Below are 57,671 nucleotides of genomic sequence, written 5' to 3' on the forward strand. Positions count from 1 at the left end.
ACGGTCCTTCTCGTTGAAAGACTCGTAGAGTTGCTGCATCTGATTTTCGATGTCCGGTCCGTAAACGTTGTTCATAATTGGCCTCCGTGGAATCATGACCCTGCGATTTTACACGATTGCCGAAGTTATTTCCGAACGCTTCCTAAGCCCTGAACGTTCGACCCATCACTTTTTGCGAACACCTTTAAGCTGCAGGCACTCACTCCAAACTTGACGACACTTCTTCAGCGCTAAGTTGCTTTTGTTGATACTGCTCTGTTCGACAACAATGTCATCAACAGTGCACACGCGTTAACATATCCCAGTGCGAGACGCGTCAATGTACACCTTTGATCCGGTCGCCCAAAGCTCGATACCTTCGGGGCGTGAAAGGTGCGATGTATTTCCGGGAAGATGGTAAAACGCTTTGCTGAACAAACGGCGAGTGGGTTTCTTTAAAACAGTGGGACTCCTCAAAACGGCTTGGACCATTTTCAGGTGTCCGCCAGTCGTGGACTACCGCAGTTTTTAGCGACAAGCACGAACGCAGCCTGATCGTTAGTGGTTCGGTGGTATCCACCATGCCGTAGACCGACAAAGAGCGGGTATCGACGCCGTCAACCTCTGCGTGAGGCCATATCATGAAGCATGCACTCCGTCTGTTGCTGATTCTCGCCCTGATTCTTGGCGGGAGCGTTTTGATCAGATTGACACGTGAGAACGGTCGGTTAGCCAAAGAGATCGCGCAGCTAGAAGCCGAACTGGGGCGGATGTCGATCGACGATGCGGACCGGATTTATCTTGTGGAAATCGAGACGCCACAAGTCCCACCCGAAGTCGCGTCTCACGTGGATCGAGTTTGGCAATTCCGATGTTATATCCCGCCCGGCTACGACTTTATGCGAATGAGCGGCGGTGGCCGGGTCGCTGAAAATGGGATCTATCATAGCGGTTCCTTCGGTTCGAGCGGCGGTTCGCCAAATCCCGAAGCGACTCACGAGTTGTTGACTATCAGCTTTCAAAAGAAGGATAACCGTTTGGTAGTGTTTGATTGCTTCGGCGGGTCGGCAGGGACGACTTCGTGGCATCGTTTCAATCATGAGCAGTTTGACGATTCGTTGGTGGTACAAAAGCTGGCAGCCAGCAATCAAAGACCGCGATCGTTCGATCAAGACACCATTCTGCCATTGCTGAAAACCTATGACCCGAGCACCGCAGAGAAGAAGGAAGTCGCCGGTAAGAAGTTCACGACCTACGCCGGTGGACTGTTTGTGTTGTTTCCGAAAACCCGGGAGTCAGAATTCAACCAGTTGCGCAAAGGCGAAACGCCCAGCGATTTCGATCCCAGTCGGGTTGCGTCGGAGGTGAGTGATGAATAGCGACAACTCGCCTCGATCGGCACGTCTGAAGTTTTCGTTGCGCCATTTAATCATCCTCACGACGCTGATCGCGGTGGGCATCGCTATCGGTATGGTGCACCGAAAGAACCGTTTGCTGCATCAACAAAGGGAGCAACTGCTGTCGTTGTCCAGTCGTTTGATCGTGGACAACGAGGACGAGTTGACTTTGGCAGCGATGCCCCAAGTGGCCGACGACTTTCTCTCGTGGCGAGTGCATGTTCCAGAAAACGACGATTACGAACTGCGACTTGGGGCAGGAGACATTTCTGAACGAGGAATTCCGCCAATCGTTGACAAGGTGCGAATTCTCGCTGGGCAACATCGGGTGACGCTCCAGTCGGGTGACTCTCCTGACGACGAATTTCAATACGTCGTCTATGTCGACGGTGAGCAAGTCATCTCAGTAAAGATGGGACAAGACTGGATTCCTGGCGGATGGTCGTCGTCCCACGGCATGGGTTGGCCACGCCAGTCAGCATCGTCTTCTTCTCCACTTCAACTGGCCGCCCGGAGCTACCGTGCAAAGCCCGATTTTGGGAAACGCAATTACTTTAACGGCAACAGCGACAACTACGTGACGCGGCTGGGATACAGGCTGTGGATCGATTCAGCCGACCAGACTTACCAGCCACCGTCGCCCCTGATGGTTCCGCCATTCGATCCACTGCACCAAGGCATCGGCTTGCGCGACGGTCTGCGTTACAAGATGTCCAATCGCCCGCCCTATCACTGGACATTCACGCGACCGAGCCTGGCTACCAACGATCCAATGTTGCGAATCGTCGCGGATTTTTATGACGGCGAAAAATCGATTCTTTCCGATCGAACGCAGTCATTTGCCTCATGGCAGATCCGGGACGCGGCCAGCGGCTCGGCGACACAACGCTGGGAAAATGAATCGACGAAACAAACCCTCACCGCGTTCTTGCATGCGTCCTTAGGTCCCAAAGCTGAGTATCAGCCGGTGGTGGAATTGAAGTGGGATGCAAGCCGCCCAGATGAAGTCGGACTTCGACTAGCCAATACGCCAGCAAACGATCGCATTACCCGATGGCGGCTTCGCATCCTGGGCGGCTTGGAACACTTGTGGCGAGAAATCGAAATTGGCGAGCATTCGAAGGCGCTTGGCGAATTGATGTCAGAAGCACCAGCTGAGTCGAGGGAGAATCTGATTTCTCTGAACATCAGCGATGGCACCGAAAGCGAGATAGCAATCCGATGGCAAACCAACGAAACGCTTCCGTTGCAAATCGTTCAGCGGACCAAGCAGCAATACGCGTCAATGCAACTCAACCGCAGCCTGCCGTCATCCTTCGGAATGAAACTCACACGCTCGATCACAAAAGACGTATCGGCTCAAATTTCCGACCGTCATCCGAATCTCTCCATACCATTGCCAGGTGGTCCAGTGGTTCAGCAGCTCGTAATTGAGCTCGAGCGGGGCAGTGGAGAATGGGTCTGGTTTGAAGTGGGCCCACGTCGCAGCCTGAGCGATCATGCACTGTGACCCCAACACGTGAAATGCCGACGAAGTTTGTCAATGCGTTTGACCTGCGCGTCACGATTCGGGCAGTCTCCAAGCGGGCGATCCTCCAAGGCCTGTCGGCGGCCAAGATCAAGTTCTTCTCGAAGCAAACGGTGAACCGCATTCGGTCCGACCGAGATACCTTGTTTGCTCAAAATTGTTGCCAGATCACGGGTCGATCGGTTGGTCTAAAGCTGCCCCGGGGTCACCGGCGAGCCCGCTGTTTCCGTTTCAATTTCTTGCCGGAGCGCCGGGGTGAGTTCCGGCTGGCGATAGCTAGCAATTCGCCGCCAGCCCATTTTTTCCAGATTCGATCGGCGGCCATATCTTCGTTGAGCTGGCCGACTTCTCGCGTTCCGCGGCGGATGGTTTTGGATCGCAGCCAAACAGTGTTGCAATGTACTCGGTGCCGCAATGGGGGCTGCTTCTCCGCTTCAATCGCAGCGTTGCGACGCCGGTCTTTCTCACTCAGTGACTCGTAAAGATTCACCATATTCTGTTCAATGACTTCGTTGTATCCAACCGTGACAGACTCACCGGAAAGAGAAACGACATGGTCCAATCAATCAGCTCGACCAACTTCGGAACGTCGTTCTCAAACCGTTCCTTAGCCAGTAGAAGCCGAGACTGTTGGCGACTTCGCTACCTCAGATCGTTGCGCCGCGTCAGTCACGCTACTCGTTCAATCGAACCGCTCGGCCGTCGCGGATGGATTGGGCCATTGCGGCCAACACTCGCATGTCGGCTAGACCTTCTTCCCCCGGCGTTCGCGGCTTTCGATCCTCCAAAATATCTCGTGAGAAATGATCCATCTCCGACGCGAAATGATTGACCTCGGCGATCTCATGATGGGTCACCACAGAATGCGAATCCGCATTGCTCTTTTGATGTGTCATCAATCGCTGGCCGTTGTAACTGAATGCTGGCGTCAGCTCGATCAAACCATCGGCACATGCGACGCGGTAGAAGTCATTGCGATGAGTGCCGAATCCGCAACTGATGTTGGCCAGAACGCCGGAGGGAAACCGCAGCACGCAAGAAACGCTTTCGGGCACTTCGCGAAACCGTGGATCGTCGGTGGGCTGGTGTGCTTGAGCAAACGCCTCAACAGGTTCTTCACCGGTGACATAGCGAGCCGCGTTGATCGGATAGACGCCCACATCGCCGACCGGCCCGCCACCTAGTTCCGCGGCCAATCGAATGTTGGGGGCTTCGACGTTGATACTGAAACTACCGTCAAATGTCTTGATCTGACCAAACCGTTTTTCATCGCACATCTGCATGACTTTGCGATTCAGTGGTTCGTAGTGCAGCCGGTAGGCGATCATCAACTTGCGTTTTGCCTCCTCGGCCGCGGAAATCATTCGCTGACACTCTTCGATGGACACCGCCATCGGCTTTTCGCACAGCACATGCTTCCCTGCCCGCAACGCGCGGACTGTGAACTCGGCGTGCATTGAATTTGGCAAGACGATGTAGACGACATCAATGCGGTCGTCTTCTAAGATCGTGTCGAAATTCTCGTAGTTGTAGATCGCGTTCTTTTCGATTCCGTAGGCTTCCGCAACGGTCTTCGCCTTGTCGGGATGGCCGCTCACCAGAGCGGTTGGCTCCGACAGATCGCACAACCCGAAAGCGGGCATGATCTGCCCCAGAGCGAGCTGGCCGAGACCAACGACGGCCCAGCCAATTTTCTTCTTTGGCACCTCTGGCAATTTCAAATTCGGCGGCTGGTCGTTTGGCGGAGCGAGTGGCACTTGGTCGCTCGACTTGTTCAATGAGCTGCCGCCAACTGGCTGGATTTGTTGGGTGTCAGGAAAGCCGTTCGTGTTCTGAGCGGCGTTCGCACCATTGGTGCCAGCAGCGACCGCCAAGGAAGCTGTTCCCAGTTGCGCGAATTGACGACGATTGACTGCGTTGGATTTTGTCATGGCCCTTGTTGTCATCCTTTTGGCGTTGGTGGCGGAATCAGCACGTTCGATGAACAGCAACTGACGCGCCGGAACCGCGGCTCAATGGGACCAAGCTACGCAGCAGAATTGACAACGGAACCAACGACAAGCCGAGCCGAGTGCAAGTCAAATCTCTTGACGCTTGCAAAAGCACCTGCCTTGATCCCGCCACCGGAGAAGTCTGGCAGGCCAACCAGTCCGGCGAAACTCGACGGATGAAGCTAGCTGATCGTTGAACCATCCAAACAACTTGCATGCACCGGCATCTTCTTCGTGGCAATTCGCTGATGTTTTCGTTCCACGCGCCACCCCGTCGACTGGGCAAACCGCATTCTGCTCCATCCGCTCAGCGTTCCGGCGAGCGATCGTGGGTGTTTTTGGTAAATTGTGTCTGACAAGCGGATTGGCTCTCCAATGATCGGCGGGGAACTCGTCGGTGGAGACTGGAACACGATTGCCGATATCATCCAAAAAGCACTTGCCGACGACATCCATGCAAGGGTTGTCTTCAAATGTTCGTAGTGCCCAACCCTCTCGAATTCCGGTGCAAAGATATCCTTCATGAGTGCTTCCTCGGTTTGGCTGGAGTTAGAGCAAGTCGAAAAGCGACTCTGTATCGTGACTGCAGAGCAACTCGGGCTGGGCCTCGATGAAGTCAAGCCGGAAAGCCGCCTGATCGAGGATTTGAATTGTGACAGCCTTGATCTGATCGAGCTGATCATGGAGACCGAAGATGAATTCGGCATCACGATTCCCGACACACCGAAAACGGCTGTCGGAAAGTTGATCTTCACTCGCCAGCCATTCAGGATTCGTGACCTAGCTGAGTTTGCTTTTTTGAATCAGGGGACCGGAGCACCGGTTCGCAGTGGCTGGCGAAAGATGCCTGTCGGGCTTCTACCGCCGCCCGAGTCCGGCTTCACGCAGCTTGGTGGAACAATCAACGCCGACGAGTTGGATCAAGCCGCCCTGTACGAAAAACTTGACGCTGCCAGCGAGCTGCCGATGTTCCGCCGGAAGACGGATGGAATGGTTTGTGTCCAAATCCCTGCTGCTTCTGTCCTCGTTGGCAACGACGAAGCAGACGCTCATCAAGATGAGGGCCCCCGTCATTCAGTCACGTTGTCGCCATTTCTGATCGACATCGAACCTGTCTCGGTGACTGCCTTTTGCCGGTTCCTCAATTCGATCGATCTGCAGAAACACGACATTGCAATGTTGATCACTCTTTCGCCAGATGACGATCGCCAAACTGACGTGCAGTTTGAACACGGTGGACGGACTTGGAAGCCACTTCCTGGCACAGCGATGCAGCCAGTCGTGTTGGTTTCATGGTACGCCGCGGACGCCTATTCGCGTTGGGCAAACGGCCGCGACTGGGCGGCCGACGATTGGGAACGCAGCTATTTGCCAACAGAGGCACAATGGGAATACGCCGCCGCAGGGGCGTTCGACAACATAGAACACGTCTATGCCGGAATTCATCATCGCGGCAAGTCGTACGAATCCGACGGCTTACCAATTCCATTGGTGCAGCAGGAGTATGGACGATCGCGATTTGGTCTCAGGCACATGAGCGGAACGATCTGGCATTGGTGCCGAGATTGGTTCACGCCTGATTTTTATTCGAGTGACGCAGCAACCCAGCTCGATCCGGTGGCAAAAATTGAAACCGGTACGCGAAGTGAACGCGGTGGCAGCTGGGTAGGACCGATTGAATTGTGCCGTCCCGGTTACCGCCGCGGGCGAAACCCTGACGCTCGCGGTCGGTGCCTCGGGTTTCGGTGCATCGGCGAAATCCCAACTTAATCGATGGCAAAGTTCACGATGCCAGTTGAGACAAAGACGCCACTCGTTCTGCTCTCCGGACTTGCCGCAGACGCTCGCATCTTCACGCCGCAGAAGGTCGCGTTCCCGCAACTACGGTGTCCCGTTTGGTCGCCCCCACACCGGCAAGAGTCAATCGACGAGTACGCTCAACGGCTTGCGGAAACACTTGATCCCGGACCTTGCGTCATCGGTGCTGCTTCGTTTGGCGGCATCGTCGCTCTTCATCTGGCAGAACACGTCGACGCCCAGGCAGTGATTCTGATTGGAAGTATCAAGTCGCCATCTCAGCTGCCTGTGTACGCCCGCTGTGCTCGCCCATTTCGTTTCTTGATTCCCTTCCTTCCAATTCGGTTCCTTCAATTGCTATCGCGGCCCATGACCGCTAGGAGATTGAAACGATTCACGCCGTTTGCCCACGGTCTTGCTTGTCAGTTTCGCGACTCAGATCCGCGAGTCTTCAAATGGTCTCTGTCGAGAATACTGGACTGGTCGTTGGCTCCCGTTCCTTCGTGTCCGGTCTACCACTTGCATGGTGATCGCGACTGGACACTACCGGTGAAATACACAGACCCAGACAAGGTCGTCGCCGGCGCCGGGCACGTCCTTTCGCTCACTCACCCCGACGAAGTGAATTCCTATCTCAAAGATGTCCTCAGCCAAAAGTCGCTCGAGTGAACGAAACGATGCCTCACGATGAGAAACCGAACCAACGCATTTTTGACTATCTCAAGGAACAAACCTTCCATTCCCTCGCGAGCGGCAACAAGAATGAAGAGGCCCTGGGACATAATGACCTACATCACTAGAAGTGAACTATCGGCTGCCATGTTTTTCGCAATCTGACAATCAATGCGCCGCAAACCTGCTTTCATGGTCGGTCGAGTGAAGTGCTGCGATACAATTCCGTTGTCCTGAGTCGAAAGAAATCCGTTATGCAGAAAATCTTTGGCTGTCACCCAATCTGTCTCACCGCGGTTTGCGCCGCATTGATTGTCAGTCCGGTATCACCTGCATTTGCTCAATCCGATTCACCGGTTCGATTGATTGAGGAGAGCGAGTTGCCCACAGGAGAAGGACTTGCCTCGAATTTCGAGAGTGATCGAGAGATCGCCAGCCATGCAGCGGTTATTTTCGCCGACGACTTCGAATCTGGAGATCTCGGATCCAAGTGGGATGACACCAGCAACCGCGAGAACGCACTCTCCTTCGTCACCAAGCCATCCAGTGCGACGGGGCAAGATCCGGATGTGCTTGGCGAGCGATCGCTGAAAGTAACCGCGACTTTGGATAAGAATACCGGCGGCGGATTCACGAAATGGTTTGAGTCCTCCGAGCGACTTTTCATCCGCTTTTACACGAAGTTCGACGAAGACTGCGACTACGTGCACCATTTTTGTACGCTTCGTGCAAACAAGTCACTGCAGGGCAAAGACCGTTGGAGTGGATTCGGTGGAGCCGGGCTGCTGCCAGATGGAAAGGAGCGTTTCTCAACCGCCATTGAACCGTGGGGGAATTGGGGCAAGTGGTCTCCGCCAGGACGCTGGAACTTTTACAGCTACTGGCACACGATGAAAGCGAGCCCCGACGGCAAATACTGGGGCAACGGATTTCGCCCGAAATCACAACCGAACATTCAGCGTGGCGATTGGATTTGTGTTGAGTTCATGATTCAGCACAACACGCCCGGAGAGAACGATGGTGAGCAAGCCTACTGGATCGACGGTGAGCTGCGTGGGCATTGGACAGGTTTCAACTGGCGAACAAGCCCCACGCTATTTGCCAACGCATTGACGCTGGAAAGCTATGTAACAGATCGCTGGACCAAGCAATCCGAGAACATCGTCTACTTCGACAACGTTGTCATTGCGAAGAGCTACATTGGCCCTTCGAGACCGAATCGGTAATCGTCCGCGGTCGGTTCTCTGCAAAGGCTTGGCATTGGACTCACCCTTCTCGAGGCGGCGGGCCACGGTACCTTGATGCCATTCAAAATCGAACCGAAACCATGCAATCGAGAGCCGAAAGCTGATGGGACAACTTCAAGATGTGGGCGAAGCCGATGGTTGGCGATGTTGGTTGTGCGACGAACCGGTGGATCCCGACATGTCGCCCAACGACCCTCGCGGTGCGAGCTTGGACACACGCATCAGCAAGGGCCGAGCCAAGAAAAAGAAACAGGACAAAGGTGACCTGCCGACCGAACGCTTGGCTCACAAGAGTTGCAACACGGGCAAAGGGTCCAACGATCCAGTCGTGCCTTGGCCGGATCATCTCATCGTTGTCGATCCCGCTCCGATCATCGCGGCAGCCGAGCGGTTGCAGCGAAAAGGTGGTCGCGAGGCGATGGCTCGTTGCCCGACCCGCGAAGATGCCGACGCGGTGGCCGAGTGGCTCTTCGATCGACTTTCACGGCTCGCACCGGGGCTGAAAGTGCAAACGGAAATCACCAACACCGGCGGCCAGCACTTAGAACCTATCCGAAAACCTCGCCAAACCCCGCAAATCAGGGGGCAAGAGAGGGTTTTCGGATAGGTTCTTAGTCAGCTTGCGGACCAATTAGGATTATCGAACTGAACTTCTCGACAATTGTGATCGCCCGAACACCGCGGAGAGGATGCCAAATGAAAGACGGTTCTGAAACGCCATCGTTGCCTGAGCCTCACGATGCAGAGACGCTTGCCAGCCTCAACCGCAAGCGGCCGAAAAGCAGTGCGATCGACTCGCAAAAGCAACCGACTGCGCACCGATTCTGGAGTTATACATCGAGAGCTTGGCAGAGCTGAACTCCGATCCAACACCGGAACAAATCGACGGCTTTGCCTCGTTCCCAGCAAAAGGCAAAGTGGCAACGCTGCTGAAAAAACTGACCAGTCAGTAGGGTATGTGAACGAGCCACCGCTTCCGATCGTGCAAACTCAACGGTTGAAATCCGTGGATAGCGAGACCTGCGAGCTGACCAGATGAGGTCATGCTAGATGGGTGACGCTTCTGCAATCGGTTTGTGTTCTTTGATTGGATTGCAATCTTCGCCAGGCTCGCAAGCGTCTTCTCCGAGCACGACGGCGAACGCATACGTGGCATCAAAGCTCGCGAAGATTTTCCTTTGCACGATCAGCAACGGGACTGCCAGGAAGACGCCGGACAATCCCCAAAGGAATCCCCAGAACGCGACCGCTATGAGCACCACGACTGGGCCGACTTTCAGTGTCTTGCCCAGAACGGTCGGAGTGACGAATTGGCCTTCGATCGCGGTGGTCAGCCAAAACGCAAACGCTGTCAAGCTCGCTCGGCCCATCGTATCGAACGAACTGGCGGCTGCGAGAAAGACGATTGATGTGGCAGCCAATGGACCGACGTAAGGAATGAAATTGAACAAAGCAGCGGTCACACCCCAGAGGACCGGCGTCGGCATGCCAACCATCCACATTACGATCGTGACCGCCACACCCAGTCCGATGTTGATGCAGGTGATCTGCGCAAGATAACGTCCGACGCTTTGCTGGATGTCGCCGATCTTGTTCAAGACTTCGCCGCGTGTGTTCGCGTTGGGAAGGACTCCGAGCGTTCGGTTCAGCAGATCGTCGCCCGTCGACAACATGAAGAATGTCAGCACCGCGATTGCGGCGACGAATGCGAGCATTTGACCTGTCTGGTTGATCATCACGGTTTCCTCCACGATGGATGGCTTTTGGTAAGCCACCTCGATTCGCGGTTGGTCGTTCTTCAGGGGAACAGTTGCATCGTCCACCGCCGTGCCCGCTCGATCGACCGCGGTAAGAGGTTCCGCGACCGATTGAAACTTGCTCCGAATCGTGTGGAGGCTTTCGGGTGCCGAGGTGATCCATTGCTGCGCCGGCGAATAGAGCAATGCAACGATCAACGCGAGCGAAGAGAACAGCCCGATGATCAACAATGCACTGGCGGCCGCCTGTGGAACGCCCCACCGACAAATCTTGGCCTCGATTGGTCGAAGCGTCAGATAAGCGAGCGATGCGATCGCGATTGGTACCAGCAGATCGGTCGCGACATAGAGCGTGCCCAACGTCAAGATGGCCGCGATCGCCGTGACCATGCCTCGTGTCCAACGATCGCCGCGACCAGGAAGCGTCGACGATGACGCCGAATCACGACGCGGATGAGGCGTTTCGGTTTGATGAGATGAATCGTGTAGGAACGGTTCGGTGGCGGCGGCAGGAGTCGAACCAGAATCGATCCTGTAGTTGATCGCTTTGGCACTCGCGGTAGTGATTTCTGGTTGATCGGGAGCGTTTTTCATCGTCCGTGGTGCCTGCGATTGAGGTTCAAAGTCCGAAGATATGCAGAGACGACGCAATCTTCATACCGACCTGGCATGTGGATTGCATTGCAGTTCCGTCGCGGTCGATGTTCGGCTGTATGTCGCTTCGATGAACGAGTGGCAGCGTCGGGTTTTTACGTATTGGCGATTGATTTCCATCGGGGTTGAAGCAACATGCATGCGATCAGTGCAGGGCCGAGTGAAGCGGGCATCCGGCCGACATTTGCCACGCGTGCGTTTTATGTCTTGAGGGCATGGATGCAGGCTCCGTTGGATGTCGCTACCCTCTGCCCGAGTTCACCCTACCTGACGCGGAAACTCGCCAACCGCGATTGTGTGAGAAACGCACGCTGTGTGATCGAACTAGGGCCAGGAGCCGGGGGCACGACCCAGGGCTTGCTCGAATTCATGCGACCCGACGCAAAGCTGCTGGCGGTTGAAAAATCGACAGTGTTTGCTCCGCCTCTTCACGAGATCCAAGATCCACGGTTGGAGGTTGCGATCGATGACGCTTGTTCGCTAGCGGAGATCGCTGCGAGACATGAATGCGGATCAGTTGACGCGGTTGTTTCGGGGGTGCCATTCAGCAGCATGCCACCCGCGATCGCAGAAACTATCGCTCAGTCCATTCATCAGGTCTTGCGACCGGGCGGAGTGTTCGTGGCCTATCAGATTCGCAACCATGTCGAAGAATTTGCACGGCCGCTGTTTGGTCCCGCGAAGACGGAAGCTGTTCCCTTCAACTTGCCTCCGCTGACGTTGTACACGTGGACGAAAGAGTGTGCCGATCAACGCGACCAGGAAAATCGCGTCGATTGTCGTAGTCTCGTGTAATGGCGCCATCACAGTCCCCTGTGATGTTTTGCTTGCCATTTTGTTTGAGTTGAATGTCCGTTGTTCGTGGTTGCTCAGTGGTATGCGGGTTGCAGCCGAGGAGAGTCGCGGCAACTCGGCCGCATGAAGTCACTCCAACGGAGAAACCTGAATGAGTACTGCAACCGCATCCATGCAAGAATGCATCCAGAACTGTCAAGAATGCCGAACCACTTGCGCCGACATGTTGACTAGCCACTGTCTCGTCGAAGGTGGTGACCATGTGGAGCAATCGCACGTCAAGCTGATGCTCGATTGCATCGCGGCATGCAACGCCTGCGTGGATTTCATGAGCAGGAACAGCGATCATCATTCGCTCTACTGCCGAGCCTGCGCCGAAATCTGCAAAGCGTGTGCGGAGAGTTGCGAAAAGGTCGGTGGAATGGACAAGTGCGTTGAGTGCTGCCGAAAGTGCGAACAAAGCTGTTCGTCGATGGCCGCATAACGGCCAGCTTGTCGATTGAAAGTGCACTGAGGGTTGGAGCGAGAGTCTCGCAGATAATTGGCACTTTTCGGTATGTGATGTGCATGGTTCGTTGCCGTCGCATCAATCATTCGTACCGGAAGTTTCAAACATGCAAGTCCTTACCACGCAGTGCCCTTACTGCCAACGCGAAGTCGACAGCACGATCGAGCATCTCGATGGGCCAGTGGTCTGTCCAAGTTGCCAAAAGCCATTCGAGATGGAGATGCCAACCGCTGTGGTGACCTCGGTCCACGAGGTCGAAGAAGAAGCGGCACGCGAAAGCAAAATGGCATCGGAGCCAGCCGAACGCACATTGGTTGATGTTCATCCGGTTGTCTTTCGAGCCCGCCCCATCGCCACGATCGTTTGTGCCGTCGTGGGGCTCGTTGCAGTGACGTTGCTCATCATGTCAGTCACCGGCATGTCGCTGGCAGGTTATTCGTTGGGCGAAGCCATGGTGCTCGGTCCGGCCTCCATTGTGGTCTGGTTGGGAACGGTGGCTTTGCTCGTGGTCGCGGGCATGATCGGTTACTGGACGTTGCTGAGCCGATTCACCACTTTGACCGTCACCGACGATCGCACCATCTACCGCGAGGGCATCGTTTCGCGAGATACATCAGAAGTCCAGCACGACGACGTTCGCAACATCCAACTCGATCAATCGTTCGCTCAGCGATTGCTCAACGTCGGAGGCATTGGCATCTCCAGTTCGGGACAAGACGACCTGGAGGTCGTTGCAAAGGGGCTTCCTCATCCAAAGCGAATCATCGATCTCATTCGCGAAAATCAGGATTGAACGGTCGCGGGTTGAATCCTGGAATTATTTGTCTCAGGAGAGGTGACCGGCCCGAGAGAGGCTCGGCAAGCCGATTGCGTCGTAGTTCATGGCTCATTTTGAGGTCGTCCTTTGATCACTCGCCGTTTGTCTACCATGGGACGGACTGATGATACCTATGTACTGAACTGATGAGCGTGATTAACAGAAAGATCGACCATCGATTGCCAACGTTTGACCGTTGTTGCGATCGTGTACTCTTCCTTCGGTCCGCGGCGGATCGAACGTGATTTTGGAATCGACACAGGCTGGTTTGTATTGTTCGCTGGGCGGTTTCTACATCGATCCCAGTCGCCCGGTCGAGCGCGCCGTCGTCAGTCACGCTCACACCGATCACGCTCGATGGGGATGTCGACACTACTTGGCTGCCAAACCGAGCGAGCATCTCCTGCGAATGCGAATGAACGACGATGCGGAGTTCGAGTTCCTTGAGTATGGCGAATCCATCTCGATCGGCGGCGTCAAAGTCAGCTTTCATCCAGCGGGACACATGCTGGGGTCCGCGCAGATTCGACTGGAGTATCGCGGTCGCGTGGAAGTCGTCACCGGCGATTACAAACTCGGGGAAGATCCAACCTGTGAGAGCTGGGAACCGATCCGCTGTCATTTGCTGGTGACTGAATCAACGTTTGGGTTGCCGGTCTATCGATGGCGACCAGAGTCCGAAACGACTTCGGCCATCAACGAGTGGTGGCGGCAGAACCGAGACGAAGGGAAGTGTTCCGTTATTTATGGGTATGCGGTCGGGAAAAGCCAAAGACTGCTCGCCAGTTTGGATGCAGGCATCGGTCCGATCTACACCCATGGCGCGGTCGAAAAAGGCACCGAAGCGTATCGGCAATCCGGCGTCGCGATGCCATCGACGACCTACGTGGGCTCGATCGAAGGGAAACACGACTGGCAGGGCGGGATGGTCGTTGCAGTCCCCAGTGCACATGGGACCCCGTGGATGCGGAGGTTTGGACGAATCTCCACCGCGATGGCCAGCGGATGGATGGCAATCCGCGGAGCGAGGCGACGTCGCAGTGTGGATCGAGGTTTCGTGGTGAGCGATCATGTGGATTGGCCGTCGCTATTGAAAGCGGTTGAACTTTGCGATCCAGAAACCGTTTGGGTCACGCACGGTTACAGTGCCGTGGTTGCACGCTATCTGAACGAACAAGGTCGCAATGCAGAAGTTCTCGAGCGGGCAGATCGCGGCGAAGACGAGGACGAAGCGATCGCTGGCGTACCAGATGCTGAAAGTGACGTTTCGGCGGGCGCCACCGATGAAGGCAGGTCCGAGCCATGATCCAGTTCGCTCAGCTTTACAACGCGTTGGATTCGACGACAAAGACCAACGAAAAGATCGCAGCCATGTCGGCCTACTTTAGCGACGCCGATGGTCTGGATGCGGCTTGGGCGATCCACTTCCTTTCTGGAAGCAAGCTTCGCCAACTTGTGCCAACGAAGCTGTTGCGGGCTTGGGCAGCGGAGCAGGCAGGGATTCCTGACTGGCTGTTTGATGAGTCGTACCACTCGGTCGGTGACCTGGCCGAAACGCTCACGCTGACGGTTCCGCCAGGTGAGATGCAGCACGACGATAGTCTCGCATTTTGGATCACTCAGAAGTTGATGCCGCTTCGGAAGATGGACGAGCGAGAGCAGCGAAGCGCAGTTCTTTCGATCTGGAATGAAACGCCAGCTGACATCCGCTTCGTGGTAATGAAACTGATCACCGGTGCCTTTCGCGTGGGCGTGAGCAAACGTCTTGTGACCCGTGCGGTCGCGAATCAATTCGAAGTGCCCGCGGATGTGATTGCACACCGATTAATGGGCAACTGGGATCCATCAGCAGACTTTTTCGAGAGACTGATTGATTCCGACACGCAAGACACCATCATCAGCCAGCCGTACCCATTTTGTTTGGCGCACCCGATCGACAATGAAGCAGGGCCCGAGCCGTTGGGCGATGCGAACAATTACATCGCGGAATGGAAATGGGATGGGATTCGAGCGCAAGTGATTCGTCGCTCCGGCGAGACCTTCATTTGGTCTCGCGGTGAAGAGATGATGGAGGATCGTTGGCCCGAAATTGAAGCGGCTGCCGAGCACTTGCCCGACGGCACCGTGATCGACGGAGAGATTTTGGCTGCAACAGCGGAAGGCGAGGTGCTTCCGTTCGCCAAGCTTCAGAAACGAATCAGTCGTAAAACGGTCGGCAAGAAACTGCTCGCCGAAGTCCCTGTCACCTTCCATGCGTTTGATCTTTTGGAACACGATGGGGACGACGTTCGTTCACTTACTTTCGATCAACGCCGTCAGCACTTGAAGAAGGTTTTGGGGGCAGTGGATCACCCAAACATTTGCATGACCAAGCTGATCAGTGGATCGTCGTGGGAAGATTGGAGCACGATCCGTGAGACGAGCCGCGAAAATTTTGCGGAAGGATTGATGTTGAAAAGAAAGGATGCGGCTTACGATGTTGGCCGAGTTCGCGGTACATGGTGGAAGTGGAAAGTCGATCCGTACACGATCGACGCGGTTCTGATCTATGCACAAAAGGGTCACGGGAAGCGTGCGAGTTTGTACACGGATTACACGTTCGCGTTGTGGGACCAGGAGAAACTGGTCCCATTTGCAAAAGCGTACAGCGGATTGACGGACGCTGAGATTCGGAAAGTCGATCGCTTTGTTCGCACCAATACGAAGGAAGCGTTCGGGCCAGTGCGAAGCGTCACGCCTGAATTGGTCATGGAGCTGGCGTTTGAAGGATTGCAACGTAGTTCGCGGCACAAGAGCGGAGTAGCGACTCGGTTTCCGAGAATTGTTCGCTGGCGTCACGACAAGAAGGCTGCCGATGCAAATCGTTTGGACGAGCTAATCGAGTTGCTTCCGATGGAGTCGGACACGCCACCAGCGATTGAATCGAAGAACGGTCAGCGTTGAACAGTTCCATCCCAACCAAACGAGAAACGCCGTCCCAGATCGTCGATCGCTTCTTTGCATCAGTCGGTTGGAAGCCATTTGCATTCCAGCGAACGGTGTGGCGTTCTTACAGAGATGGATGCAGCGGGTTGTTGCATTCGGCGACCGGGACTGGGAAAACTCTCGGCGTTTGGATGGGACCGATTCTCAATTGGCTGCAGAAGAATCCCGATCCGTCCAAGTGGAATCCGAAGCGTCCGCCCGCCGTGCGCGTCCTTTGGGTCACCCCGTTACGAGCCCTGGCTGGTGACACCGAAAGTTCACTCCGTGCACCATTGGATTCGCTTGGTTTGCCATGGACGCTCGAGTCAAGAACGGGCGACAGCAAGCAGAGTATGAAGGCGAGACAGCTGAAGAAGCTGCCAACCGCTTTGGTGACCACTCCCGAAAGCCTCTCGTTGATGTTGACCCACAAAGACTTGATGGGCCAACTGTCGGAACTGGAGGCGGTGATCGTTGACGAGTGGCACGAGTTGCTTGGGACGAAGCGGGGGATTCAAACCGAGTTGGCCTTGTCTCGGTTGAAGTCGCTGAACCCCAACCTGCGAATCTGGGGTGTGTCGGCGACGCTCGGGAATTTGCAAGAAGCCTGCGATGCGTTGGTGAGCGACCAGTCAAATCAGCAGATCAGAATCGTGGAAGGGTTCAAGAACAAGAAGGTCAAGTTTCAGTCGCTGATCCCATCGCAAATGGATCGCTTCCCTTGGTCCGGCCATATCGGAACCAGGATGGTGCCGCAGGTTGTCGAACTGCTCGATTCCGTCAACAGTGCTCTGGTGTTTGCCAACACGCGATCGCAGACAGAGATTTGGTACCAACACCTGCTGAAGCAAAAGCCAGAATGGGCCGGCCAGATCGCGATCCATCATGGATCGTTGGACATGTCGGTGCGCCAATGGGTGGAGGAAGGTCTGCGTGGTGGGAAGCTTCGTGCGGTGGTTTGCACGAGCAGTCTGGACTTGGGTGTTGATTTCACGGCCGTTGATTTGGTGATTCAAATCGGCAGTCCCAAAGGTGCGGCGAGATTGCTGCAACGTGCCGGTCGCAGCGGACACCAACCCGATGCGACCAGCAGGCTTGCGTTCGTTCCGACCAACACGATTGAGCTGATCGAGCTTGCAGCGGCGCAAGATTCCATACGAAACGGGAAGCTAGAAGCCCGTCCGATGCTCGACAAGCCCCTGGATGTTCTCGCTCAACACGTGGTCACCATCGCGATCGGTGGCGGGTTTACAAGCGATGAATTATTGAAAGAAGTTCGCACGGCTCATGCCTATCGTTCACTCACGGAAATCGAATGGAAATGGGTACTGGATTTCGTTGTCCGAGGTGGCGAATCGCTGGATGCGTACCCTGATTTCCATCGTGTTGAAATTAGTGACGAACGCTATCAGGTGACGCAGCGACGCACGATCACCAACCATCGGATGAACATTGGGACGATTGTTGCCGATGCCTCCATGCAGGTGAAGTTTTTGAAGGGGAAAACTCTTGGCACCGCCGAGGAGAGTTTCCTATCACGAATCAAACCCGGAGAGAAGTTCTTATTCGCGGGGCGTTTGGTGGAGTTGGTTCGCGTCAAAGACAATGCCGCGTACGTCCGCCGTGCGACCGGAAAACCAGACACGGTCCCGCGATGGATGGGCAGCAGGATGCCGTTGTCAACGGAATTGAGCCAAGCCCTTCGGCAACGAATCCAGCAGGCATCTGAGGGCCAGTACATTGGCCGAGAAATGAAAGCACTCCGGCCGCTGTTGGAGCTGCAGTCCCAGTGGAGCACCCTTCCACGCGAAGACGAGTTGTTGATGGAAAAGACAAAAACCCGCGGAGGGTTCCATCTGTTTCTATTCCCGTTCGAAGGTCGATTGGTTCACGAAGGCATGGCGGCATTGTTCGCGCACCGCATGTCCAAGTTGCGGAAGCAATCCTTTTCGATGGCGTGCAATGACCACGGCATCGTTTTGCAATCGCCGACGGAGATTCAGGTTGAACAAGCCGTGACGGCGGGCGTCTTTGCGACCGGTGACGCTGCGGCGGATATTTTGGAGAGCATGAATTCAACGAGCATGGCAAAACGACAGTTTCGGCAAATTGCGAGGGTCGCCGGATTGATCCACCCAGGCTTGCCCGGTCGTCGAAAGAGTGCCAATCACCTGCAGGCGATCAGCAACCTTTTCTTCGACGTGTTTTGCCAATACGATCCCCAAAACATGCTTTTGGAGCAGAGTCGTCGTGAAGTGCTGGAGCAGCAGCTCGAATCAACTCGGCTGCTAGCGGCTCTGCGACGAATCGAAGCCAGCCGTATCATCATCAATGAGCCGGAGCGTGTAACGCCATTGGCGTTCGGCTTGCTCGTCGACAAGCTGCGAGAGCGAGTGAGCAGCGAAACTTTGGCGGACCGTGTCCGGCGCATGCAGGAAGACCTCGAACGAGCAGCCGAGGGAAATTAGTGGGCAAGTTCATTCGCGCGTCAATCAACGGAATCGATCTGCACCTGTTCGCTCAGCGTGCTGCCTACAGTCCGCTGCACGAGACGCTGTTTGTCGCCGATACGCACTTCGGCAAAGACGCAACGTTTCGTCGCCACGGGGTTCCTGTCCCAACGGGTAGCACCGAGCGGACGATGCAAACGATCTCCGCGGTATTGGCCGAAACGCATGCGAGCCGTTTGGTGATTCTCGGTGATATGTTTCATGCGCGTTCATCGTTGACCGTTGGAACCGTCGATGCGATTGAGGCTTTCTTTGACAGTCACCCTTCGGTCCGTTTCACTTTGATTCGCGGCAATCACGATGCCCATGTCGGTGCCCTTCCCAAACGATGGCCGATCGATGTCGTTGCGCCGGGTGAGCGGTTGGGGCGACTCGCGTTGGGGCACGAACCGATGGCAGTCCCAGAGGGAAGCGACCTGTTGCTCTGCGGTCACCTGCACCCGGCAGTGCAAATTGGTCGACGCCGCGAATCGCTGCCAAAGCTTCCATGCTTTTGGTATTCGTCAGGATGCTTGGTGTTTCCAGCGATTGGCGAATTCACGGGCACCCAGGTCGTTGAACCGAAGGATGAGAACCGAGTTTGGATCATCGCTGAAGACGAGATATTCGAGCATGCAAGCTCGGGATGATCGACGGTTCTTCCATGTCGGCCCAGCCATCCGGGCTGGGTTTCGGCTTCGCTCAGCGAATACAAGCCGGTTCCCATGATCTCGGACAGTTCGACCTGGCTTTCGGTCGTGCACAAGATCTTGGCGTTGGCGTTGAGTTGACGCAGGATCTGTTTGAGTTGCTTCAGTTCGTACGGCAAGATCAAGTCGGTCTTGTTGACCACGATGACATTGGCAAATTCGACTTGGTCCACCAGCAAGTCGACAATGTTGCGAGTGTCCTCGTCGCTCAATCCCAAGCGACGATCAGTGAGGTCATCCCAGGAACCAAAGTCCTTCATGAAGTTGCCCGCGCCGACGACAGTCACCATTGTGTCCAGGTCAGCGACCAAGGACAGGCTATCGCCTTCTTCGTCTTCGAAGGTGAACGTTTCAGCGACCGGCATCGATGTTGACTTCGCTCATGTCGTTGACGATCACGGCGACTCGCAAGCCTTCGCGATTGGTCAAAATGTGATTGAGCAGCGTCGTCTTTCCAGCTCCCAAGAAACCGGACAGAACGGTGACAGGAAGGCGTTCCGTCTGGGGCGTTGTTGGATCGGTTGGAGATCATCACCGACAGCCCGACATCGGGCTGGGCTGAGTTGGAGCAATTGCTGCTGAAGTGCAAGTAGCTGTGGGGAATAGACGGTTCGTAGGTGGCGTTGCGATTGCCTGCGGCGTATGCCTTCCGTCCCTTTGAATCCTTCCGAGGCGACCAACAAGAGATCGCCTTTCAGCGAGAAGTCTCCGTGGCAGCTTCGGTTACGCAGCCTGCATGGCGGGCTCGCAGCATCCGCAGAGGCATCCGTATCGGCGGTTCAGCAAGTGGGCACCGACCAGCAGGATTCCGCCCAGTGGTGTGATCCAGATGGCGAAGGGTGCGATGAAGGCTTGAACGCTCGAGTCTTCTGGCGATGCTTTCGAAAGCCCGGAACGAAGGCTGCGATCGCGATCAAGAAGCACGCCAATGCCATCCACTGATGAAAGGATTCATCGGCGAGAAAGCTGAGCCCCAGCGCGGGCAAAGAAGCGATCACAAACGGCATCGCCGCGCAGTGAATCGCACATCCGATGGATGCGACGATACCGATCCAGTCACGCCAGGTCGAAACGGTCTCGGGTTCCGGGCTGCTGAACGGCAATGCACTGGCGGGCTGATACGGGACGTCGCTCATTGATCAGGATCCATCAGTTCGTCGGGAATGCGGTTATCCAATGGTGGAAACGGCGGCTCGTCGCTGGCTACCGTTCGCTGTTTTGCGAGTCGTCGGTGATGACCAGCGTGCAAATGCAGGCAGTGTGCATTAAAGAGAATAGGACCTCGCCTGTCAAGTGCTTCTGCAAGCGTTGTGCATATCCAGGGGCAGCCGCAGAATTGGCGGCTTTCGGTATTTCCTGCTCTCAACGGCTTAACCTCAAAAGCCTGCGTAGGCCGCTTGAAGGTGGCTTTGCGACGCAAGTCCGGCGAAGGCTGGCCTGGCGAGGATGGTTCGTTCGCTGGGGCGGCGCCGAAGCGGCTTGGTCCGGCCTATCGGGGAAATCTGTCTCTGCTTTCAAGCTGAAACGACCGATTGGTCTCGTGATTCAATGATCGTGATCGTGAGCACCGTGATCGTGGCCGCTGTGGTCATGAGCGTGATCAACGTGCTCGTGCCCATCAGGCTCGCCGGCCGAATGATGTTCGTGGCTGTGTCCTGGCAAGTTTTCGATGCCAATCGCGATCGCGACCCCGAGAAGGAAAGCGAATGTCAGCTTGCCCCGGTCATGATCGTGAAAGGCGACCTCGGGCAGAAGGTCCGCCAAAGCGATGCCGAGGAAGAAGCCGGCGGAAATCGCCAGCCCCCAACCAAGAAATGCGTTGTCGGCATCAAATTTCATTGCACCGAAATAGAATGCCGCGGCACCGATGGGGCAGGCCAGTGAGAAGGCGATGTTCGCGACGTTTTGAGCCGACGAGGACCACTTCTGTTTGCTCATCACCGAAGTGATCGCGAATGCGTCGAGCGGTTTGTGGAGCGCGACGGCCAGGAACGTTCCCAAACCGGCCAGCCCCAGCCAGGCTTCGTGGTCAGCATCGATCAAGACGCTGCTCGCCAGGGCGACTCCATCGACCAGCGTGTGGAGTGCCAGTCCAAAGAACAGGCCAAACCAGCTGATTCCCTTTTCGGAATGGTGGTGATCGTGTCCATGGCCGTGATCGCACGCGACTGCCGAGCCGTCTGACTCGAACGGGACGCCGTGGTCGTGGGTGTGGAACAGACGGATCGTCAGGAACATCACCACCAGCCCAACCAAGGCCCCGCTGCACGCCTTTGACGCGGAACCCAGCACTCCGGTGGCGTGCGGCAGCAAGTGCAGCATCGCGATTCCCAGCATCAACCCGCCGACGCCGCTCATCAAAAGCTGCGTTCTCAGGTGCGTCATCCGCAGGAGCGACGACAATCGCCCGCCCATGACCGACGCCGCCAAGACGAAGACGCAATAAATCGCCAGAAGCCAAGAGGAGCTCATCGGGAATCCCGTGCGTGATCTAAATCGCAAAGTTTACGCCGATGCAATCGGCGTGCATATAGGGAGGGACGTTCGCCGGGGGTGCTGACTTTCCGGGTTGAGTGGCCGGATTTCTCGTTTTCGCTCCCTTGCGATCTTCCCTTTTCTGAGATTGACAACTTGAGATGAAAACGTGCACTTGCATAGCTATGCAAGTGTAGTGAGAAAGATGGCAAAGACAAAAACACCAAAAGCGAATACAGAAACGCGTCGAAACCAATGAGCCGAGCTGTGACGGCCACGATCATCGGGGGCTGCGGGTAACGATTGATGCGGAAGCATGCGAGCGTGCGGCGGCGATTTTTCGTGCGTTGGGCGATCCACAGCGACTGAGATTGCTGATGTTGCTCGAAGCTTCCGAACGATGTGTTTCGGAAGTTTGTGAGTTGCTGGGTGAGCCCATGCCAGCGATTTCTCAGCGGTTGCGTTTGCTGAAGAGCGAGCGGATCGTCCGTTCGCGACGCGACGGCAAGCATGTCTTTTACTCTCTCGCCGACGACCACATCTCACGCTTGGTGACCAATGGGGGCATGCACGCGATGGAGATATGACCCGTTTTCTGTTTTCAAGGGATTCTCGAATGTCCAACGTCCATGCCAACCACGATCATCAGCACGGCCCCGGTTGTGGGCATGAACCAGTCCCCCACGGTGACCACATCGATTATTTGGTCGACGGTCATCTGCATCATCCGCATGGCGATCACTGCGACAATCACGGGCCTCTTTCGGTCGTCAAGTGATCACTTGACGTTGGTTAAACATTTGCAAGTCGATTGCAACTTGTTAAACTGACAGTTCTTCTTGGAATCCTGGTCAGGTTCATTTCTTTTGGGTCAACTCTGTGAGTAAGTCGTCCGAGTCAATCGAAGCAATCAAGCAAGCTATTCGTGATGCGGGGTTGCGAGCGACACCCGCGAGAATCGCGACGCTGATGATGCTTCGGGATGCCAGTGCTCCGTTGACCCATGCCAACGTTGCGGATCATCTTGCCGCCAATGGCGTGGACAAGGCGACCGCGTTCCGCAACTTGAACGACATGGCAGACGCCGGTTTGCTGCGTCGTACGGAACTGGGAGATCACGTTTGGCGATTCGAAGCGATCGCTGAAGGTGCTCACAACCAATCCGCTCACCCACACTTTCTTTGCGTCGATTGCGGCACTGTATCCTGCTTGGATGATGTGAAGTTAACCGCGGGTAGCCAGCGAGTGAGCGACAAGTTTGGCGAAGTGACGGAGATTTTGCTCCGTGGCCACTGCAACGATTGCTTGTAGCAGCGCGACTTCTCGGCATCAGCCGACTCCGTCGCGGAAGCATTCTTCACCAGATCTCTGCGATCATCTTCCAATACGGATGATGAATCATGACCGCGGCCAGCAGGATCGCGGTCGGCTGAAGGAGTCGGATGCGTGCACCGCCGTTATTGGCGTAGCGAAACGCTAGCAGGAGCAGGCCATAGATGGCCGCAATGGCGATCGTCGCTTGCCAGCCAAGACAAACGCCCATGAGCATCATCGCCAGCGGAAGAGCACGACTGCGTTTGCCAAATCTGCCAGCTCGATGTACCGCCATTCCCAAGACGGCACCAGTGATCGCACCGATCAGGCACGTCGCTGCTCGCGCCGCAGCATCCGGGATGGTCGACGAGAGGTGCAGTGTGAATGGCTGCAGTTGCCCGGCGGCGATCGGCAGGCTCGTGAAAAAGATTGCCAGCATGCAAGTAAACCATGTGGGAAGCCGTCGGCGATCCAGGTCGGTCAGTGCCAATGTCAGCAGGGTGCACATCAAAGCAGCGTGGTAGAAAACGATCCCGACGACGGGCCACTTCGTGTACAGCATGATCCAAAGGATGCCCGTGTAGGCATAGTGTTGGAAGCCAGGGACGTTGGCCGCTCCCGTCACGAGTTCGACTAAAAACAGAGACGCGAAGATTCCTGCCGCGATCAGTTCGACGATCAGATATCGAATTGCAACCGCGTCAAAAATCGAGAGCAGCACGAGCGATGCCACAACGACTGCGTTTCCGATCACCAACAGCAAAGCGGTCGGATCGATGCCGATTCGGAACGCCCACGCACTCGCGTGTCAGGGCTGTTGGGAAATCACTGCGCCGACCCGCGAGTGAACATGAATCCATCAGACTACGCAATAACGTTCAAAGTGTGGAAATGCAAGCGTTATGGAAATGCACCGTGGTGTCCGTTGGGTCGGCTCGACGGTCCGATGTCAATTTCGCAAGGATTCGCCCGTCGGTGGGTCGCGATTGCTGTCGTCGTCCAGATCGGAAGATGCGAACGAAATCATTCCCGCTTTGGCGGATTTCCGAGACAGATGTTCTTGTCGACGAACACACGACCATCGGACCAGACCGAGATTTCGCATGACTTGAGTGAATGTCCTAGCCAGTCAACCAGCCGGTCGAATACCTTCCGAAGTCTTTGGGGACGTGGGAACGGTTGGCCGCCGATCGTGGTGATCTTGTACGACCTCTTTGTTAGATGCGCTATCATGTCGACCGTCGACGGGAAGTCATCGTCGGCGGTCAGCTTGTGCCCCAAGAGCTTCTCCGATTCACGAATCGATGCTGCCATGTCGCTTGCGAGCACCTTGCACAACTCCTGACGAATTGATTCCGCTTCCTCATCGGCGGGGAGTTCCTCGGGGCGGTTCTGTTTGAGCCAAGCTTTCAACTCCTTCTGTTTTTTCGCGATCGGCGCGACACGTTTCGGCAGACGTTTGAACTCAGGCAACTGATCGCCTTCACGCTCATCGATGTCCGGTACAGATGACTTGCGCCGGGTCAATCTCAACAGGAAGTCAGCAAAGTTAGCGCCAGCGATGGATGTTTGTCCCTCGCTATCGCAGTGGATGATGGTGGGCGAAGTTCGCGTCTGAAACCAGAAGGCCACAAACCCGCCGTCTCCTAGTCGCAAGAAAGGGACCACTCGGTCTCCGGCGTCGAATCCAAGCAAGTCCGAAGCCTTGGTGTACTTCACAGCGAACCAACCCAGGTCGTCCAGCTGGGAGTGGCGGCAAACTTCCACGAACGATTGGAAGGCGGCCGGCAGCCGAAAGCCCGTCGCAACCCGGCGCTCGATGCTTTGAATCTTGATTTCATACTTCATGATGATTCTCCTGGACTCGCCTCGCGATGTGTGCTCTGAGACTCGGGCAACAGGAAAACGATAGCAGACCTCACGACCCCGAGTGGAATTGTCCCTGTCCTCGAGGACGCGGTTAACTGTCCCCTCCGATCCAATGTGTGACGAGTTGGAATGCGTCAAGCGGGCCGCTGTGAAAGGATTGGCACAAGCACGAACAGACCCATTGGTAGAGAACAAGCCACGCGGATGAACTGACGCTCGCAGAACTATTCAAGGGCAACGGTTACCCTCCTGATCATCTTCCTGTTCCGAGTCCTCTTCTGGAGGATTTGGCAGATCATCGAGGTCGATTCGCCCGACGTGGTCGCCGTCGACTCGGAAACGAATTCTTCCGTCGTCGATCACAATGGAAATTTGTCATCGTCGGGCGTCCCGACGACTTTCCATCCAGTCTTCATGAAGATCGATGTCTCGCACTCGCTCGGGAGACAGTGGCAGCACCTCGCCCAGCGTGGGATAGTCGTTGCCGAATGTCTTCGCAGATCCGCCGGTGGCCAAGAGAAGCAGCGTTCCGACAAAGATTTGAAAGGGGCGGATCGTCGCTTGAACGCACATGATTTGGCACTTCGTTGGCAGGAGCACGGGAGAGAACTTGTCTCTGCCTGACCAAGCGTTTGAAAAACCGCTTTGTCACAACGATTTTGAAGGTGATTTTGCCGCGATGAGAAACGCCACGGGCGGTACTTGGGGAGCGATTTGATTCTCCGTGGCTGAGAACGTTGCTATTTCGTGTTCGCAAGTGGAGACGTTTTCTCGACCACCCAGATGTTTCTGAATCTAACTTTCGAGCCGTGTTCCTGAAGCACGATCGGCGAGGTCGGTTCCTCGGGGAAAGCGGCGTACTTGTTGCGACGAAGTGACAGTTTGAAGTCGTCGTGAATCAACTTTCCGTTGAGCCGTACGGTGACACGCGCGGCACCGTTTTCCGTCATGAAGCCGTTCTTGCCGATCTCAGCGGCTTGGTATTCCAGGTCCACCGTTTGCCACTCGCCAGGGCCGAGTGCGGCGTTCACGTCAGGGGCCCGGATTTGATAGATCGCGCCGCAGTCACCCAGACCGGGGCGTTCTTTGTCGGCGCTGTGGAGGACTTGCAACTCGTACAACGGGCCGAAGAAGATTCCGCTGTTCCCGCTGCCTTCCTCGGGCAACTGAAACTCCAGGTGCAGACGATAACTACCGAAAGTTTGCTTCGTGCAAAGAAACTGCTTGCGTCGCTTGCCGTCCAATTCAAACGCGATTTCCATCGCGTCGCCGTCCACCATTTTCCATTGCACTTCCTGTTGATCGTCTTTGGGATTGATCCATTGCCACGAGAACGGTTTCCAGGCATCGAACCCCGAACCGTCAAACAGCACCACAGCGTTCGCAGGTGGGTCTTGTCCCAGTGTTGATGTGGAGGCGCTGTCCGCGGAAACCGCCGTTCCAGTTGCGGCCATGAGGATGCCGCTCAACAGAAACAGACGAACAAACATGCTTCTTGAAATCATTTTCTGGTCCTTGAATGGTGTGATCGCTTCGGTCAAGTCACTTGGTCGTCCGTGGTTCGTTGAGCCATTGGTTCAGCTCAGCACTCAGTGACGCGACCAGGTCTGGATGCTCGGCGAGCACGTTGTGTTTCTCGTTGGGGTCGGTGTCCACGTCAAACAATTCGACCGGTTTGCCTTTGAATGCGAGCAGCTTCCAGTTCCCACGCCTCACCACTTCCGTCGCGAATGGCTTGGGTTTGGGAGTGTGACGCTGAAGCGATTTGTAGAGTTCCAATTGCCAGAACACGGTGCCTCTTTCTTCGTCGCTCGGCGGGGTGCCTCCCTTCCAATGCGGCAACAGACTCAGTCCATCCAAGGACAATGCGCCCGGCACATCGACACCGACTGCGTCGCAGAAGGAGGGCAAAAGATCGTTGGTGTGGCCAAACGCCTGCGATGTTTGGCCCGGTGGAATGGCGGCTGGCCAACGCACGATCATCGGCACGCGAATGCCGCCGTCATGCAGGTCGGTTTTGCCGCCTTTCAAGTCGTGAATGAAGCCTTCAAAAGCAGCGCCGTTATCGCTGGTGAAAAGGACCAGCGTGTTGTCGGCGATCTTCAGTTCATCGAGCTTCTGAAGGATCTCGCCAACCTTGGCGTCCATGTGCTGGACCATCGACCGGAAGCGGTGTTGATCGTCGCTGATCCCGGCCGCAGTGGTGTCGGACCAATGCGGCTCGGGAGCCGTTTCATAAGGTTTGTGGGGAACGAGCCACCACATGTTGATGAAAAAGGGAGCCTCCTCATTCGAGAATTTTTCGATCATCTCGACCGCGAAATCTCCGTTGGCATCGGTGAAGTGTTTGGGATAGTACGGATCGTCTTCGTTGATCCGTTGGTCGTTGCGAAGAAGGACCGTTCCGCCTTTCCGGAAGAGCGTTTTGTCACGCCCCATTTTGCCGCGAAGTGGTTGTTGCTCGATCTGCGTTTGATAGAAATCGAACCCGTGTTGGCGAGGGCCGGGTTGGTTGGTCAAGCGTTTTCCTGTTTCGTCAACATGCAGTCCGCCGAGATGCCATTTGCCAACGTGCGCCGTGTTGTAACCAGCGTCGCTCAAAAGTTCGGCCACCGTCGTCGCGGATTCGGGCAGCCATCCGTTTCGATCATTGAAGTGTTTTGTGATTCCAAATCGCAGCGGATAACGACCGGTCAGCACCGAGGCTCGCGTCGGAGAACAAACAGCCGAACCGGCGTAGAAGCGATCGCACCTCAAGCCTTCACTCGCGAGCCGATCCAAGTGTGGCGTCTTGACGGCGGGGCTGCCAAAACAGGACAGGTCTCCGTAGCCGAGGTCGTCCGCCAGTAACAGGATGATGTTGGGACGATCGGCGGCGTGGAGCGGCGCTGCGTTGGCCAGAAAGACAACGGCGATGCAGGCAATCGCCAGCGAGTGGATGAGAGGTTTCATGTGTGGGACGTGGATGATGTGGGAGTGCCGCATGAGACAGGCAGCATTGGGGAATTCATTTGCCCGAATGAGACGACTTGCCTTTGCGAGCGGCTGGTGCGGGCACGGGCGGCTTCGTCGGGCGAGCATCCAGCGGGTCGAAGAACCGCATGTTTGTTCCGACTCGGTCGAAGTCGCCGAGGTCTTCTCGCATCGATTCAGCTAGCCCCAGCAGTCTTTCAACGACTTGTGGATTTTCCGCCGCCACGTTCGTTGTCTCGCCCAAGTCGTTTTGCAAATCAACCAGGAAGGGACTCTCAAAACCGATTCGGTCCTTGGGAGCGATGTGCGAATTGCGACTGAACGGGGCAACTCCGATCGGTTCTTTTTCGCGGGGCAAATGGAGCTTCCATTTGCCCTGCCGAACGGCCTGCAGATGGACTCGAAGGTAATAGAAGAACGCCTTGTCAGGATCGGCTTGGTCAAATTCACCGTGAAAGAGATGACGGATGTCTTCGCCGTCGATCACTCGATCGGACGGAACGTCGGCTCCGGCGAGAGCAGCCAAGGTTGGCATCACGTCCATGGTCGTCGCAATCGAATCGCAAACCGTTCCCGCGGGCACTTTGTCTGGTCCCCAAAGAATCGCGGGGACTCGCACGCCACCTTCGAAGGAGGACACTTTGCCGCTTCGTAGCGGACCAGCGGACCCACCGTGATCACTTGGGCGATGCCCGTCCACATGCCCTTTGTTCTTGACCAACCAAGGACCATTGTCGCTGGTGAAAAGAACGTAGGTGTTATCGGCGAGCTTCAGTTCGCTGAGTGTGTCCAGGATCCTGCCGACGTTGAAATCGATCTCTTCAATGACATCGCCATACAGGCCACGTTTGCTTTTGCCTTTGAACGCTTGGGACGCATCCAACCGCGTGTGCGGCATCGTATGAGGGATGTAGACAAAGAATGGTTGGTCTTGGTTCTGTTCGATGAACGAGATGGCTTCGTCGGTGTAACGCTGAGTCAACGTCGCCATGTCGGAATCAGGATCGATCAGCTCTTTGTTGCGGTACAGATTCGCCACACGGTCATTGCTGGTGGGGGTTCCGTAGAAGTAGTCAAATCCCTGACCGGTCGGAAGCAAATCGGGGAAGAAGCCGGTCTGCGTGTGTTTGGCGAGATCCCACTTGCCAAAGCAAGCCGTGGCGTAGCCTTGTGTTTTCAGCACTTCCGCGATAGTGATTTCGTCTTCGTGCAAGATCGGGTGAATCTGCTTGGTGTGCCCTCGTTCCGCCACCCGCAGCGGGTAGCAACCGGTCATCAAGGCGGCTCGCGATGGTCCGCAGATGGGCTGAGCGTAGAAGTTGGTGAACTTCATGCCTTCCCTTGCCATCGCATCCAACCGCGGCGTACGGATGTCGGGCGAGCCAAAACAGCCCACGTCCTGGTAGCCTTGGTCGTCGGTGAAGATGACGACAAAGTTAGGCGGCCCGGCGGCCGCGATTCCCTGCATCAGGCACACGCACATCAGGGCTTGGAGCTGGAGCTTCATGGAGGACCGATCGGCTTGGTGGGTGAGCAGGAAAGAGCGGGAATGACAACGTTGAACGTTTGAGCGTTCGGTTGCGGGGGATGGCTTCCGGACAATCACAGGCTGGAAGCCTATGCCACTTATTTGAGGATGGGGCCGGCGATTTTTTCCCCGTTGGTGGTGAGAAGCTGGAAGTGGTGAACGCCGACCTTTTGGCCGTCGCGGTAGGTCCACACGACTTGCTTGTCTCGCGTCACTTCCATGAGTTTAGGTGCGTCCACGTCGGCTCGGCCGCCCGCGTAGCTGGTGATGACGACGTTGCCATTGGGAAGTAGCTGAGCACCGCATGGGTCTTGCAGCCATGCACCGGGAAGGTCTTCGTTGGTCAGCGTCCAGATGACGTTTCCGTCAGCGTCGAAGTCGATCACTCGGTTGCCATGGGTGCAGCAAACAAGTGTCTGTCCATCGCCATGTCGAATGGCGGTGAATGGCCATGTGTGGATCTTGTGATCGGTGTCACCGGGGACGGTTGTGTCCAATTTGCCAAGGACCTCGCCTTCTGGCGAATAGTGGAAAACGGCGAAGTCCAAAAGGTGCGGAGCGAGATAGGTTCCGTCGGCAAGTTTGCGAGCCATCCGAGTCTGCATGTGATGGTTCTTCTTCTGGCACGCCAGCGGGAACTCTAGAATCACCTCGCCGGTGGCACTGATTTCGAGCAATCTGGGGTTGTTGCCCGCTTCCGTGATGACAAACGTGCCGTCGGCGGTTGGCTGAGCGCTGTTGACTTCGCTTTGGGTGCCTTTCCAGATCAACGTCTCTTTTCCGTCAGGAGCGATTTGGACGACGGCTCCTCCGCGATGACGTTTGGATTTGTTGACCGTCAGAATGATCGTTCCATCGTCGAGCACGTAACCATCGCGTGTTGCGGACGGATAGGTCCAGCTTGCCTCGCCGTCGGCTCCCATGATGTATGTCTTTTGCCCGCACGCCAGGAAACTGTGCGCGACGTCTTGCGCTACCACCATGTTGGTAGTGAGGCAGAGTAGAAGGGTGGGCAGAATTTGGAGTGATTTCATGTTGTCACGATCGGGGGTGGGGAGGTTTGTGTGGGGGTGGGAAGGCGTTGTTAAGAAGTTGGCTCGGTCGAGTCACTCTGATTGGGTGAGGCGGTCGATCCATTCCGCATGTTGTTGCTTGATGGAATTCATCGATGGGTCATTCGCCAAGTTATGCCACTCGTTCGGATCGACGTCGTGATCATAGAGTTCTTCCGATCCATCAACGTAGCGGATGTATCGCCAACGGTCGGAACGAACCGTGTGGTTGCCCGCTTTGGTTGACGTGAGTGCGGGACGATCCCAGGGGCCGTCTGGATTGTCGAGCAGTCTTCGAAAGCTCAACCCTTGCAGCCCACCGGGAGGCGGCAATTCGCAGAGTTCCGCCAAGGTCGGGTAGATGTCGATCAATCCCACGGTTCGTTGGCAGACGTTTCCGGAGCCCACCGAGTCGGGAGTTCGCACGATCAAGAGGCTGCGGGTTGATTCTTCCCAGGGCATCCACTTTCGCCAGTGGTTCTTTTCGCCGAGATGCCAGCCGTGATCCGAACACAGAACGACGATTGTGTTGTCCGCGTAGGGGCTGTTGTCCAGTTTGCGGAGCACTTGTCCGATGCAGTCGTCGATCAACGCGACGCAGGCGTGGTAAGCGTGGACGAGTTCGCGTCGGTAGGAAGGGCTGTATTGTTTGACCGCTTCTTCCGCGATCAGCTTGCTTCGGTCGAGCACCCAGCGTCGCCCGATTTCAGGCACATCGTCCAAGTCGTTCTTCAGTACTTTCGGCAACGTCAGGCTGTCTCGATCGAACTGATCGAAATAGCGTTTCGGAGCCGTCATAGGCGTGTGCGGTTTGTAGAAACCCAGCGACAGGAAGAATGGCTGATCGTATTCCTGGTCGAGCTTTTCGATTCCCCAAGCCGCGATCTGTTCGTCGGGCATGCCACCTACTTCGATGTCCAACGCCGCCCATGCCAAGGAGTCTTGGGCGTCTTTGCCGAAACGCTTTGCGAATTGTCGACCGTTGGGAGGTTCAGGTCCCCAACGCAATGTCTTCGGCCCGATCTCGTCCCAATAGGCCTTCTTGCCATGATCGTTGTGGTAGATCTTGCCCATGCACATCGTCCGATATCCGGAATCACCAAACCAAACCGGCATCTGTTTGGCTCGGTGGTAAGCGTCGTGGGCTGACTTCGACGAGTTGTTGTAGATGCCGGTTTTGGAGGCGTACATGCCGGTCATGAAGGACGCTCGTGACGCGTAACAAAGAGCGACTTGGCAATGTGCATTGTTGAACAAAACACTTTGCTGAGCGAAGCGATCCAAGTTCGGTGTTTGAGCGTCGGGATTGCCTCCAAGGCATCCGACCCAGTCGTTGAGGTCATCCACTGTGATGAACAAAACATTGGGGCGATTCGTTTTGTGTTGCACGGAGGCGGAGAGATCGGCAACCGGAGCGGGAGCGGGAAGTTGGCTCATCGCGGCGGCATAGCGTTCCCCCAGCAACAGTTGGCTGCTTGCGTCGAAATGCGTTCCGGGGTCCCAAGTCTTCGTGCCCTCGGACGAAACCAATCCCACGGTGGAGCTTTCTGCAGCGACCAATTGGATCGCGGCACGGACGCTGTCGCGTTTTCCATTGTCAAACACTTCGCCCACGACGATGGGCAAATCCGGAACGCCAACGTCCTCGCGGATTCGAACGATCAGTTCGTCGAGTCGCCGTTGGTACACTCCCGTGCTCGACTTTGAATCCGATTCTCCTTGGTGCCAAAGCATTCCTCGGATCGTGAATTGGTCGCCACGGTCACTCAGTTGCTTGGTCGCCATTCGAATGGTTTCGATGAAATCTCGATAGCGTGGGCCTTGGCTATCGGAGTCTCCCTGCACGCCTGGCTTCCAGTCAACTCGCAGGCTGGAGCCACCCTTGGAACCCTTGATCAACGCCAGTTTTTGAGCTGGATCGGTTTTCAACATCGAACGTGCAAAGCCGATCTCAGGACCAAAGGTAGGCGACGGAATTTCGCCTTTGTACTTCGGCGGGATGCTGAATCCGGGAGCGAGCGTCTGCCAACCGTCGCTCGAGTGAGGAACGTTTCGATAGAAGATGATCGCCTCTTCGATCGGGCTTTTCTGTTCTTCCGTCAGTTCGCTGGTATGGCCGCGGCCATCCATGTTGGATTGGCCAGCGAGAAGGTAGATGTCGTGGTGCTCGGCGACGCAAACGCCGCGCATCGCGAAAAAGACAATCGCCACCGCGGCACAGACAGCTTTTGTTGAAAGAGACGAGGGCATTGCGATTGCTTTTAGAGTGATTGAACGAGTTCTTGCTTGGCGTTGCCGATCAATATCGGTAGTCGCCGCCGTCGCGGCTTCGTTGGCAACTGGCCTGAAGCTCCACGAGCTGTTTGCGAAGTTGCTCGGTGCGTTCGGGCATTTTCTCGGAGAGATCCTGTTTCTCGTACGGATCCTTCGAGAGATCATACAGCCGCAACCGTCCGTTTTTCTTGGCTTCTTGCAGCAGTTTCCAGTCGCCAGAAATGATCGATTGCCCATCGATCCCCTGGTGCAATCGACGATAGCCAAAGAACAAATCTCGGTCTCGGTTTTCTACTTCGCCAAGGATCACCGGCATCAGGTCGATGCCATCGATTGGCCGGGTCGCTTTTTGCACCATCGAGTCACCGACGATGGAGGCAACCGTTGGCAGGAAATCGACCGTGCTGCATCGCACGGTGGTGGAGGTCCCCTCCGGAATCATGCCGGGCCACTCCGCACAGGCAGGTACCAGTAGGCCGCCCTCGTACATTGTGTGTTTATGCCCTTTGAATGGGCCGGCTGATGCGACGCCCTTCTTTGCTAATCCGTCCGACGGTCCATTGTCACTGCAAAAGAAAACGACCGTGTGCTTTTCGATCCCGAGTTCCCGCAGTTTGACACGCAGGCGGCCAACTTGTTGGTCCATCGCCGTGATGCATCCGTAGTAGTTCTTCCGTTTGCTGCCCGCTTTTGGATACAGCTTCTTGAACTCCTCGCCGGCGACGACCGGTTCATGGGGAGCATGAAACCAAACCGTGGCAAAGAATGGTTTGGCTTGGTTCGCTTCGATGAACGGGATCACGCGATCCATGATGACTCGGCTATCGTCTCCCGCGAGATTTTCTTTTGCTTCATGACCGTTGTGAACATAGGGGAAGCCACCTTTCCAAGGTTCTCCCGGTTCGTTTCCCCAACTGTCCCAGTCTTCCGGTGTGATTGTTGGATCCCACGTTGGCACGGCGCTGGTCGTGGCGAAGTATTCATCAAAACCATGATGGGATGGAGGCGAGTAGAAACCACGCGTGCTGACCTCGTCGGGCTTCACCCATCCGATGTGCCACTTACCGAACATGCCAGTCGCATAGCCTCGTTTTTGAAGCATTTCAGCGATCGTGATCTCTCCGACACGCATGCCGCCAGTGTGAGCGGCCAGGATTCCGAAGCGAAATGGGTAGCGTCCCGTCAGGCAGCTGCCTCGAGTCGGTGAGCAAAGCGGAGCGGCGGCGTAGAAGCGATCGAAACGCACACCGGCCGAAGCCATTGCATCCAAGTTGGGTGTTTGCACGACTTCGTTGCCGTTGAACCCGACATCTCCCCATCCCTGATCGTCGCTCATCAACAAAATGACGTTGGGCGGATTGAAGTCAGTGGTTTCCGCGATCGATTGCGTCGCCGGAACCCCGAGAATGAGAGCGAAAAATAGAAAAGCAATTCGCGTTGGGAAGTTCATTGTCGGCTTGCGGGAGCGTCGCAGGTGGGATGAAGGGGAGTGCGTCGCCCGCATGATACTTTGGATTTCACCTCGACGTTGCTATCGCTGACAGTCGCGGTTCCAAACAGATGAGTGTTCTTTCATCCATTGCCGCGCGAGATGTCATCGCTTCGGTGATGAAACCGTTTTCAACCGAACAACAAAGAAAGGCGAAATTGTTGCGAGGTTTATGGCAGACGCTCAGCTGTCTACTACATCAAATCCGATGTCGCAAATCGACTTTTGCATGACGCAAAGCACAACATCACACAGAACAGTACGGCGGTCGGTTGTGGCCCATGCTGAAATGAATGATTGGGTTCGGCACGGAGATGTTTGAGAGCCTAGAGTGCTCCGCGCTCGGCGGACATCTCCATTAACCAGCTGATGATTTCCTCGGTGATGCCGATTCGAGCGGAAGGGACCGCGGACAGTGCGTTCAGCGGCATTGAATCGCGTTCTGCCTGCTCGGGGCATTGGATCATACAGACCCCACCGGCGTCGGCGATGGCTTTCAGACCGCGCGTACCGTCGTCCAGCATTCCCGAGAGGATCACTCCAACCGCGTCGCAACCCGCGCTGGCTGCGACTGACAAAAACAGATCATCGATCCGGCGCAAACGAGCCCGGAAGGATACATCTTCGTTGACATCAAATGCGTTTTCATCCACTTCGACTCGGTCGCGTGAATTCCCGATATAGATCGTCGTGCATTCCAGGCACTCTTCGTCTTCCGGCTCCTCCACCGCGACGCGTGCCTTGTGGCCAAGCAGTTCGGCCAATGTGTTCTTGTGGTTTGGGGTTCGATGAGTCGCAATGATGACCGTGCCAGAAAACCAATTTGGCATGTACTCGACAATCTTGACGATCTCCTGAAACGCTCCGGCTGAACCACCGATCGCCACAACGATTTCAGGTTTCTCACCCGTTGAGCATTGTCGCAATTTGTCCTTCTGTTGATCGTTCAAAACCAGCCCGTTGTTGAGTGACGGTCGAGTTCAAAATGGAACAGTGGTGGCTGCGACCATGGCGATGTGATCCACACTTTGGATCCGATTGTAGCCTTTCGCAGTTTGGAACTACTACGTCACCGAGTGAACACGTTGCGGCGTGGTAGTCAGCGAGACGGCGACGACGGAAAGAGCGGGATGACAATCCAATGATGCAGTCGCTCAAGAATTGGAGGATTGCTTCGGTCGTCACTACTGCGAGAGTGGAGCAAACTCGAGTTCACCGTCGACGTCCGCATTGCTCGGGGAGTCGCCGCGATTGCCTTGGGCATCTTGCGTGTTGAGGTAGTCGCTCAGGCTGGCGTCTTGGTCCGCCGGAATGTTATCCGGCTCCACGAGGCCTCCCACTTGTGACCTCTCGTTTGCCAATCGCATCCAGCCGACACTGCCGGGAGGAATCATGGCGTCGTGAACCATGGCCATCGGTTTGGCGGTGACGTACTCAGGGTTGCGGCAGGCACGGTTGCATCCGGAACAACGTTCGCAAGGACGGCTGCCTCGCCAAAACATCAGCTCATCCAAACAGCTTCGCGACGCGACGAAAACGCGATCACCGGGTTGGATCTGATAGTTCGTCGCCGTGTTTCCCATTTGAACGATTTCGCGGTAACAAACCGGCAAGGTGACGCGGCATTCACAGGGATCGGTTGGCCGAGCCAACAGGATTTGGCACGGATTGGCGCTGGATGTCAAACCGCCCGCTGACACGATTGCATCGAGCACGGTTTCTGAGCCGGACAGCGGATATGCACCTGGCGCATTGACTTCACCCAGCACATAAAAGCGATCGACTGGTTCGAGAAGCCGAACGTTGACTGCGATGGCGTCGCAATCCTCGGGCATCGGTTCCGGTCGGTTCGATTCCGAACCTTGTTTGCTGGCTGCTTGCTCGCTGGCGAATTGTTTGCAGTCGGATTCTTGCTGGCGAATCTGGTGAGCAATTTGTTGCTCGATGAGCGATTCCGCCTGCTCGAGATCGCGGCCGGCGACGATGACGCGTCCGTAAGGCCCCAGGTCCAATGTTCCGTCCGCCAAGACGACTTGGTCGGCCGGCAATCGCAGGTCGCGTTCCAGATTGATGGGCTCGATCAACAGAGCATCACCCGGCTGCAAGGCTCGCGGTGGCAAGACTTGCTTGGCATTCTCTCGAGCGATTCCGCCGGGGATTCGAGAGGCATCGAGGACGTCCTTTGCTTCGCTGGTGAGCGTCGCGCCGGACGGATACAGCGACAGCCCCAGCGTGCTGCAGCCGGTGCTGGCCATTGCGAGCAAGCAACCAAGCGTGAACAGAATCTGATGACCAGAACAACTCATCCTATTACCTCTTGTCGTGGAATCCTTTCCCTACGAACAATCGGCTCAAAGAACAGAACTGGCGTGACTGATTCACGAAGACCGTGGTGATCATCACAACCCGCAAACCTCGCCGCGGTTCAACGTTCACGCGAATCAAGCAGCGTTTTGGAACGCAAGCAGACTTAAAATCCGCCGTCTATGCCATCGACGGCGCCGGCGGTGATTCCCGTTAGAATCAATCGTTGGCCTTCGCGAAGAAGGAAACGGGCCGTTTCTTCGCGGAATGTTTCGACGGGACGTAGCCGCACGATCGGACTTTGAGTGGATCCCATCACGGCCACGACCAGCGTCCGGTCGCGAAGCAGTTCCGAGACGCTGAGGATCGCAGACGCGGGAAGAAGCGAGCGAAGAGCGTACTGTTGTGCCAATTGGGTAAAGTTTGCCGCGATGTCGCGGTAGTCACCCGTCGCAATCAATGCGTTCAAATCCAAACGCCCGCTGCGCAAGTAAACCTTGCCATCCGCTTGCACGAGCGCGTTGTCCGACCCCAGCCAGAACTCATCCAGCACGACGACTCCTTGCCCAATGATGCCTTTGGCTTCGCCCACATCAAACGACTGATTGGCCAGCGAGATCGGTCCAAGAAAACGCGAGGCAGCAAGCAACCCAGGCACGGCCGCACCGCGAGTGTCGCCCAGCTGGAAATCAAAGCGTCCTGACAGATCATCGATGGATTGAATTGACTTTCCACGCAGCGAAATCTCGCCTGAAATTTCACCGCTGGCCAGCGAACTGGATCGACCGAGTTGATCTGTCAATCGAACGAAGTCCATCCGCCGCGTTTTCCAGTGACTCGTTAAATCAACGCCACCAGAGCGTCCTGAAGAAAGTAGCAGGCCGCCTTCCAGTTGACCTCCGCCAACGCGAGAACGCACCGACGGAAAATTGACGCTCCATTTGGACGATTGAAAATTCGCGGTCGCGACCAACGCACTGTGCGCGTTGCCCGCGGGAAGGCCGTAGATGTCCAGGTCTCGCCCGTCGACGTTGCCTCGAACACGAATGGATTCAGTGTGACCGGTGACGGTTGCCTTGCCAGAGGCTCGTCCAAGAAACTGGTTCGCGGTATCGCCGAGGAACCAAAGGCCGAGGTTCAAATCCACGCGGGATGCCACCAATCGCGTGTCGAATCGTGGGTGAATCCTTCGGTCGCCATCGACCAAATAAACCAGTCCATGCAGGCTGAGCGAACCGTCCGCGTAGTCGCCTCTGAGAGACTGAATCCGAAGCACGTCGTTTTCAATTCGGCCAGCCAATCGCAGTTTTCTCGAAAGCGGCTGAGCACGATACTTGAGCTGCGACAGTTCGAGATCGATCGTTGTGTCTGGGATCACAGTGCCTGGCATCACTCTGCCAAGTCCGCTTGGTGATGCGAAGTTGACCGAGACGTTGCCGGTTGCCTTTCCGGTCAGCCCGATCTTTCGACGTGCCAACAAATCAACCAACGCGTCCAACGAAACGCCATCAAACTTCAGTCGTGACGCTTGAAGCCGTGCGGGCAAATCATTGCATTGATCCGAAGCAATCAGTTGTGCGGTGGAGCTACCTTGAACCGTTCCGCCAAAGAGGCCGCCGTTCAAATCGAACTGGAATTCACCTTGGTTGGTCGAAACGTTCGCGTTCAAATCACCGATCGAAGCCTCGCCCAACATGATGGACGAGGCGATCAACTTTGCTGCCCCACGATGTGCGACCGGATCGGACAGCCGGTTCAATGGAACCTTCCAGTCAAGCTCACCTGACAGCGTCGATGCAATTTTCAGTTCAATGCTGTCCGAGACAGGAAGTCGTAGCTCAGGTCGAATGTCGCGAAAATTGAGATCCACGACAATGTCTTCTTGATCACGGCGAGGCACGGTCGCTTGGCCGGAGATTTGTCCGCCGAACAGAGTGGCGGTCAACGATGTCAAATCAAAAGCGGTCTCCGTGAGTTGATACTCGGACTCGACACGATGCACCTTGAAGCGTGAGGGGAGCTCAGAACTTTGCCGCCGCGGAGTGAGAGCGAAGTTGGTTGGCGTGAAGCGGACATCGTGCTCGAACGAGCCGAGGTCCACGCCCGCGACCTGGATCGATGGAGACGCCAGTGACCCAGCGATGTTCCATTGCAGTTGTTCCGCTCGATCGTTCAGTTCGCCTGACCCTTGGATTCGAAAATCAAGTTTGCCTTGAACGAGTCCTTCCTGTTCGGATGATTCAGAGGCGGCGATCCATTCGGACACTTGCCCGATCGGAAGGTCGTCCGCGGCGACTTCAAAAGAGAACGGTCCGTTGCCGGTCAGCGGAAGGTCCGCTTGGCCGATCATTCGAACGGCGGAAGGATTCGACGTCGGCGTTGTTTGCAGATCGATCTTGTCGGCTCGCAGGCGACCGTCCCGTATGACCACTTTGCCGACCTTCAAATCCGCCGTCGGCAATCCACCAAGTTCCAGGGCGTCGGCTTGGAAGGTTCCCTCCAAGTCGTAGCTGGCGATGTCGTCGATACGGTGGATGGGAGCTCGAAACTGCACGTCTCCGGATAGCTCACCATCCTTCGGGAGCATTGGCTCGTAGGATGGGAACAACGAGGCGACCAGTTTGGTGATGGGGGCCAGCGAGATGTCGTCCACCTTCAACTTGGCGGACGCATCGCCTTGAGGAACCAGTTCAAGTGAACCGCTTCCTGTGAAGTTGCCTTTCGTTGGATCGTTGGAAGCCTCGCCGGATTCGACGGCTGAGCCGGTCAACGAACTCAGCGTGGCAACACCATCTCGATAGCGGACCGTGGTTCGCAGATCGAGAAATTCGAAACGGTCGACAACCAAGCGTGAGCTGGTCAGTGTTCCATCGAATCGGTAGGCGGCTCCGTCGGTGAGGGACGTCCATGGAATGCCAACTTCAAACTGCACCGTCACGTTGCCTTCCAACGGGATGCCGAGATCGATCCCAATGGATTTCAGTCGCTCGGCCAGTTTGGCAACATCGATCTCACGAAACGCCCATTGGCTCTCCCAGTAGCGATCCGCGGGGGCCGCGTTTTCTTGGACTGCAGGTGGCTGGACTGCAGGTGGCTGGATTGCAGGTGGCTGGATTGCAGGTGGCTGGATTGCAGGTGGCTGGATTGCAGGTGGGTGGACTGCGGGGGGTTGGACTGCGGGGGGTTGCTGGGCCGAAAGTTGTGCGGCAAAGGCCAGCGACGAAAACACCGTGACGACGCCGATGACGATGCACGTGCACAATCGTCCGGCCGAACTCAGGCGGCACATGGCGGGCGGCGGATCGAGGCGATTCCCGGACACTTTGGCTCCATCTTTCGTAGTTCATGCCATTTTGAACCGCAGCCTACAAAAAGTTCGCCGCCCGATGCCAACGGAATCTGCCGGATTCGAGCGGATCAGAGACGCCAGCATCTGCCGCGATTGGATGCCGTCCAATCCGCCTGCAACGGGGCAAATCACGGGCCCAACGCTGCTTTCCGGACAGGCATTTCTCATGCATTGCTGGCCGAGAAGTGTAGAAACCTGGCCAATGTTGCGGGGTTCCACTCAATGTCCGAGCGGCACCGTTGGGCCCAAGTCGGGATCACCGGTGGCTGATGGACGCCGTTTGGATGCGGCCCGGAGCAGTTTTGTATCGATCCAAACGTTGCTTCACCAACCGGCCGCCGACTTCCCTAAACTTTCTGTCGTGGCCCGATGGGTTCGCGACGCAACGAAGCACCCGTGGTTTCTTTTCCAGCAGTCTTTTCCCAGGATTCCTACTGATGACCGGTTTTCAACGTTACTTGGTCGTTCTTTTGTCGCTCGCGTTGTGCGACTCCATTGTCGATGCCGAAGACTGGAACCGCTTTCGGGGACCGAACGGATCGGGAGTTGTCAAAAGCGACGAATCCGTTCCGGTTCAATGGAGCCCAACACAGAACGTGAAGTGGAAGGTGGCTCTTCCCGGAGCAGGTGTTTCCAGTCCGATCGTGGTTGGCGACCGAATCTTTGTGACGTGCTACTCCGGCTACGGGCTCGATCGAGCCAATCCTGGAGACATCAATGATCTGAAACGACATCTCGTTTGCGTTGACGCCAAATCAGGTGAAATGATCTGGGAGAAATCGATCGACGCGGTTCAGCCGGAAGATCCCTACACGGGTGCCGGCGTTCCCTCCCATGGCTACGCATCGCACTCGCCCGTGTCCGACGGCGAAAACGTGTACGTGTTCTTTGGAAAGACCGGCGCTTTCGCGTTTGATTTTGATGGCAACCAATTGTGGCACACTCCGCTGGGCACCGAATCGGATCCGCACCGTTGGGGTTCCGCGTCGAGTCCGATTTTGTTGGACGACAAAGTGATCGTGACGGCTTCTTCGGAAAGCCAAGCCTTGGTGGCATTGGACAAATCGACCGGCAAAGAAATCTGGCGTCAGGAAGCGAAGGGGCTCGACAACGTGTGGGGCACGCCGGCACTTGCGAAAACGGAGAACGGAGTGGACTTGGTCGTCGGAGTTGCCGGCGAGGTTTGGGGGATCAACCCAGACAACGGCAAGCTTCGCTGGTACGCCTTGGCGGGCGAATCGGATCAAGCCAGCACGAGCGCCGTCGTCGACAAAGATGTTGTGATCGTCCTTGGTGGCCGCGGTAGCGGGTCGATCGCGGTCCGCGCAGGAGGTACCGGCGACGTGACGGATTCCCATGTGGCTTGGAACGGTTCGGAATCAGGGCGGTTCGCGACGCCGGTGGCTTACAACGGAACGGTCTACATGATTGCCAACGACGTGTTGACTCGCACCGATGAAGAATCCGGCGAGATGATCGACCGCATTCGGTTGTCGGGTGGAAGCGGCAGTTCGGGCGGCGGACGAGGAGGCTCGGACTACGCGTCACCCATCGTCGTCAATGGCAAGCTCTACTACATCAAAGGCAATGGCGACATGTTTGTCTTTGACGTGCAAGACGAACTGAAGCAACTCGCCGTCAATCGCACGACAACCGAGACCGAATCGTTCAGCGGATCGCCAGCGTACAGCGATGGCAAGTTGTTCGTTCGGTCGAACAAACATCTTTACTGCGTCGTTGCCGGGCCCTTTGATGAGTCATCCGAATCGGTCCCCGCAGCCGACACACCGGACTCAAATGAAATGGCGCAACGCGGTGAGCGAGGCCGGGGCGGACCAGGTGGCGGATTCGGGCGCGGCGGTTTCGGAGGTGGTGGATTTGGCAACCGTGGCGGTGGCGGTGATCGCGGACGCGGTGGAGACCGTGGCCGAGGCGGCGGACGCGGAGGCTTTGGTGGTCAACAGGAAGACAACCGTCCCGATCGGCCACAGCGTCCACCGATGGATTCCACGAGCAGCAACTAGTGCGTTGAACGTTTCTTTCGGTCGCGCGGCATCGTTGCCACGCGACCGATTTTTAGATGTCAGCTCTGGACGTTGCTACCATGGGTGACCCGATTTGACGCTGGCCACGGTTTTTGTGGAAGGAACCGTGGCTAACGCCAAAACGGCCAAGGCGATCAGCACTGCCACAAGCCAAGTTGGATCCGAAATCCGTTTTGAACTTGCCCCTTAACGAGGAATCAATTCGATGAAACGCAAGACTGCAAACCAATTCGATCAACGTGTTCTTGATCTGTACGACGACTTTGCTCACGGCCGATTGGATCGACGTGGCTACTTGAAAGGACTCGCAGCGTTTGCCGTGGGAGGAGTCACGGTTGAAGCACTCGAAGAGAGTCTCTCACCAAACTACGCGTGGGCTGAGCAAGTCCCCGCAACGGATCCGCGAATCAAGACGGAGACGGTCACATACGATTCGCCTGAAGGCGGCGGTCAAATCAGCGGCCTGCTGGCTCGACCCGCGACGGGTGAGAAGTTTCCCAGCGTGGTGGTGATTCACGAGAACCGCGGATTGAATCCTTACATCGCTGATGTCGCGAGACGGTTGGCGGTCGAAGGTTTTCTCGCGTTGGCACCGGATGCTTTGTCACCGTTGGGCGGTTACCCCGGCAATGACGACGATGGTCGCGCGATGCAGAGGCGTCGAGACGGAGACGAAATGACGGAAGACTTCGTTGCTGCGGTCAAATGGATCGACACGCATGAGCTTTCGACGGGGAAGGTCGGCGCGGTCGGCTTTTGCTTTGGTGGAGGCATGGTCAACCAACTGGCGGTTCGATTGCCCGATGTTCTCGATGCTGGCGTGCCGTTCTACGGTCGTCAGCCGGATGCGGAGGATGTGGCCAAGATCAAGACTCCATTGTCGATTCAAAATGCGGAGCTTGACCGCCGAATCATGGCCGGTGCGGAAGCGTTCAACGAAGCGTTGAAAACGAACGGAGTGCCATATGAGTCACACGTTTATCCGGACGCCAATCATGGTTTCCACAACGACACCACGCCACGCTATGACGAGGCCGCGGCTGAATTGGCGTGGAAGAGAACGCTTGCCTGGTTCAATCGATATTTGAAGGTTTAGCATCGAACGCAAAATTGGTGACGCTATGGGATCATCACCGTTCGATGCGTCGGTGAATTTCAACCCATGAAAACGCGAGCAAACACTCAGTCAAAATCGACGAGTCGGCCGGAAGCTCGGATGTGCTTTCGGATCTCTTGCTTCGTCAGGGCTCGGTCGTAGAACGCGACTTCGTCGATCTGGCCAACGTAGGGGCGATAGTTCTTGGTCGGGTAAATTTGCCCAATCAGAATCTGCATGTTCGCCGGAAGCGGAGCCTCATCTTCTTGCTGTGCCGCGAGATTCCCGTCAATCCAAAGCGACAACTCGTTGCCGGATTTGCGAGCCACAACGTGCTGCCACACGCGAACTTGGTATGGATCCTCTGAGACCAGATTCGTCCCGTCCAACACCACTCCCGAAGGCGGTGTCCGGTGATTGAAACGAATGCGGTTTGGCCCCAGTACCTTCAACGCATAGAACCATTCTCTCGCGAACGTTTCGAGCAACAGTGCTTGGTCATGACGCCCTTCTCGCCGCTCCACTGGATCGACCAAGCAGATCATTTCGCCGTGGTGATACAGTTGCGGTTTGGCCCAGGCTTCAATCGTGTAGTTGTCCAGCGGTTTGGAGGGCCACAATGTTTCCGTCGTGAAGGCAGAGGCCGCATCGGTGAGTCCCAACTCCGCAACACGATTGCCGCGGTATTGCCGCCATCCCGGGTTGCCGACAACCGATGCGTGCAACTCGGGCAGTTTCCCTTCGTTCTTGACGTGCTGCGGGTAAGATCCTTCGAGTCCTTCGAAACGCCAGTAGATATCCGGTGACGATTCGAGAACGGCGCTGACGTACTTCTCGTCCAGGCTGAGCGGATCAAAGGCGTTGGATCGAGCCGAAGCGAAGCTGGCCATGGATGCTTCGAACAGCACCACACCCGAGTCCATTTCTGTTCCCGTCGAAAGGCGGACCGCGTCGCCTTCTTCCAATCGGACATCGGAGGATCCGTAGGTGCTCAGCGGCCGAACGAAGGCTCGTCCCGAGAACAAATGGACTTCATGCGAGTCCCCCAGAGAAACCAAACCAACGTAACTTTGCCCATCAACCGACACCAATCCGATTGGCGTGATGATCGACACCTGCTCACTGCCAAAGCCCAGTGATTTCGCGGTCAAGGTTCCGTGATTGAGACCGAGTTGACCATCGTCACGAATGAAGATGCTGGCGGGGCCTTCGATTCGCACCAAGGCTTCGTTGGGAGTCCCGTCGCCGGTTTTGAGTTCCGCGACACCCTCCACCAAATTCAGGACTTCGCCCTGATGAATGGGTTTCCCCAACGTTGGAACGGAGTTTCCACCATGTCCCCAAACGCAGGCGGTCATTGATACGATCTGAGGCGGTTTCACCTTCGCCGTTTGCATTGCAATGGGAGCGACTTCGCGAGCCGGTCTCGCGAGCGACCAAGCGAACGAACCAATCACCAAGTGACTCGCCGCCAACCCCACCAACCAATACGCTCGCGTCCAATTCAAGGAATGCGTTTCTGCTTGGGACCGACTGGGCCGCGATGCGACAACGGGTCTGGATCGTTCAGTGGTTGGCTCGGGGAACGCAGCGGTGTTGAAAGCTGGCGGCGCGGTGTGGTGAGAATCTCGGCGTGCGCTCGACTGTTCTTCTTCAAGCGACAAGGAATTGGATGAGCCGACGTCGGTGAAAGCGCAGAGCTGATCGACCAGGCGAGCGGCTTCCTCGGCACCGCCAGGCAAATGAATCAGACGATTCAGCTCGATCGTTTCCGCTTCACTCAAGTCTTCGCTTTGGGACTTCAAAATCAGCGTGCGAAGCTCATCGAGTTGTTGGTCTTGCGAATTCATGTCCATGCCTCCTCGACGGATCGGTCCACGCAGCGTGATAGCATGCCGTGAATCTTGCTCAGCTCTCGATAGATCGCGTGGGTGGATCGGCCTGCTTTCTCAGAGATCTCCGCGACGCTCAAACCTTCGAAATATCGCTGGCGAATCAAATCTCGATCGGGGTTGGACAGTTTCCGAATGCACTCGGACAGCGCGGTTCGGCGATCAGTCAGCTCCGCCGAGATCGGCATGGCGGCTTCGGCCAACGATTCGATGGCCTCGTCGCTGAGAAGCTTGATGCGGCGTTTCGATTCTCGGTACTTCAGTGTTTCGAAGTACGCCATGCGGGATGCCCAGGCGGAGAAGTTGCCGGATGGTTCGTATTGCGAGAACTTTTGCCACAAGACCATGCAGGTCAGTTGAAAGATCTCCTCCGCGTCATCCTGGCGGTTCATGGTCAGGATGCGAATGAACGACATGATTTTGCTGGAATGCATTGAGAGCAATCGAACGAATTCTTCTTGCGAGACTTCGTTGTTCGGTGGAGGAGATTGCGAATCCAAGGAATCATTCCCGTTTGCGATCGAGTGGAAGGTATCACCAACTTTCCGGTGGCACTGTTCTTCTTCCCCCGACCCGAAGCATGTTTTGCGAAATTTTTGTGCGCTATTTTGAGTTGAAACCGGTTTCGTCGCAAATTGCCGGCAATCTTTTGATTTTTGACGCAAAATCTTATACTCAGAGCGGCTTGTCTATAGATCGCCTGCAAGCCGCTCCGCTCGGTGGGTTCCTGGCAACCAACCATCAATTTGTTGCCACTGCATCATGCATCGAGCTCGCTAGCGGTTTGCAGAACGAAAGCTTCGACGAAATGTGGACCAGACGGTGGTGAGGCACGGCTCGGCAATCAAAGCAGCATATTGAACGGTTAAGTCGCACGATCGAAAGGCGGCGTGCCCGTGCAGGGAGACGAGATTCGACAAGGCATCTCAGCGACAGAAGCTGACTCCCAATCACTCCGTGCCAACGAATCGATAAAAAAACATTTTTCGGATGATTTGCCGCAAAGCCTGGCTGCAAGGACGGGAATAGTCGCATACGAGCGGATTTGTGGTGGCTGGAACTGTGGTGCCTTCGTTTACCGCGTTCAGCATCCACACGCTCGTTTCACTCTTCTCTCTTATTCGATTTGGGATTGTCCAAGATGAAACGAAAGCATTCTGGCTTCACACTTGTTGAGCTGCTGGTGGTCATTGCGATTATCGGTGTGCTGGTAGGACTTTTATTGCCGGCTGTTCAAGCCGCACGGGAAGCAGCTCGCCGTATGAGCTGCAGCAACAACTTCAAGCAAATTGGGTTGGGCATCCACAACTATCACTCGGCTTACAACGGAATGCCAATTCATGGCACCGGGACGGACCGAGTCGGTGGCCAGCAGATCTATGCAGGCGACAACAGAACCGACAGCATCAACCGCCGCGGATCGTTCCTGATCAGCGTCCTTCCATTCATTGAACAGCAAGCATTGTGGGAGCAAATCAGCAACCCACTCGGTTTCAACGCGGACGGCTCCACGAGAGCGACTCCATGGCAAGCGATGGGGCCCGGCGTGGCACGTATTGATTATGGACCTTGGGGAACAACAATTCCAACGTTCCGTTGCCCGAGTGATCCAGGCAGCGGTTTGCCATCGCTCGGCCGAACCAACTACGGTGCCTGCACCGGTGACTCGTCCGTAATGTCACGCGAAGGGCCCATCAATGTCACACTCGAATCGCGCGGCGCAACGGTTCCCTACACCGAAAACAATTCGACTTTGTCGCAGCGTTCACGCAAAGTCCACCGCGGAATGTTTGTCATGACCCGGCAAATGAAGTTCCGCGACACCCTGGATGGTCTCAGCAACACGATCATGTGTGGCGAATTGGCAACCGACCTTGGTGACCGCGACGTGCGAACGTCTTTCCCAACCGCCAACGCCTATAACGATCGCAGTGGACACGGCCGAGCCGAATGTCGCCGCAACCCTCGATACATGGATCAATTCCATGATCCCGCGCGACCTCAATTTTGGATCGCTGCTGCAGGATCTTCCGTGAACGTTGCAAACTCTCGCGGTTACCGCTGGCACGACGCTGTGCACATGCATTCGCAAGTCCACACAATTTTGCCGCCTAACTCCGGCGTGTGCACGGGCGGATACACCAGTAACGATTCGAACGTCACCGTCTCGAGCCGTCACCAAGGTGGCGCACACGTTCTGATGGGCGATGGTGCGGTGAAGTTTGTCACCGACAGCATCGAAGCGGGTAACAGCAACCAAGCCATGATCTCCTATCACGGTTCGCCCGCAACGGTTGCTGGTGCTCAAAGCCCCTACGGATTGTGGGGAGCCTTGGGCACTCGTGCGAACAAAGAAGTCATCGACTCAGAGTTCTGAGTCAAAGTTGTCCATGTTTCGAAAGCCTCGCTACCGTTGGTGGCGAGGCTTTTTCCTTTCCTACTTTTGTCTTCAAAACCAGGTCTGTTTATCGATGTTCAAGACACTTCGTTTGGCAATGTTGCTGCTTCCATTGGGACTCATCACAGCATGCGGATCCTCCGAACCCACCAATGATCTGGCCGATTTGGACCAGTCCAAGATTGACGAATACAACGCGATGATCGCGGCGGAAGCGAAAGAAGCGACTGAAGCCGGTGACATCGGCAAAGGCGAATAGCCGATTTTCTCCCCGCCTCATCCCCACCCTCCTGAGTTCTACACCGTGAAGTACAGTCGAATTGTCGTTGGTTTCATTCTGTTGTTCGTTGCCGATACGCTTGCTCAAGCAGACGACACGTTGGCGACCATCACCAAACCGCAGTTTGACGCCAGTGTCGAGGAGGCGCGCGACAGCTTCCTCAGTCGTGGCTACACACCTCTGTTCAACGGCCAGGACCTGTCCGGTTGGCGGAATCCGTATCCCCACGGAGAAGCGTCCGTGGTGGATGGCGAAATTCACCTGACGGCGGACAAGAAGTTCTTCTTGGTAACAGAGAAGAAGTACTCCAATTTTCGGCTGAGCGTTGACATTCATTTGCCCGAAGGACCATCCAATTCGGGCGTGATGTTTCGCTGTCATGTGGACGAAGATGCGGAGAAGAAGGTGTACGGGTATCAGGCCGAATGCGATGGCTCTGAGAGACGTTGGTCTGGCGGACTGTTTGACGAAGCGAGACGCCGCTGGATTTGGCCAAGCACAAAAGGCCGTTCGACCAAGCAATTCCTTGCTCACGAAGAGGAGTCGAAAGACTTCTTTGCCGAACCACGTGTCCGTGACGCACTCAATCGCAACGGTTGGAATCGCTACACCATCACTTGCATCGATGATGTCATCACGATCGAACTCAACGGGGTCCAGACCGTTCGCTTTCGAGACGCGATGGATTCCAGCGGTTTCATTGGCATTCAGCACCACGGCGAAAAGGGACAAACCTATCGCTTCCGCAATCTGTTCATCAAAGAGTTGCCATTGATCCCGGCGAGCGAACATGTGTCGCTGACCGAGCACGAACCCGTGTCGATCAAACGGATCAACGACAAAGTCACGCTGATTGATTTCGGCAAGGTCGCGTTTGGGAACATCGTCATGCCTGTTCCCGCCGACGGACGCGGGACGGTCAACGTGCACTTTGGCGAGAAACTCAAAGAAGGACGCATCGACCGAACTCCCCCCGGAACGGTTCGGTATGGAATGACGTCTGTGCGTCGAGGGCAGCAACGAGGCAATTGGATCGTGCCAACGCCCGTCGACGAACGCAACATTCAACAATCGGGACGGATGAATGCGAATCCGCCCGCGGTCCTGACGCCATCCGCATGGCAGCCCGTGATGCCGTTTCGCTGGATCGAGATCGAAGGGCTCGAAGCAGATTTCGCGTTTGATCAAATTCGTCGACGTGCCGCATATTCAAACACATGGAACGATGACGCGAGCTCGTTTGAATGTTCCGATGAAACACTCAATCGCATCTGGAATCTGTGCAAGTACAGCATCAAAGCCACCACCTTCGCGGGCGTTTACGTTGATGGTGACCGAGAACGGATCCCTTACGAAGCCGATGCCTATCTGAATCAGCTCAGCCACTATGCCACGGACGATCACGTCACCATGGCCGCTCGAACCTTTGACTGGTTGATGGAAAACGGCACGTGGCCGACCGAGTGGGCTCCACACATGGTTTTCATGGCTCATGCGGAATGGATGAACTCTGGAGACACAAAGTGGTTGCAACAACGCTACGAATCACTGAAGTCAAAAACGCTTTTGCATCGCAGCGCCGATGATGGACTGGTTCGCAGTGCTGAGCTGGATCGCAGTCGCCACGACATCGTCGATTGGCCCAAAAAAGAACGCGACGGGTTTGTGTTCACCGAGATCAACACGGTCGTCAACGCCTTTCACATCGAGGCCCTGAAGCAAATGACCGAGATGGCAACGGCGGTGGGAAAGACCGCGGACGCGGATGCTTTCGTGGGCCGCGCCGATTTGGCCCAATCAGCCTTCCAAGCGACGCTGTTCGATGAAGAGGCTGGCATCTACCGCGACGGAATTGGCACGGAACACAGCAGCATTCATGCGAACTTCTTTCCGTTGGCGTTTGGCTTGGTGCCCGACGAGAAACAGGCCGGCGTTGTCGAATGGCTGAAAACCAAAGGCATGGACTGCAGCGTGTATGCGGCTCAGTACTTCATGGACGCGTTGTTTCAAAACGGCGGCGAGCACAAGGCGTTGGCGTTGATGCTGGCCGATGGCGATCGCAGTTGGAAACACATGGTCAACAGCGGAACCACCATCACCTGGGAAGCTTGGGAGATGAAGTACAAACCCAACCAAGATTGGAATCACGCTTGGGGTGCCGCACCAGCGAACCTCTTGCCGCGTCACGTGCTTGGCATCCAACCTGTCCGCCCAGGTTGGGAGCAAGTCCTCGTGCGTCCGTGCTTGGGCGACCTGAAATTCGCTCGCGGAAAAGTGCCAACCGAGCATGGCCCCATCCATGTGGACTGGAATCGCGAATCGGGTTTCAAGCTTTCCGTCGAGTTGCCCGAGGGAATCACCGCAAACTTGGATTTACCTGATCTGGGCGACATGCAATCGGTTTCAGTCAACGGATCGCCTGTTTCCGTGACAAAAAAACAGAACCGATGGGTTCTCGATGGCGAATTCAGCGGCTCGATTTTAGTCGAGGCCAATTGAACGAGCCCTCAGAGCATCTATGATCATCTTGGCGACGGCAGTCTATACGTTTAGCTGCCGTCCCAAGTCCCACCACAACGACCCACCTCCGCAGGCTCCCCGCCTGCATCGTCAACGCATTCAACATGTTCGTTGCATCAGCCCGAGTGAACCGCTCGAGCAAGCCGTTCCATGCATGACGCGATCGAAAGCGGCGTTTGATCGACACCAAGCCCTGGTCCAATCGAAGGTCAGCTTGGAACGACGCCAACTTGTTTCCTCCCACCCATTTGCAAAGCCACCGTGACCTACATCGGATATTTGACACGCGCGTGTCTCGTTCTTTCGTTTGTCTGTTCTCTTTCCGTCCAGGCGGAAGATTCCTTTGAAAACTTGTTCAACGGAAAAGACGTTTCAGGATGGGCCGGGAACGACTCCTTTTGGTCCGTTCGCGATGGAGTCATTCATGGCGAAACCACGAAAGAGAATCCAACCAAGGGCAACACGTTCTTGGTGTGGCAAGGCGGAGAGGTCGGCGATTTTGTCTTCAAAACCAAAGTCCGTTTTCGCGGCAACAACAGCGGCGTGCAATATCGCAGCGAACTGATCGACCCCAAAGACTTTGTCGTCAAAGGCTATCAAGCGGACCTGCACAAATCGGCCGACTTCTTTGGAATGCTCTACGCGGAAAAATGGCGTGGCATCGTCGCCAAACGATTCCAAAAGGTCGAAGTCGGTGCGGATGGCAAACCCAAGGTGGTCGGCGAGGTCGGTGACCGCTCGCAAAAGCTGGTCGATTGGGAATGGAATGAACTGACCATCATCGCGGTGGGCGATCGGCAAATTCACCAGGTCAACGGCGTCACGACGATGGACCTGACCGACAATCACCCGGAAGCTCGCCGCAGCGGAATTCTAGCGTTGCAGTTGCACGCCGGGCCGTCGATGACTTGTGAGTTCAAAGACGTTCAACTTCAAAAGCTGGATGCCGCGAACGCCAAGTCCGTGTTGAACTCCTACGTGCAAAGTGGAGCTGCCAGCAAAGGCAAGAACGCCAAAAAACCTTCGGCCGCAACCGCGTTTGATTGGGTTGCCAAGTCACCAACACCAAAATGGATTTGGCGTCAGGATCAACCCTCATCCAACGACCCGCTCTATCTGCGGCATCAGTTCGAATTCATGCCCGAGGGATCCAAAGAAGCCATTCGCTCGGCCCGCTTGTATGCCACCTGCGACAACGAAGCGACCGTTTGGATCAATGGCAAACCCGTCGGCGATTGTCCCGATTGGAAGTATCCCATCAAACAACTGGATGCTCGTCAGTTTGTCCGAGCAGGCAAGAACCAAATCGCGGTGAAGGCCGGTAACCGTGGTGGCGTGGCCGCTTTCGTTTTCAAACTCGAAGTCGAAACCGAGGATGGAACCGTTCATCAAGTCATCTCGAGCCCGAACTGGAAACTGGCCAACGCAGCCACCGGTGATTGGAAGACCGCCGATTACGATGATTCCAAGTGGAACGTTGCCGCCAAGTCGCTGGGCAATTTTGGAAAATCACCATGGGGAAAACCGGGCGTCGGAACGGACCAGGCATCAGGTGACACTTCATTCAGTGCCGATGAAGTCACGGTGGCCGATGGATTCAAAGTCGAACTCGTTTACCAAGTTCCCAAAGTCCGCCAAGGAAGTTGGGTCTCGTTGACGACCGACGATCAAGGTCGCTTGTACGCCAGTGATCAAGGCGAAGCAGGTTTGTATCGAATCACGCTCGATGAAAGCCCTTCCAACGCAACCGGCGAATCAGGCGTCAAGGTTGAGAAGATGCCCGTGAAGGTGTCGGGAGCTCAAGGCATGACCTGGCACGACGGTGCGTTGTATTTCAATCGCGGAAGCAGCCCGATGTATCGCGTCACGGATTCCACCGGCGACGGTTTGCTGGATCACGCCGAAGAATTGTTTGGCACGCATGGTGGCGGAGAACACGGGAACCACGCGGTGATTCCAACCGAGGACGGTGACGCTCTTTATGTCGCCGCGGGCAACCACACGAATCTGCCGGACGAGTCCATCATCGCTGGATCACGCGTCCCGACCTGGAACGAAGACCTGCTGTTGCCACGCGAATGGGACGCCAACGGACACGCTCGCGGTCGACTCGCACCCGGCGGTTGGATCACCCGATTCGATCCAAAGACGAACAAACATGAAGTCATCTCGATGGGGTATCGCAACCAATACGACATCGCACTGAACCGTGCCGGCGACCTGTTCACTTATGACGCTGACATGGAATGGGACCTCGGTTCGCCATGGTACCGCCCGACGCGAATCAATCACGCCGTCAGCGGATCGGACTACGGATGGCGAAGTGGTTCCGGGAAATGGCCGGAGTACTACGAGGATAGCTTGCCAGCCGTCTTGAACATCGGCCCCGGCAGCCCGACCGGTGTGGTCGGCGGCCAAGGAGCCAAGTTCCCCGCCAAGTATCAAGATGCGATCTATGCACTCGATTGGACCTTTGGAACGATCTACGCGATTCACTTGGATCCCGATGGGGCTGGCTGGAAAGCTCACCAAGAAGCGTTTTGTTACGGAGCACCTTTGCCTGTGACCGATGCCATCGTGGGCAAGGACGGTGCGTTGTACTTCACCGTTGGTGGACGTGGCACTCAGTCCGCTCTGTTCCGAATCACGTACGAAGGCGACGACTCGACCGAACCCGTATCGGCCCCGATCCCTGGTGAAGAAGCTCGCCAACAACGCCGAAGCTTGGAAGTCTTCCACGGGAAAGAGCACGCGGACGCAGTCGCCAAGGCTTGGCCCCATCTTTCGAGCAACGATCGTTGGCTTCGATACGCGGCACGAATGGCTGTCGAGTCGCAACCGACCGAGCAATGGGTCGACAAAGTCTTCGACGAATCCAACACGCAAGCCCGGATCACCGGCGCTGTCGCTCTGGCACGTCGTGGGAATGAATCCCATCGGTCCGACTTGGTGAACGCGTTGCTGAAAATGAACCCCAGCGAATTGCCCAAACCGCAACTGCTCGGACTGCTGCGAGCCTACGCTTTGACCTTCATTCGGCTTGGTGAACCAACCGCGGAAGAACGTGAACGGGTCATCGAAGAGCTCGATGCCTTGCTTCCGAACAAAAGCAAAGACGTGAACACCGAACTGGTTCGCTTGCTGGTCTATCTGGAATCACCCACGGTGATCGACAAAGCAATCGCCATGATGACGGACGCGAAACCGACGCCTCCGGCTTGGGTGGAAAACGTTGATTTCCAACGCAACCAACGTTACGGTTCGCGAGTCGTGAAGATGCTGGAGAACCAGCCGCCATCTCACGAAATCAACTACGCCTTCATGCTGCGAAACCTGCGTGATGGTTGGACGATGGACAATCTTCGGGCGTACATCCAGTTCATCAACCAAGCCGCGAAATACAGCGGTGGCAACAGCTACGGCAAGTTCCTCGCGAACCTGCGAGACGAAGTGTTGGGGCATCTCAGTAACGCACAGCGGGAAGAACTTTCCGACATCAGCGGCGAAGACTTCAACCCTGTCCCCGACTTTGAAATCACCGCTCCCAAGGGACCAGGCAAAAAATGGACTTTGGCAGAAGCGAGCAAGCACACCGGCGGTGCCTTGCGTCAGGCCAACTATGAAAGCGGCCGCAACCTATTCCACGCCGCACAGTGTGCCTCTTGTCACCGGTTCGATGGACTCGGGGGCGACATCGGCCCCGACCTGACAACGGTGAAGAATAAATTCAACGCCAACTACTTGCTCGAATCCATCATCGAACCCAGCAAAGTCATCAGCGATCAATACGGATCCAAGGTGGTGTTGCTGGAAGACGGTCGCGTGCTGACCGGGTTGATGGTCGAAAATGAGGACCGAATCGAAATCCATCCCGTCAGCAAGGCTGGCGAGACGGTGAATCCAGTCGTCGTGGAACCGGACGAAGTCATCTCAGCCAAAGACTCGCCGATTTCGCAGATGCCGACGGACATGTTGAATTCTTTGAACGCCGAGGAAGTTCGTGATTTGATCGCGTACTTGCTTTCCGGTGGTGACCCCAAAGCCAAGGTGTATGGGCGATAGTGATGAGCAAGCTCAAGAACTGTTTGACAGGACTGGCGATCACGGTTTTCTTCGGTGCTGCAATTGCAACGGCGAAGGACACCGAACGCCAGCCCGACATTGTGGTCTATCTGGCGGATGATTTGTCCGCCTCGGACTTGGCACTGTATGGCGGCACCAATATCGAAACGCCCGCCATCGATCATTTGGCTCAGGAAGGCATGACGTTCGATCGTGCCTTCGTGGCCAGCCCATCGTGTGCCCCGAGTCGGGCCGCGTTGTTGACGGGGTTGATGCCCGCACGAAATGGCGCGGAGGAAAACCACTCGTACCCACACGAGGACGTGTTGAAACTGCCGGTCGTCTTGAATGAATTGGGCTACCAGACGGTGGCGTTCGGAAAGGTGGCTCACTCGCGAAGTGCACCGGACTATCAGTTCGATACACACGACCGAGCACAGGACATTCCCGCGGTGCGAAAGAACGTCCAGGCGTTTCTCGAAAGCCGAACCGATTCGCGACCGCTGGCGTTGTTCGTTGGAGTTTCCAACCCGCACGTTCCCTGGCCCAGTGAATCCACCGTGGACCCGAATTCCATGTCGCTGCCGGTGAAGCTGCTCGACACGCCACAAACTCGAGTCCAGCGATCTCGCTACCTGCAAGAGGTCAAGGACTTGGACGCCTACCTCGGTGAGCTGCAACAGTTGGTTGACAAACACCTGTCCGAAGATCGTTTGTTTCTGTTTTCGAGTGACCACGGGGCTCAGTTCCCATTCGGAAAATGGACGCTCTACGACGAAGGCATTCGCATCCCGCTCATCGTTTCTCGCGAAGGAATGATCGAGGCTGGTTCACGCACCGACGCGATGGTCAGTTGGGTCGACATCTTGCCAACCTTGATCGAAGTCGGTGGTGGCGAAGTGCCCCAAGGCATCGACGGGAAATCATTCTCCGGAGTCCTGCAGGATCCATCCAAACGTCATCGCGAGCGCATCTTCACGACGCACAGCGGCGACAAGATGATGAACGTCTACCTGAGCCGCAGCATTCGCACCGACCAGTACAAATTGATCTGGAACCCGCACCCCGAGTTTGCGTTCACGACGCACATCGATTTGTTGCTGCGTGCCACATCAGGGGACTACTTCAAGGAGTGGACCGAGGCGGCCAAGAGTGATCCTCATGCCGCAGACGTTGTCGCAAGCCATCACGGACGACCTGAGTTTGAACTGTTCGATCTTACGGGCGACCCGAACGAAACCAAGAACTTGGCCGACGATCCAGAACTGGCCAGCGTTCGATCGCGTCTGCTGGCTGAACTGAAAGATTGGATGCGAACTCAAGGCGACGAACTGACGGTCTTTCACAAACCGCTCATGCTAGACGCTCCCGAAACATGGGTTCCTCGCAAACCATAAACAGTTCAGTAGGAAAGACCAACACGACGATGCAAGCCGTTTGCGGCGTTAGGACTGTGCGGGAAATATGTGGCATAGGCTTCCAGCCTGTGATTGCGCAATACACAGGCTGGAAGCCTATGCCACACTTTCTGTCCGACACTTAATCGACGCTGCTTGCTTCGAACCTTCCCGACCCGCTTGAGTTGCGATCGAAAATCACTGCACCTGAAAGAATGAAGTTAGAAAGCATGAACTGTATCCGAATCTCCCTCATCGCCGCGTGTTTGGTCTTGATCGCCGGAGCTTGGCCCGCTGACCAAACGCAGGCCAAACAACCCAACGTTGTTTTCTTGTTGAGCGATGACCAATCGTGGACCGATTATGGGTTCATGGGACATCCGCATATCCAGACACCCAACATCGACCAATTGGCGAAGTCTGGTTTGGTGTATGAGCGAGGTTATGTCACAGCGCCACTTTGCCGGCCTTCCCTGGCAAGTCTCGCGACCGGTTTGTATCCGCATCAGACCGGAATTCGCGGCAACGATCCCGTGATGCCGACCGGCCTGAACCGCAAAACGAACAAGCAGGTCTTTGCATCGCTGCGGAAGCAAATGACCGCACCGTTGCACGAGCAGCCCTCGTTCATCCGGTCGCTCAAGGACAACGGCTACGCAACTTTGCAAACCGGAAAGTGGTGGGAAGAAGACCCGCTGGATCTTGGTTTCACCGATGCCATGACCCACGGCGACGTTTCGCGAGGCGGACGTCACGGCGATGTGGGTTTGCAGATCGGGCGAACCACGATGAAACCGGTGTACGACTTCGTCGATTCCGCCGTGGAGGACGAAAAACCATTCTTCATCTGGTACGGAGTCTTCCTGCCGCACGCACCGCACAACGCTCCCGACCGTTTGTTCAACAAGTACAAAGACATCGCTCCCAATGAACCAACCGCTCGTTACTGGGCCAATGTGGAATGGCTGGACGAAGGTTGTGGTCAGATCATTCAGTACTTGAAAGACAAGGGACTCTACGAAGACACGATTTTTGTCTACACCTGCGACAACGGCTGGGTGCAAGATCCCAACCGGATGAACACGAGCATTCGCTCCAAGCGTGAGCCCGTGGAAGCTGGGATTCGGACGCCGATCATCATCACGCATCCCGGGGCCGTGAAGCCTCAGCGAGATTCATCCACGCTTGCCAGCAACATTGATGTCGCTCCCACCATTCTGAAAGCCTGCGGGATTGAGCCTCCCAAGGAAATGTCCGGCTTGGACCTGCGTGATCCCGAGGCACTGCGTCAGCGAAACAGAATCTTCGTGGACGTCTACGACCACGACAGTGATCTTGAACAACTCGATGACATCGACAATGGCTTGCAAGCTCGTGTCGTCATCGACGGATGGGACAAGCTGATCGTCCGACCAAGCGGCAAAGAACTCTACGATCTCCAGGAGGATCCAGATGACAGAAACAATCTCGCTGCACAGGACGCTGACAAAGTCCAACGTCTGTCAAGCATCGTCGATGAATGGCTCGAGAACACGCCAGCCATCGGAAAGTGATCTCCGCGAACACGGCTCAAGACGGCTCATGATGCATCACACTCCTGATTGTTTTCGGCCTCAAGAATTTGGCGTTTCGCTTTCGCTACTTCAATAATAAGAGTTCGCAGGATCGCATCGTGATGCTAGGATTCAAGCGATCAATCATCCCCTTTTCTTTATGAAACCTTTGGTTTGATAATTCGCTTTTCCGCAGAGTAATACGATGAAGTTGAGTGTGAAGAAAGTCAGCTGCCTGGCACTGATGATGAGTTGCTTGGGGTGTGGCGGATCACAGCCTGTCAATGTGAAAGACAGCGCAGATGAACAAAGCATCGAAGAGTACAAGGAAATGGTCGCGGCAGAAGAAGCCGCGAACGCTGGCTCGGAAAAGAACGGCGTGAAGCCACCCAAAGAGTGAGTCGGGCACCAGCTCGGTGATACAAAAAACGCCCGGTCAGCAATTGCTGACCGGGCGTTTCCTTTTGCGTGTCGATCAAGTGGATCAGAATTCGCC

At 55.9% G+C, this 57,671-nt stretch carries 46 protein-coding genes and 1 pseudogene (1 of these 47 running past the window's edge); 26 read left to right on the forward strand and 21 right to left on the reverse strand.

Features of this window, described 5'->3' with window-relative positions; translation table 11 throughout:
* Positions 1–620: 620 nt before the first annotated feature.
* On the forward strand, positions 621–1,358 hold the full coding sequence (locus CEE69_RS27475) for a hypothetical protein (RefSeq protein WP_099263774.1): 738 nt from the start codon (positions 621–623) through the stop codon (positions 1,356–1,358).
* A complete protein-coding gene (locus CEE69_RS27480) occupies positions 1,351–2,886 on the forward strand; it encodes a hypothetical protein (RefSeq protein ID WP_099263775.1) in 1,536 nt (511 codons plus the stop codon). The genes CEE69_RS27475 and CEE69_RS27480 overlap by 8 nt, the downstream gene beginning before the upstream one ends.
* A 223-nt stretch (positions 2,887–3,109) precedes the next feature.
* Here the strand turns inward: CEE69_RS27480 and CEE69_RS32970 are convergent, their stop codons facing one another.
* Complete coding sequence (locus CEE69_RS32970; RefSeq protein ID WP_199169967.1) at positions 3,110–3,466, reverse strand: hypothetical protein; 357 nt, start codon at positions 3,464–3,466, stop codon at positions 3,110–3,112.
* A 112-nt stretch (positions 3,467–3,578) separates the two neighbouring features.
* On the reverse strand, positions 3,579–4,835 hold the full coding sequence (locus CEE69_RS27490) for a Gfo/Idh/MocA family protein (RefSeq protein WP_099263777.1): 1,257 nt from the start codon (positions 4,833–4,835) through the stop codon (positions 3,579–3,581).
* Positions 4,836–5,417: 582 nt separating this feature from the next.
* On the opposite strand from CEE69_RS27490, the gene CEE69_RS27500 reads away from it, so the two are divergent.
* The 4 genes from CEE69_RS27500 to CEE69_RS27515 all read left to right on the forward strand — a co-directional run bounded on the left by CEE69_RS27500 (position 5,418) and on the right by CEE69_RS27515 (position 9,218).
* Positions 5,418–6,665, forward strand: coding sequence for an SUMF1/EgtB/PvdO family nonheme iron enzyme (locus CEE69_RS27500; protein ID WP_099263779.1), 1,248 nt, complete (start codon positions 5,418–5,420; stop codon positions 6,663–6,665).
* Between the two features lie 3 nt (positions 6,666–6,668).
* Positions 6,669–7,361 carry an alpha/beta fold hydrolase gene (locus CEE69_RS27505; protein ID WP_099263780.1) on the forward strand — a complete coding sequence of 231 codons (693 nt, stop codon included), beginning with the start codon at positions 6,669–6,671 and terminating at the stop codon, positions 7,359–7,361.
* Positions 7,362–7,618: 257 nt separating this feature from the next.
* Entirely contained in the window at positions 7,619–8,590 is a 972-nt protein-coding gene (locus CEE69_RS27510; protein WP_099263781.1) for a hypothetical protein, read from the forward strand.
* Between the two features lie 124 nt (positions 8,591–8,714).
* Positions 8,715–9,218 carry a hypothetical protein gene (locus CEE69_RS27515; RefSeq protein WP_099263782.1) on the forward strand — a complete coding sequence of 168 codons (504 nt, stop codon included), beginning with the start codon at positions 8,715–8,717 and terminating at the stop codon, positions 9,216–9,218.
* A 439-nt stretch (positions 9,219–9,657) separates the two neighbouring features.
* On the opposite strand, the gene CEE69_RS27520 is transcribed toward CEE69_RS27515, so the two are convergent.
* A complete protein-coding gene (locus tag CEE69_RS27520; RefSeq protein WP_099263783.1) occupies positions 9,658–10,962 on the reverse strand; it encodes an AI-2E family transporter in 1,305 nt (434 codons plus the stop codon).
* A gap of 195 nt (positions 10,963–11,157) precedes the next feature.
* Here CEE69_RS27520 and CEE69_RS27525 point away from each other — a divergent pair, with 195 nt between their 5' ends.
* The 7 genes from CEE69_RS27525 to pdeM all read left to right on the forward strand — a co-directional run bounded on the left by CEE69_RS27525 (position 11,158) and on the right by pdeM (position 19,245).
* Complete coding sequence (locus CEE69_RS27525) at positions 11,158–11,817, forward strand: class I SAM-dependent methyltransferase (RefSeq protein WP_099263784.1); 660 nt, start codon at positions 11,158–11,160, stop codon at positions 11,815–11,817.
* A gap of 151 nt (positions 11,818–11,968) precedes the next feature.
* On the forward strand, positions 11,969–12,301 hold the full coding sequence (locus CEE69_RS27530) for a four-helix bundle copper-binding protein (protein ID WP_099263785.1): 333 nt from the start codon (positions 11,969–11,971) through the stop codon (positions 12,299–12,301).
* Between the two features lie 130 nt (positions 12,302–12,431).
* Entirely contained in the window at positions 12,432–13,118 is a 687-nt protein-coding gene (locus tag CEE69_RS27535; protein ID WP_099263786.1) for a PH domain-containing protein, read from the forward strand.
* Positions 13,119–13,386: 268 nt separating this feature from the next.
* Entirely contained in the window at positions 13,387–14,448 is a 1,062-nt protein-coding gene (locus tag CEE69_RS27540) for a ligase-associated DNA damage response exonuclease (protein ID WP_315852551.1), read from the forward strand.
* Entirely contained in the window at positions 14,445–16,085 is a 1,641-nt protein-coding gene (locus tag CEE69_RS27545; RefSeq protein WP_099263787.1) for an ATP-dependent DNA ligase, read from the forward strand. Before CEE69_RS27540 ends, CEE69_RS27545 begins: the two co-directional genes overlap by 4 nt.
* Positions 16,082–18,574, forward strand: coding sequence for a ligase-associated DNA damage response DEXH box helicase (locus tag CEE69_RS27550; RefSeq protein ID WP_099263788.1), 2,493 nt, complete (start codon positions 16,082–16,084; stop codon positions 18,572–18,574). The genes CEE69_RS27545 and CEE69_RS27550 overlap by 4 nt, the downstream gene beginning before the upstream one ends.
* Positions 18,574–19,245 (forward strand): ligase-associated DNA damage response endonuclease PdeM, encoded by a 672-nt coding sequence (gene pdeM / locus CEE69_RS27555; protein ID WP_099263789.1) that lies wholly within the window; start codon positions 18,574–18,576, stop codon positions 19,243–19,245. The genes CEE69_RS27550 and pdeM overlap by 1 nt, the downstream gene beginning before the upstream one ends.
* A gap of 23 nt (positions 19,246–19,268) precedes the next feature.
* Here pdeM and CEE69_RS33580 read toward each other — a convergent pair.
* From CEE69_RS33580 to CEE69_RS27575, 3 genes and pseudogenes are all read right to left on the reverse strand, one after another.
* Positions 19,269–19,782 (reverse strand): annotated as a pseudogene (locus CEE69_RS33580) (CobW family GTP-binding protein); the annotation flags it as partial.
* A gap of 302 nt (positions 19,783–20,084) precedes the next feature.
* Positions 20,085–20,441 (reverse strand): MerC domain-containing protein, encoded by a 357-nt coding sequence (locus CEE69_RS27565; RefSeq protein WP_233215705.1) that lies wholly within the window; start codon positions 20,439–20,441, stop codon positions 20,085–20,087.
* A gap of 409 nt (positions 20,442–20,850) precedes the next feature.
* Positions 20,851–21,777 (reverse strand): ZIP family metal transporter, encoded by a 927-nt coding sequence (locus CEE69_RS27575; RefSeq protein WP_099263791.1) that lies wholly within the window; start codon positions 21,775–21,777, stop codon positions 20,851–20,853.
* A gap of 338 nt (positions 21,778–22,115) precedes the next feature.
* On the opposite strand from CEE69_RS27575, the gene CEE69_RS32975 reads away from it, so the two are divergent.
* From CEE69_RS32975 to CEE69_RS27585, 3 genes are all read left to right on the forward strand, one after another.
* Complete coding sequence (locus CEE69_RS32975; RefSeq protein WP_261341365.1) at positions 22,116–22,367, forward strand: ArsR/SmtB family transcription factor; 252 nt, start codon at positions 22,116–22,118, stop codon at positions 22,365–22,367.
* 29 nt (positions 22,368–22,396) lie between these two features.
* Positions 22,397–22,558 carry a hypothetical protein gene (locus CEE69_RS32980; protein ID WP_199169968.1) on the forward strand — a complete coding sequence of 54 codons (162 nt, stop codon included), beginning with the start codon at positions 22,397–22,399 and terminating at the stop codon, positions 22,556–22,558.
* Positions 22,559–22,659: 101 nt separating this feature from the next.
* Positions 22,660–23,091, forward strand: coding sequence for a Fur family transcriptional regulator (locus CEE69_RS27585; RefSeq protein WP_099263792.1), 432 nt, complete (start codon positions 22,660–22,662; stop codon positions 23,089–23,091).
* A 46-nt stretch (positions 23,092–23,137) separates the two neighbouring features.
* Here the strand turns inward: CEE69_RS27585 and CEE69_RS27590 are convergent, their stop codons facing one another.
* The 12 genes from CEE69_RS27590 to CEE69_RS27645 all read right to left on the reverse strand — a co-directional run bounded on the left by CEE69_RS27590 (position 23,138) and on the right by CEE69_RS27645 (position 39,845).
* Positions 23,138–23,857 carry a hypothetical protein gene (locus tag CEE69_RS27590; protein ID WP_099263793.1) on the reverse strand — a complete coding sequence of 240 codons (720 nt, stop codon included), beginning with the start codon at positions 23,855–23,857 and terminating at the stop codon, positions 23,138–23,140.
* 260 nt (positions 23,858–24,117) lie between these two features.
* The gene (locus CEE69_RS27595) at positions 24,118–24,942 is read right to left on the reverse strand and encodes a hypothetical protein (protein ID WP_099263794.1); all 825 of its coding nucleotides are present in this window, start codon (positions 24,940–24,942) and stop codon (positions 24,118–24,120) included.
* A 396-nt stretch (positions 24,943–25,338) separates the two neighbouring features.
* Positions 25,339–25,536, reverse strand: a complete 198-nt coding sequence (locus CEE69_RS27600; protein WP_099263795.1) for a hypothetical protein — start codon at positions 25,534–25,536, stop codon at positions 25,339–25,341.
* Between the two features lie 167 nt (positions 25,537–25,703).
* Entirely contained in the window at positions 25,704–26,453 is a 750-nt protein-coding gene (locus tag CEE69_RS27605; protein ID WP_199169969.1) for a 3-keto-disaccharide hydrolase, read from the reverse strand.
* Positions 26,454–26,505: 52 nt separating this feature from the next.
* Positions 26,506–27,915, reverse strand: coding sequence for a sulfatase family protein (locus tag CEE69_RS27610; protein ID WP_099263819.1), 1,410 nt, complete (start codon positions 27,913–27,915; stop codon positions 26,506–26,508).
* Between the two features lie 55 nt (positions 27,916–27,970).
* Positions 27,971–29,419, reverse strand: coding sequence for a sulfatase family protein (locus tag CEE69_RS27615; RefSeq protein WP_099263818.1), 1,449 nt, complete (start codon positions 29,417–29,419; stop codon positions 27,971–27,973).
* A 143-nt stretch (positions 29,420–29,562) separates the two neighbouring features.
* Positions 29,563–30,498 carry an SMP-30/gluconolactonase/LRE family protein gene (locus tag CEE69_RS27620; RefSeq protein WP_099263796.1) on the reverse strand — a complete coding sequence of 312 codons (936 nt, stop codon included), beginning with the start codon at positions 30,496–30,498 and terminating at the stop codon, positions 29,563–29,565.
* Positions 30,499–30,570: 72 nt separating this feature from the next.
* A complete protein-coding gene (locus CEE69_RS27625) occupies positions 30,571–32,766 on the reverse strand; it encodes a sulfatase-like hydrolase/transferase (protein ID WP_099263797.1) in 2,196 nt (731 codons plus the stop codon).
* Between the two features lie 49 nt (positions 32,767–32,815).
* Positions 32,816–34,240 (reverse strand): sulfatase-like hydrolase/transferase, encoded by a 1,425-nt coding sequence (locus CEE69_RS27630; protein WP_099263798.1) that lies wholly within the window; start codon positions 34,238–34,240, stop codon positions 32,816–32,818.
* A 365-nt stretch (positions 34,241–34,605) separates the two neighbouring features.
* Complete coding sequence (locus tag CEE69_RS27635; protein WP_233215708.1) at positions 34,606–35,229, reverse strand: chemotaxis protein CheB; 624 nt, start codon at positions 35,227–35,229, stop codon at positions 34,606–34,608.
* A 234-nt stretch (positions 35,230–35,463) separates the two neighbouring features.
* Entirely contained in the window at positions 35,464–36,585 is a 1,122-nt protein-coding gene (locus tag CEE69_RS27640; RefSeq protein WP_099263799.1) for a polysaccharide biosynthesis/export family protein, read from the reverse strand.
* A 164-nt stretch (positions 36,586–36,749) separates the two neighbouring features.
* A complete protein-coding gene (locus tag CEE69_RS27645; RefSeq protein ID WP_099263821.1) occupies positions 36,750–39,845 on the reverse strand; it encodes an AsmA family protein in 3,096 nt (1,031 codons plus the stop codon).
* A gap of 524 nt (positions 39,846–40,369) precedes the next feature.
* Here CEE69_RS27645 and CEE69_RS27650 point away from each other — a divergent pair.
* On the forward strand, positions 40,370–41,956 hold the full coding sequence (locus CEE69_RS27650; RefSeq protein ID WP_099263822.1) for an outer membrane protein assembly factor BamB family protein: 1,587 nt from the start codon (positions 40,370–40,372) through the stop codon (positions 41,954–41,956).
* 226 nt (positions 41,957–42,182) lie between these two features.
* Positions 42,183–43,073 carry a dienelactone hydrolase family protein gene (locus CEE69_RS27655; RefSeq protein WP_099263800.1) on the forward strand — a complete coding sequence of 297 codons (891 nt, stop codon included), beginning with the start codon at positions 42,183–42,185 and terminating at the stop codon, positions 43,071–43,073.
* 86 nt (positions 43,074–43,159) lie between these two features.
* Here CEE69_RS27655 and CEE69_RS27660 read toward each other — a convergent pair whose 3' ends face one another.
* Together CEE69_RS27660 and CEE69_RS27665 are read right to left on the reverse strand one after the other, a co-directional pair.
* Positions 43,160–44,923 (reverse strand): LamG domain-containing protein, encoded by a 1,764-nt coding sequence (locus CEE69_RS27660; protein ID WP_233215710.1) that lies wholly within the window; start codon positions 44,921–44,923, stop codon positions 43,160–43,162.
* Entirely contained in the window at positions 44,920–45,465 is a 546-nt protein-coding gene (locus CEE69_RS27665; protein WP_007332939.1) for a sigma-70 family RNA polymerase sigma factor, read from the reverse strand. The genes CEE69_RS27660 and CEE69_RS27665 overlap by 4 nt, the downstream gene beginning before the upstream one ends.
* Positions 45,466–45,545: 80 nt before the next feature.
* On the opposite strand from CEE69_RS27665, the gene CEE69_RS27670 reads away from it, so the two are divergent.
* The 8 genes from CEE69_RS27670 to CEE69_RS27710 all read left to right on the forward strand — a co-directional run bounded on the left by CEE69_RS27670 (position 45,546) and on the right by CEE69_RS27710 (position 57,575).
* Positions 45,546–45,794 (forward strand): hypothetical protein, encoded by a 249-nt coding sequence (locus tag CEE69_RS27670; RefSeq protein WP_099263802.1) that lies wholly within the window; start codon positions 45,546–45,548, stop codon positions 45,792–45,794.
* Positions 45,795–46,106: 312 nt separating this feature from the next.
* A complete protein-coding gene (locus CEE69_RS27675; RefSeq protein ID WP_099263803.1) occupies positions 46,107–47,342 on the forward strand; it encodes a DUF1559 domain-containing protein in 1,236 nt (411 codons plus the stop codon).
* Positions 47,343–47,355: 13 nt separating this feature from the next.
* Positions 47,356–47,622, forward strand: coding sequence for a hypothetical protein (locus CEE69_RS27680; protein WP_008659341.1), 267 nt, complete (start codon positions 47,356–47,358; stop codon positions 47,620–47,622).
* Between the two features lie 45 nt (positions 47,623–47,667).
* Positions 47,668–50,142 (forward strand): family 78 glycoside hydrolase catalytic domain, encoded by a 2,475-nt coding sequence (locus tag CEE69_RS27685; RefSeq protein WP_099263804.1) that lies wholly within the window; start codon positions 47,668–47,670, stop codon positions 50,140–50,142.
* A 282-nt stretch (positions 50,143–50,424) separates the two neighbouring features.
* Complete coding sequence (locus CEE69_RS27695) at positions 50,425–54,225, forward strand: family 16 glycoside hydrolase (RefSeq protein ID WP_099263823.1); 3,801 nt, start codon at positions 50,425–50,427, stop codon at positions 54,223–54,225.
* A 2-nt stretch (positions 54,226–54,227) separates the two neighbouring features.
* The gene (locus CEE69_RS27700) at positions 54,228–55,622 is read left to right on the forward strand and encodes a sulfatase family protein (RefSeq protein WP_099263806.1); all 1,395 of its coding nucleotides are present in this window, start codon (positions 54,228–54,230) and stop codon (positions 55,620–55,622) included.
* A gap of 230 nt (positions 55,623–55,852) precedes the next feature.
* Positions 55,853–57,175, forward strand: a complete 1,323-nt coding sequence (locus tag CEE69_RS27705) for a sulfatase family protein (protein ID WP_099263807.1) — start codon at positions 55,853–55,855, stop codon at positions 57,173–57,175.
* A gap of 205 nt (positions 57,176–57,380) precedes the next feature.
* A complete protein-coding gene (locus tag CEE69_RS27710; RefSeq protein WP_037226076.1) occupies positions 57,381–57,575 on the forward strand; it encodes a hypothetical protein in 195 nt (64 codons plus the stop codon).
* Between the two features lie 84 nt (positions 57,576–57,659).
* On the opposite strand, the gene CEE69_RS27715 is transcribed toward CEE69_RS27710, so the two are convergent.
* On the reverse strand, positions 57,660–57,671 hold the end of the coding sequence (locus CEE69_RS27715; protein ID WP_099263808.1) for a DUF1559 domain-containing protein. 1,221 nt of this gene lie beyond the right edge of the window; only the last 12 of its 1,233 coding nucleotides appear in the window; its start codon lies off the right edge, out of view — the gene reads right to left on this strand; its stop codon occupies positions 57,660–57,662.

The sequence above is a fragment of the Rhodopirellula bahusiensis genome, assembly GCF_002727185.1.
Lineage (GTDB): Bacteria > Planctomycetota > Planctomycetia > Pirellulales > Pirellulaceae > Rhodopirellula > Rhodopirellula bahusiensis.

Coding starts and splice junctions, on each gene's coding strand:
- CEE69_RS27475 (WP_099263774.1), top strand. CDS start 621: ATGAAGCATGCACTCCGTCTGTTGCTGATTCTCGCCCTGATTCTTGGC.
- CEE69_RS27480 (WP_099263775.1), top strand. CDS start 1,351: ATGAATAGCGACAACTCGCCTCGATCGGCACGTCTGAAGTTTTCGTTG.
- CEE69_RS27490 (WP_099263777.1), bottom strand. CDS start 4,835: ATGACAAAATCCAACGCAGTCAATCGTCGTCAATTCGCGCAACTGGGA.
- CEE69_RS27500 (WP_099263779.1), top strand. CDS start 5,418: ATGAGTGCTTCCTCGGTTTGGCTGGAGTTAGAGCAAGTCGAAAAGCGA.
- CEE69_RS27505 (WP_099263780.1), top strand. CDS start 6,669: ATGGCAAAGTTCACGATGCCAGTTGAGACAAAGACGCCACTCGTTCTG.
- CEE69_RS27510 (WP_099263781.1), top strand. CDS start 7,619: ATGCAGAAAATCTTTGGCTGTCACCCAATCTGTCTCACCGCGGTTTGC.
- CEE69_RS27515 (WP_099263782.1), top strand. CDS start 8,715: ATGGGACAACTTCAAGATGTGGGCGAAGCCGATGGTTGGCGATGTTGG.
- CEE69_RS27520 (WP_099263783.1), bottom strand. CDS start 10,962: ATGAAAAACGCTCCCGATCAACCAGAAATCACTACCGCGAGTGCCAAA.
- CEE69_RS27525 (WP_099263784.1), top strand. CDS start 11,158: ATGCATGCGATCAGTGCAGGGCCGAGTGAAGCGGGCATCCGGCCGACA.
- CEE69_RS27530 (WP_099263785.1), top strand. CDS start 11,969: ATGAGTACTGCAACCGCATCCATGCAAGAATGCATCCAGAACTGTCAA.
- CEE69_RS27535 (WP_099263786.1), top strand. CDS start 12,432: ATGCAAGTCCTTACCACGCAGTGCCCTTACTGCCAACGCGAAGTCGAC.
- CEE69_RS27545 (WP_099263787.1), top strand. CDS start 14,445: ATGATCCAGTTCGCTCAGCTTTACAACGCGTTGGATTCGACGACAAAG.
- CEE69_RS27565 (WP_233215705.1), bottom strand. CDS start 20,441: ATGAGCGACGTCCCGTATCAGCCCGCCAGTGCATTGCCGTTCAGCAGC.
- CEE69_RS27575 (WP_099263791.1), bottom strand. CDS start 21,777: ATGAGCTCCTCTTGGCTTCTGGCGATTTATTGCGTCTTCGTCTTGGCG.
- CEE69_RS32980 (WP_199169968.1), top strand. CDS start 22,397: ATGTCCAACGTCCATGCCAACCACGATCATCAGCACGGCCCCGGTTGT.
- CEE69_RS27595 (WP_099263794.1), bottom strand. CDS start 24,942: ATGAAGTATGAAATCAAGATTCAAAGCATCGAGCGCCGGGTTGCGACG.
- CEE69_RS27600 (WP_099263795.1), bottom strand. CDS start 25,536: ATGTGCGTTCAAGCGACGATCCGCCCCTTTCAAATCTTTGTCGGAACG.
- CEE69_RS27605 (WP_199169969.1), bottom strand. CDS start 26,453: ATGTTTGTTCGTCTGTTTCTGTTGAGCGGCATCCTCATGGCCGCAACT.
- CEE69_RS27610 (WP_099263819.1), bottom strand. CDS start 27,915: ATGAAACCTCTCATCCACTCGCTGGCGATTGCCTGCATCGCCGTTGTC.
- CEE69_RS27615 (WP_099263818.1), bottom strand. CDS start 29,419: ATGTGCGTGTGCCTGATGCAGGGAATCGCGGCCGCCGGGCCGCCTAAC.
- CEE69_RS27620 (WP_099263796.1), bottom strand. CDS start 30,498: ATGAAATCACTCCAAATTCTGCCCACCCTTCTACTCTGCCTCACTACC.
- CEE69_RS27625 (WP_099263797.1), bottom strand. CDS start 32,766: ATGCCCTCGTCTCTTTCAACAAAAGCTGTCTGTGCCGCGGTGGCGATT.
- CEE69_RS27630 (WP_099263798.1), bottom strand. CDS start 34,240: ATGAACTTCCCAACGCGAATTGCTTTTCTATTTTTCGCTCTCATTCTC.
- CEE69_RS27640 (WP_099263799.1), bottom strand. CDS start 36,585: ATGAGTTGTTCTGGTCATCAGATTCTGTTCACGCTTGGTTGCTTGCTC.
- CEE69_RS27650 (WP_099263822.1), top strand. CDS start 40,370: ATGACCGGTTTTCAACGTTACTTGGTCGTTCTTTTGTCGCTCGCGTTG.
- CEE69_RS27655 (WP_099263800.1), top strand. CDS start 42,183: ATGAAACGCAAGACTGCAAACCAATTCGATCAACGTGTTCTTGATCTG.
- CEE69_RS27660 (WP_233215710.1), bottom strand. CDS start 44,923: ATGAATTCGCAAGACCAACAACTCGATGAGCTTCGCACGCTGATTTTG.
- CEE69_RS27670 (WP_099263802.1), top strand. CDS start 45,546: ATGTTTTGCGAAATTTTTGTGCGCTATTTTGAGTTGAAACCGGTTTCG.
- CEE69_RS27675 (WP_099263803.1), top strand. CDS start 46,107: ATGAAACGAAAGCATTCTGGCTTCACACTTGTTGAGCTGCTGGTGGTC.
- CEE69_RS27680 (WP_008659341.1), top strand. CDS start 47,356: ATGTTTCGAAAGCCTCGCTACCGTTGGTGGCGAGGCTTTTTCCTTTCC.
- CEE69_RS27700 (WP_099263806.1), top strand. CDS start 54,228: ATGAGCAAGCTCAAGAACTGTTTGACAGGACTGGCGATCACGGTTTTC.
- CEE69_RS27705 (WP_099263807.1), top strand. CDS start 55,853: ATGAACTGTATCCGAATCTCCCTCATCGCCGCGTGTTTGGTCTTGATC.
- CEE69_RS27710 (WP_037226076.1), top strand. CDS start 57,381: ATGAAGTTGAGTGTGAAGAAAGTCAGCTGCCTGGCACTGATGATGAGT.